At 40.3% G+C, this 57,671-nt stretch carries 45 protein-coding genes and 3 pseudogenes (2 of these 48 cut by a window edge); 17 read left to right on the forward strand and 31 right to left on the reverse strand.

Annotation, left to right across the window (positions count from 1 at the left end; translation table 11 throughout):
- Positions 1-338, reverse strand: partial view of a BlaI/MecI/CopY family transcriptional regulator gene (locus tag KJW29_RS14600; protein ID WP_214630326.1) — the 5' portion only. It extends 22 nt beyond the left edge of the window; the window shows 338 of its 360 coding nt (coding positions 1-338); the start codon lies at positions 336-338; the stop codon falls past the left edge of the window.
- Between the two features lie 220 nt (positions 339-558).
- Between KJW29_RS14600 and KJW29_RS36095 the strand changes: the two are divergent.
- Positions 559-642: pseudogene (locus tag KJW29_RS36095) on the forward strand (DUF3238 domain-containing protein); the annotation flags it as partial.
- Positions 643-942: 300 nt separating this feature from the next.
- Here the strand turns inward: KJW29_RS36095 and KJW29_RS14610 are convergent.
- The gene (locus KJW29_RS14610; protein WP_214630327.1) at positions 943-1,662 is read right to left on the reverse strand and encodes a suppressor of fused domain protein; all 720 of its coding nucleotides are present in this window, start codon (positions 1,660-1,662) and stop codon (positions 943-945) included.
- Positions 1,663-1,826: 164 nt separating this feature from the next.
- Here KJW29_RS14610 and KJW29_RS14615 point away from each other — a divergent pair.
- Positions 1,827-2,608 (forward strand): annotated as a pseudogene (locus KJW29_RS14615) (zinc ribbon domain-containing protein).
- 412 nt (positions 2,609-3,020) lie between these two features.
- Here KJW29_RS14615 and KJW29_RS14620 read toward each other — a convergent pair.
- The 6 genes from KJW29_RS14620 to KJW29_RS14645 form a co-directional block, all read right to left on the reverse strand.
- Positions 3,021-3,542: a DUF4303 domain-containing protein gene (locus KJW29_RS14620; RefSeq protein ID WP_214630328.1), complete on the reverse strand. Its 522-nt coding sequence runs from the start codon at positions 3,540-3,542 to the stop codon at positions 3,021-3,023.
- Between the two features lie 8 nt (positions 3,543-3,550).
- Positions 3,551-3,883 carry a hypothetical protein gene (locus KJW29_RS14625; RefSeq protein WP_214630329.1) on the reverse strand — a complete coding sequence of 111 codons (333 nt, stop codon included), beginning with the start codon at positions 3,881-3,883 and terminating at the stop codon, positions 3,551-3,553.
- Between the two features lie 141 nt (positions 3,884-4,024).
- Positions 4,025-4,783 (reverse strand): ABC transporter ATP-binding protein, encoded by a 759-nt coding sequence (locus KJW29_RS14630; RefSeq protein ID WP_214630330.1) that lies wholly within the window; start codon positions 4,781-4,783, stop codon positions 4,025-4,027.
- Between the two features lie 4 nt (positions 4,784-4,787).
- Positions 4,788-7,109, reverse strand: coding sequence for an ABC transporter permease (locus KJW29_RS14635; RefSeq protein WP_214630331.1), 2,322 nt, complete (start codon positions 7,107-7,109; stop codon positions 4,788-4,790).
- 55 nt (positions 7,110-7,164) lie between these two features.
- Positions 7,165-7,794 (reverse strand): TetR/AcrR family transcriptional regulator, encoded by a 630-nt coding sequence (locus tag KJW29_RS14640; RefSeq protein WP_214630332.1) that lies wholly within the window; start codon positions 7,792-7,794, stop codon positions 7,165-7,167.
- A 493-nt stretch (positions 7,795-8,287) separates the two neighbouring features.
- Positions 8,288-8,551 carry a type II toxin-antitoxin system Phd/YefM family antitoxin gene (locus KJW29_RS14645; protein ID WP_214630333.1) on the reverse strand — a complete coding sequence of 88 codons (264 nt, stop codon included), beginning with the start codon at positions 8,549-8,551 and terminating at the stop codon, positions 8,288-8,290.
- A gap of 231 nt (positions 8,552-8,782) precedes the next feature.
- Here KJW29_RS14645 and KJW29_RS14650 point away from each other — a divergent pair, with 231 nt between their 5' ends.
- Positions 8,783-9,850: a flavin-containing monooxygenase gene (locus KJW29_RS14650; protein ID WP_214631144.1), complete on the forward strand. Its 1,068-nt coding sequence runs from the start codon at positions 8,783-8,785 to the stop codon at positions 9,848-9,850.
- A 448-nt stretch (positions 9,851-10,298) separates the two neighbouring features.
- Complete coding sequence (locus tag KJW29_RS14655) at positions 10,299-10,664, forward strand: tyrosine-type recombinase/integrase (RefSeq protein ID WP_281426380.1); 366 nt, start codon at positions 10,299-10,301, stop codon at positions 10,662-10,664.
- Here the strand turns inward: KJW29_RS14655 and KJW29_RS14660 are convergent.
- The 9 genes from KJW29_RS14660 to KJW29_RS14700 all read right to left on the reverse strand — a co-directional run bounded on the left by KJW29_RS14660 (position 10,548) and on the right by KJW29_RS14700 (position 17,440).
- Positions 10,548-11,240 carry an ABC transporter ATP-binding protein gene (locus KJW29_RS14660; RefSeq protein ID WP_214630335.1) on the reverse strand — a complete coding sequence of 231 codons (693 nt, stop codon included), beginning with the start codon at positions 11,238-11,240 and terminating at the stop codon, positions 10,548-10,550. The genes KJW29_RS14655 and KJW29_RS14660 overlap by 117 nt on opposite strands.
- Positions 11,233-12,204, reverse strand: a complete 972-nt coding sequence (locus KJW29_RS14665; RefSeq protein WP_214630336.1) for an FtsX-like permease family protein — start codon at positions 12,202-12,204, stop codon at positions 11,233-11,235. The genes KJW29_RS14660 and KJW29_RS14665 overlap by 8 nt, the downstream gene beginning before the upstream one ends.
- 112 nt (positions 12,205-12,316) lie before the next feature.
- Positions 12,317-13,210 carry an ABC transporter permease gene (locus tag KJW29_RS14670; protein ID WP_214630337.1) on the reverse strand — a complete coding sequence of 298 codons (894 nt, stop codon included), beginning with the start codon at positions 13,208-13,210 and terminating at the stop codon, positions 12,317-12,319.
- A gap of 172 nt (positions 13,211-13,382) precedes the next feature.
- Positions 13,383-13,790 (reverse strand): DUF6941 family protein, encoded by a 408-nt coding sequence (locus KJW29_RS14675; RefSeq protein WP_214630338.1) that lies wholly within the window; start codon positions 13,788-13,790, stop codon positions 13,383-13,385.
- A complete protein-coding gene (locus KJW29_RS14680; protein ID WP_214630339.1) occupies positions 13,790-14,191 on the reverse strand; it encodes a hypothetical protein in 402 nt (133 codons plus the stop codon). Before KJW29_RS14680 ends, KJW29_RS14675 begins: the two co-directional genes overlap by 1 nt.
- A 14-nt stretch (positions 14,192-14,205) precedes the next feature.
- Positions 14,206-14,703, reverse strand: coding sequence for a MauE/DoxX family redox-associated membrane protein (locus tag KJW29_RS36790; protein ID WP_214630340.1), 498 nt, complete (start codon positions 14,701-14,703; stop codon positions 14,206-14,208).
- Positions 14,704-14,713: 10 nt separating this feature from the next.
- On the reverse strand, positions 14,714-15,139 hold the full coding sequence (locus KJW29_RS14690) for a thioredoxin domain-containing protein (protein WP_214630341.1): 426 nt from the start codon (positions 15,137-15,139) through the stop codon (positions 14,714-14,716).
- A gap of 20 nt (positions 15,140-15,159) precedes the next feature.
- Positions 15,160-16,962 (reverse strand): ATP-binding cassette domain-containing protein, encoded by a 1,803-nt coding sequence (locus tag KJW29_RS14695; RefSeq protein WP_214630342.1) that lies wholly within the window; start codon positions 16,960-16,962, stop codon positions 15,160-15,162.
- Entirely contained in the window at positions 16,928-17,440 is a 513-nt protein-coding gene (locus tag KJW29_RS14700) for a hypothetical protein (RefSeq protein WP_214630343.1), read from the reverse strand. Before KJW29_RS14700 ends, KJW29_RS14695 begins: the two co-directional genes overlap by 35 nt.
- Before the next feature lie 1,200 nt (positions 17,441-18,640).
- On the opposite strand from KJW29_RS14700, the gene KJW29_RS14705 reads away from it, so the two are divergent.
- Positions 18,641-18,859, forward strand: a complete 219-nt coding sequence (locus tag KJW29_RS14705) for a hypothetical protein (RefSeq protein WP_214630344.1) — start codon at positions 18,641-18,643, stop codon at positions 18,857-18,859.
- A 248-nt stretch (positions 18,860-19,107) separates the two neighbouring features.
- Here the strand turns inward: KJW29_RS14705 and KJW29_RS14710 are convergent, their stop codons facing one another.
- The 5 genes from KJW29_RS14710 to KJW29_RS14730 all read right to left on the reverse strand — a co-directional run bounded on the left by KJW29_RS14710 (position 19,108) and on the right by KJW29_RS14730 (position 29,257).
- On the reverse strand, positions 19,108-23,241 hold the full coding sequence (locus KJW29_RS14710; RefSeq protein ID WP_214630345.1) for a DUF4855 domain-containing protein: 4,134 nt from the start codon (positions 23,239-23,241) through the stop codon (positions 19,108-19,110).
- A gap of 29 nt (positions 23,242-23,270) precedes the next feature.
- Positions 23,271-27,575, reverse strand: a complete 4,305-nt coding sequence (locus KJW29_RS14715; protein WP_214630346.1) for a discoidin domain-containing protein — start codon at positions 27,573-27,575, stop codon at positions 23,271-23,273.
- A 219-nt stretch (positions 27,576-27,794) separates the two neighbouring features.
- Positions 27,795-28,175, reverse strand: coding sequence for a VOC family protein (locus KJW29_RS14720; protein WP_214630347.1), 381 nt, complete (start codon positions 28,173-28,175; stop codon positions 27,795-27,797).
- A complete protein-coding gene (locus tag KJW29_RS14725; RefSeq protein ID WP_425517539.1) occupies positions 28,168-28,632 on the reverse strand; it encodes an SRPBCC family protein in 465 nt (154 codons plus the stop codon). The genes KJW29_RS14720 and KJW29_RS14725 overlap by 8 nt, the downstream gene beginning before the upstream one ends.
- Positions 28,633-28,690: 58 nt before the next feature.
- Entirely contained in the window at positions 28,691-29,257 is a 567-nt protein-coding gene (locus KJW29_RS14730) for a TetR/AcrR family transcriptional regulator (protein WP_214631145.1), read from the reverse strand.
- Between the two features lie 199 nt (positions 29,258-29,456).
- Here KJW29_RS14730 and KJW29_RS14735 point away from each other — a divergent pair, with 199 nt between their 5' ends.
- The 3 genes and pseudogenes from KJW29_RS14735 (at position 29,457) to tnpC (ending at position 33,182) form a co-directional block, all read left to right on the forward strand.
- Positions 29,457-30,287 carry a hypothetical protein gene (locus KJW29_RS14735; protein ID WP_214630349.1) on the forward strand — a complete coding sequence of 277 codons (831 nt, stop codon included), beginning with the start codon at positions 29,457-29,459 and terminating at the stop codon, positions 30,285-30,287.
- 184 nt (positions 30,288-30,471) lie between these two features.
- Positions 30,472-30,693 carry a hypothetical protein gene (locus tag KJW29_RS36100; protein WP_246608725.1) on the forward strand — a complete coding sequence of 74 codons (222 nt, stop codon included), beginning with the start codon at positions 30,472-30,474 and terminating at the stop codon, positions 30,691-30,693.
- A 1,036-nt stretch (positions 30,694-31,729) separates the two neighbouring features.
- Positions 31,730-33,182: pseudogene (gene tnpC, locus KJW29_RS36105) on the forward strand (IS66 family transposase).
- A 463-nt stretch (positions 33,183-33,645) separates the two neighbouring features.
- Here the strand turns inward: tnpC and KJW29_RS14755 are convergent.
- From KJW29_RS14755 to KJW29_RS14785, 7 genes are all read right to left on the reverse strand, one after another.
- On the reverse strand, positions 33,646-34,152 hold the full coding sequence (locus tag KJW29_RS14755; protein WP_214630352.1) for a hypothetical protein: 507 nt from the start codon (positions 34,150-34,152) through the stop codon (positions 33,646-33,648).
- A gap of 911 nt (positions 34,153-35,063) precedes the next feature.
- Positions 35,064-36,980, reverse strand: a complete 1,917-nt coding sequence (locus KJW29_RS14760) for an ATP-dependent nuclease (RefSeq protein ID WP_214630353.1) — start codon at positions 36,978-36,980, stop codon at positions 35,064-35,066.
- A gap of 232 nt (positions 36,981-37,212) precedes the next feature.
- A complete protein-coding gene (locus KJW29_RS14765; protein ID WP_214630354.1) occupies positions 37,213-39,576 on the reverse strand; it encodes a restriction endonuclease in 2,364 nt (787 codons plus the stop codon).
- A gap of 420 nt (positions 39,577-39,996) precedes the next feature.
- Positions 39,997-43,665, reverse strand: coding sequence for an AAA family ATPase (locus tag KJW29_RS14770; protein ID WP_214630355.1), 3,669 nt, complete (start codon positions 43,663-43,665; stop codon positions 39,997-39,999).
- 430 nt (positions 43,666-44,095) lie between these two features.
- Complete coding sequence (locus KJW29_RS14775) at positions 44,096-45,145, reverse strand: thermonuclease family protein (protein WP_214630356.1); 1,050 nt, start codon at positions 45,143-45,145, stop codon at positions 44,096-44,098.
- Positions 45,146-45,149: 4 nt separating this feature from the next.
- Complete coding sequence (locus KJW29_RS14780) at positions 45,150-46,109, reverse strand: MvdC/MvdD family ATP grasp protein (protein WP_214630357.1); 960 nt, start codon at positions 46,107-46,109, stop codon at positions 45,150-45,152.
- Between the two features lies 1 nt (position 46,110).
- The gene (locus KJW29_RS14785; RefSeq protein ID WP_214630358.1) at positions 46,111-46,323 is read right to left on the reverse strand and encodes a hypothetical protein; all 213 of its coding nucleotides are present in this window, start codon (positions 46,321-46,323) and stop codon (positions 46,111-46,113) included.
- Between the two features lie 429 nt (positions 46,324-46,752).
- Between KJW29_RS14785 and KJW29_RS14790 the strand changes: the two genes are divergently transcribed.
- The 3 genes from KJW29_RS14790 to KJW29_RS14800 all read left to right on the forward strand — a co-directional run bounded on the left by KJW29_RS14790 (position 46,753) and on the right by KJW29_RS14800 (position 49,590).
- Entirely contained in the window at positions 46,753-47,703 is a 951-nt protein-coding gene (locus KJW29_RS14790) for a DUF5677 domain-containing protein (protein ID WP_214630359.1), read from the forward strand.
- A gap of 17 nt (positions 47,704-47,720) precedes the next feature.
- Complete coding sequence (locus tag KJW29_RS14795; RefSeq protein WP_214630360.1) at positions 47,721-48,992, forward strand: competence protein CoiA; 1,272 nt, start codon at positions 47,721-47,723, stop codon at positions 48,990-48,992.
- 424 nt (positions 48,993-49,416) lie between these two features.
- A complete protein-coding gene (locus tag KJW29_RS14800; RefSeq protein WP_214630361.1) occupies positions 49,417-49,590 on the forward strand; it encodes a hypothetical protein in 174 nt (57 codons plus the stop codon).
- A gap of 268 nt (positions 49,591-49,858) precedes the next feature.
- On the opposite strand, the gene KJW29_RS36650 is transcribed toward KJW29_RS14800, so the two are convergent.
- On the reverse strand, positions 49,859-50,188 hold the full coding sequence (locus tag KJW29_RS36650; RefSeq protein WP_343222809.1) for a helix-turn-helix domain-containing protein: 330 nt from the start codon (positions 50,186-50,188) through the stop codon (positions 49,859-49,861).
- Between the two features lie 380 nt (positions 50,189-50,568).
- On the opposite strand from KJW29_RS36650, the gene KJW29_RS14810 reads away from it, so the two are divergent.
- From KJW29_RS14810 to KJW29_RS14835, 6 genes are all read left to right on the forward strand, one after another.
- Positions 50,569-51,384, forward strand: a complete 816-nt coding sequence (locus KJW29_RS14810; RefSeq protein ID WP_214630362.1) for a hypothetical protein — start codon at positions 50,569-50,571, stop codon at positions 51,382-51,384.
- Between the two features lie 115 nt (positions 51,385-51,499).
- Positions 51,500-52,978, forward strand: coding sequence for a tyrosine-type recombinase/integrase (locus KJW29_RS14815; RefSeq protein WP_214630363.1), 1,479 nt, complete (start codon positions 51,500-51,502; stop codon positions 52,976-52,978).
- Positions 52,979-52,991: 13 nt separating this feature from the next.
- The gene (locus KJW29_RS14820; protein WP_214630364.1) at positions 52,992-54,095 is read left to right on the forward strand and encodes a tyrosine-type recombinase/integrase; all 1,104 of its coding nucleotides are present in this window, start codon (positions 52,992-52,994) and stop codon (positions 54,093-54,095) included.
- A gap of 15 nt (positions 54,096-54,110) precedes the next feature.
- Positions 54,111-55,061, forward strand: coding sequence for a tyrosine-type recombinase/integrase (locus KJW29_RS14825; RefSeq protein ID WP_214630365.1), 951 nt, complete (start codon positions 54,111-54,113; stop codon positions 55,059-55,061).
- A 48-nt stretch (positions 55,062-55,109) separates the two neighbouring features.
- Complete coding sequence (locus tag KJW29_RS14830; protein ID WP_214630366.1) at positions 55,110-55,658, forward strand: tyrosine-type recombinase/integrase; 549 nt, start codon at positions 55,110-55,112, stop codon at positions 55,656-55,658.
- 153 nt (positions 55,659-55,811) lie between these two features.
- A complete protein-coding gene (locus KJW29_RS14835) occupies positions 55,812-56,972 on the forward strand; it encodes a site-specific integrase (RefSeq protein WP_214630367.1) in 1,161 nt (386 codons plus the stop codon).
- A gap of 615 nt (positions 56,973-57,587) precedes the next feature.
- Here KJW29_RS14835 and KJW29_RS14840 read toward each other — a convergent pair.
- Positions 57,588-57,671, reverse strand: the final stretch of a protein-coding gene (locus KJW29_RS14840; protein ID WP_214630368.1) for an HNH endonuclease. Its footprint extends 942 nt past the window's final position; 84 of the gene's 1,026 nt are visible here — the last part of the coding sequence; its start codon lies beyond the right edge, outside the window; its stop codon occupies positions 57,588-57,590.

Genomic DNA, 57,671 nt, shown 5'->3' on the forward strand with positions numbered 1-57,671 from the left:
ATTCGTTTGATCTTATCGGCTTCTTCCTTAGACAATTTTTTGTCCTTGAGAAAGGCTGCTATAAAGGAAGGTAAAGAGTTGTCAAAAGCTTTTTCCAGCAGCACTTCGCTCTCGTACTTCTGCACTTGTTCCCGATTAATCAGAGCGGTTACAACAGCCTGCTCATTTCTTAAAATTCCGCGTTCCGCAAGTTTACGTATCATATTATAGGTCGTTGATTTCTTCCAACCCAGTTCTTGCAAACAAAGCTTGGAAAGCTCTGTAGAATTAAGCGGCTCATGCTCCCAAATTAAACTTACAAACTTAAACTCAGCGTCAAACAGCTTATATGACTCCATCCGCTCCACCTCCCGTATAGGTTTGTTGCGATAAACCCTTTGTAATGAGTTTACTCCGACAAACCTCTTGTGTCAAGCGGATAGTTTGCTCCGGCAAACCTTTTATGACATATTTACAACTATTTATAGTAACTTAGCCCTTCCTCATTTCCTACGTCAATTCAACGTTCCTATGATAGATGATTATTTTCTTGATTGGCGAATTCGGAATGTTCTATCAGAACAATTTTATACACATGATTTCAGAGAAACTGGTGATACTCCTGAAGCTATGAGTGGAGATATGGAGTCCAGTTTCAAAAAGATAAAAACGCCATGTAGTCTAATACTTAATTTCCTTTGGACACCCGGCCGTACTTGCTTGCAAGAGAGCATCGCATGCGTTCTATCTACTGGTGCAGTGCGTTATGCGAGACGTCGCTGATCACATGTCCGATATGCCTGACACTGGCGACCTTATGGGACAAGGCGCCCCATGTGGGCCTATCCGGTGTCAGGTGACAAGAATCTGTGCCGATTCCCTCAATCTCAATTCATAATTTAATGGATATTTAGAGACGGACAATGGAACAACCTTATTCCTATTCGCTTTGCTTCCAAACTTCTAGCCAGCTTTGCACGTATTGCGCCGATTCAAATCGATAATCTCGTTAATGCCGTATTCTTCGAATTTATCCAGCAGCGGGTCGCTGCCGTGCTTCAACTTGAAGTCCATTTCTTCCGGATAGAGCGGGACGATGGCGTAGAAGTGTACAGTCCGCCCATTCTCCATGTCTAGTGAAAGAAAATCTTCGTTCACATCAAGGGGAGGCAGCAAAATGATTCCGCTCATTTCCGTTTGCTGCGATAGCGGTTCGGCCGGATCTCCATTAGGCACCGTATGCTCCCAGCCTAGCCAAGTGTCGTAGTCATGGGGAAAACCGGCCAACATTTTCAGCCATTGAATAGGCCAATAGTGATCAGGATTTTGTAAATCTTCTTGCGAGATCCGCCAATCCGGCGGCAAGCAGATCATCAATTCCGCGTATTCGTAGCCTTCCGCTCCTTCTGGCGTATTCATGGGCATAAAGCTCATGCCCGTTGTGAATAAAGTATAATAATTGCGTTCAGGAGTTGGTTTTATGAAGTGGACGTCAATATGAACGACATCCGATAGGATTTCGTGGAAAACGGAATCGACTTCCCCGATATGCTTGCGCACGTGATCTTCGATTTTCTCGATCCATTCTTCTTCCCCGTATACCGGAGCCCGCCATTCATGCTGTCTATCGCTATAGCGATAGATTGGGTTCCCCGACTCCGAATATTCCGTAGATTTCGACATGTTCGCCTCTCCTTTTCTTCCTCAATTTTCATCAAAATCGCCCAGGATACTCCCGCCTTCTATAAGTGGGGGAGGAATGGGCGTCAGGCGTTAGCCTGAAGAATATTTCGTATGTTCTTGTTTTCCCTACTATGCTAAAATAAAGATAGAAAGGAGGCGAACGTATGATCGTAATCATAACGGCTAAACTCAAAATAAAACCGTCAGAAAGTCAAATAAGAGCACTGCAACAAACGATGATCGCTTATCGGCAGGGCTGCAATTTTGTCTCTGCTCTTGTGTTCGAGAAGAGAGAGCCCGGGCAGCCTGCCTTGCACCGAATGACGTATCAAACCCTTCGGAGTACGCTGGGCCTGCGCTCTCAAATGGCTCAGTCGGTGATGAAAACCGTGATTGCCAAATACGAAGCCCTTCGGAGTAACGGCCATGCCTGGACGCTTGTACGCTTTAAGAAGCCGGAATATGATCTTGTCTGGAACCGGGATTACTCGCTGAACCTGGGCGCTGGGCTGTTCTCCGTCAATACGCTGCAGGGCCGTATCAAGGTTCCTTTCGAAGCGAAAGGAATGGAAGCTTATTTCGACGGTTCGTGGACTTTCGGTACGGCCAAGCTTTACTTGAAGATTTGACAGGGATTCGGGGAGCAACGGAAAAGGTCAGGCGTAAACATCGCTATGTGACGGTATCATGGGCGTTCCGCCAGCTTCGCGAAATGGTAACGTACAAGTCGCAGCTTGTGAGAGCGATGACCATTGCCGTAGATCCAAAACACACCTCGCAAGCCTGTCCGATATGCAGTCACACGACGAAAGGGAACCGGGATAAACGGAGGCATCGATTCCATTGCCTGGCCTGTGGCTATGCAAGCAATGATGACCGGATCGGTGCGATGAATCTCTGTCTGAAGGGAAAAGAGTACCTTCTACAAGGTGCAGGCCTAGCATGACTAGGCTTGCAGGGTAGCTGTCAGTCTGCCCAGCGGTAAGCGAAGGCTTACCTGCGGATGTAACACCACGTTCTTCGGAACGCAAAAGATCGGAGTCGCACAAGACGTTTGTACGATCGGGTCGTTACAAGCTCCCACTTCAAACGATAGTTAAGTGGGGGTCATTGATGCTTTTGGACTTACAGGCTTTTATCTAGGCCTATGAGAAGTGATTTCTATCCCCGCTTAGTCACAGACAAGCGGGGATTCATCAAACCCTAGTTATTTAAGTGCCGCTCAGGCTAACTCCCCTTCCCTCCCACTGGGTGCCCTGCTTGCACTGGCCATCAGCGTGGATCTGTAATGCCGGCGGATATCAATGAAACTTTGCAGTGTTGCCTAAACCACCTTTTCTAAAGATATGGTGATATAATCAATCTTCTTGATCTTTAACCCAATTTTCGAATTCAGATGCTTCTTTGGGATCATTTAGACGAAAGATCCAAGAAATCTCTTTTTCATCATCTAAATAATCTGTTACGGAAAAAACAACTATACATTTTTGAAAAAATCCATCTGATCTCAACTGTTCCAGAGCGAGTATGCATGAATCATATAAGTATCCCTGAAAATTGGTAAACTGTTCATCCGTATGGGGTGATTTATGAAACTGCTCGATGACTTGCTGGACGTCATTAAACCACTCATAGCCAGAGAATTCATACTTCCACTCGGCGGGACTCCATTTGTAATATAACGGTTCTTCTGGGTCTTTTTCGCACTTCTCCTTCAGATATTCTTTTGTGTTTGCAGAAGGGCAAACAGTCATCGCCCCTTCATCTGAATAGAGTCCGAAAGCACAAAACTCATCGGTTGGTTTAGATTTTCGTAATTCGGAAAAGGAGTTTTGAGCTGCGTCTCTAATTAATTTCACAAGATCGATATTTTCTAGCATTTTTCACCTCATAAGAATATGTCTCTGCCTACTTTTCCTTTCGATGATTGTTGCTTAATGACAGCTTCTTTTGCTCTAAGGACAATATCATCCACACCGGAAAACTGAGCCAAATAATTTTCGTTTCTTATAGCCTGATCATTGATGATGTAGGATATTTTTTCTTCGTCAAGAATCTTTATTATTTCATCAATTGACTTAAACTTTAGTCTTGCAAATCTTGCTGGAGAAAATTGCTTGCGTAAAGAATCTTCATTATTTGAAAGATATGCCCTAAAAGAGATTTCAGAATTTCCTTCTAAGAGTTCTTTGAAATAAACAAGATGCCTTTCATCTACCATATCTGCCTCCTGTACTTCTTGAGTTTTTGGGTATATTATGGTCACGCATCATTTTTTTTAGGATAAATTCCGCTAACAAAACGGACCTCCTTGTGTCGTTTGTATATTTGAGTCCGGTTAGATCATTTATTTTTAAACAAATCATATTCCTATTTCCCACATTTTCACCAATACTTTATCGACCCTGCCATCCATATCTGTCCCGTCAAACTTTGGAAGGTTTAGTTCGCTTACGATTTTTCCGTCTCGCATAAACATAATGCGCTCTGTCCTCGCCGCAACCTTTGCATCGTGAGTTACAAGCATAACCGCAGTGCCGTCTGCGTTAATTTCAGAAAATATATCCATTATCTGCTCCGCAGATTTTGAGTTGAGCGCACCCGTCGGCTCATCTCCGAAAATGATTTTTGGGCTGTTCATAAGTGAGCGGCATATTCCCGCACGTTGAAGCTGACCGCCCGAAACCTGTGTAACATCTCGCTTTTCAAGCTCCGCAATGCCCACCCTTTTCATAAGCACTCTTGCCTTCTCTGATATTTTTTCGGCGTTTTTTCTGTTGTCGCGCATTGATGGAAGAATGATGTTGTCGAGGATATTCAGATTTTTTAGCATAGTCGGCTGTTGAAAAACAAATCCCATTTTTGTTCTACGTATATCTGAAAGCTCATTCTCAGAGGCCGCCGATAATTCCCTGCTGTCAAAAACGACCTTTCCACTGTCAACTTTGTCCATTCCGCTCAATGCAAACAATAGCGTCGATTTTCCCGAGCCAGAAGGTCCCATAACCGCAACGAACTCGCCCTCGTTTATTTCAACGGACACTTCATCAAGAACATTACGCTGTTCATCGCCCTCGCCGAAAGACTTTACTATATGATCACCGATAATAATCTTAGTCATATGTCTACTCCTTTATATTTTCGGATATTTTTATTTGTCCCGCGCCCGATGTGCCGATCATTGTTGCGATAAGTACCGCGCAAATCATCATTAGCGGACTAAACAGATACGCCGAAAGAGGATTTACTGCAAAATTAAACCTGGACGCTCCAAACGACGAAATAATCAAGCCCGCAAGCATCTCTCCGAGAGTGTTTGCCAGAAGCGTGCCGAGAACAATTCCGACAATCAGAACGAATACCGTACGCGAAACATACTGCGCCTTAATATCCGAGTTTGTAAAACCGAATGCTTTCAGTACGGCAATCGAATATCGGTCCTTTGCCACAAGCATTTTCATAAATAACAATGTAACTAGTACCGTTATAACTAACGCAACGGCGACGGCGGCGTAGGAGGCCATTTCGACGGAGCTTATTGTTGAGCCAAGGGTCTGTGTAACAAATTCATCAATGTCTGACGTCTTTGCAAAATCAAACTTGTACGCATATTCCGCAACCTTTACGTCAACAAGGGATTTATCCGAAAGTTCAGCACTGACAATACTCCACATAATGCCCGCTGAATTGTCGGCGAATACAGCCTTGGCGGTTTTGCCACCGTTGGTAATGTCGGAATAGATTCCGCTAACCGTGAGATCTTTCTCCAGTCCCTCAATCACCAGCGTAATGACATCGCCAACCTTTTTGCTCATCTCATCGGCATATATAGTCGAAAATGCAATTTCATCATTTGCTGCGGGTGCTTTGCCCTTGGAATATACGATGGGAAATATCGAATGGTCGCCAAGCTCAATTTTAATATTTTCCTCTGATCCGTTTTCCGTTTTTGCCTTGAATGTTTTTGTTGTAAGAACGCCAACCTTTGATATGGCTTGATCGCTTTTCATCGTCTCAACGATTTCAGTGACTTTTCCAGAGATATTATCGATATTGTTGGTCTGTATGCGCAGATCGTAGTTTCCAATCCCCATATAACTGATGAAGCTTTTGGAGGAAATCGTGTTGTACAGGTTCTGCGGAACAATCATGATAAATGCCGAAATCACCAGCACAGCTAGCATTGTGGCGTATAGTCTTTTCCTTGAGAGAACATCTTTGATACCGAGAAAAATATTCGTCGTGTTAAACAGTCTGCTTCCGCTCAAGGTAAAACGCTTAGCACCCCTGTTTTTATCCTGGGAAGTGCCAAAGCGTATGGCTTCCGCGGCAGAAATTTTCCGAAAGCGTTTCAGCACTCCGTTAACATAGGCCATAATGGCAAGGAATACTAACAATATACCAATAATTCCTAAAACCACGGCAAAAGAAGAATTTTTACTTTCCCCCATATAAAGCCGTATATTTTCAAGAAGCATGCCTTTGAAAACAAACGAAAGAACAAAACCGAGAATAGAGCCTGCCGCCGCAATTGCCATGTATTTCGCTAGATAAATCTTCTTGATGTCGGAGACACGCAGCCCTATAGCTTTCATAACACCAATCTCGCGATAATCGTCTTCGATTTTTGCAAGGAGCGTAAAGCGTATGCACATGAATGCGACGACCACGACAAGCAGGCCTACCAGAAGGATAACCCCAATCATCATCCCGTCGGAAATGGCATTCATCATTTTAAAAAGCGAATATGTAACCGTTGGCCCGTTCATTTCAAGTCCTGCGGAGGCATATGCCGTTTCAAATGCGCCTAACGCCGACATATCCTTTAATCTGAATTCAATCAGATACTCTATGTTTCCATGGCTTTTTATTTCCGCATAGTCATTGCTGCTTACAAGAAATCGCTTTGATGCGGAAAGCGAAGAATTCATTGTCGAATCGCGGAGAAATCCCTTAACGGTAAATTTTTTTCCACTTATTACGGCCTTGTCACTGATCTTTGCAGAGTTATCCTTCAAATAGCTTACCGGAACATAAATCTCACCGTCAGATACGTTGATGACGTTCCCGTCCAGATCTAGAAGATAATCGAATTTTCCGCTCTGTACGCTTAAACCGTTGTCCTGAACGCTGTTCGCAAGCGAATTATCGCCCAATATAATCTCCGCTCCGTCAATGTTCAGAAATTCCGCCACTTGAAATTCATCGACGCTGCTGTTTTGTTCCGCAAAAGCCGTAAGCCTTGCGGTATCAATCTCACCCGAATGCATCTGCATAAAATGTGGAGTTTTAGCTTGTGTCATTAGCGTATCCAGCGCTCCAGAGAGATTGACAACGAGTATCGCCGCGAGTGAAACAAGCATAGCTGAGGCAGCGACAAATACCATTGTTGTCACCGTTATCGCTTTGCTCTTAAAAATGTCATTGCGGATTATTCTGCTAAACATAAGTCACCTCTGTATTATTTCCCTAAGGAGTTTCCAGATTTATCTGTCGCTTCCTCTATCGACCGTCAAACATCTGCATTACATCTATAAGGCCTCCGCTTTTGACACCAAGCAGCCTTTCTACATTAAAAACAAAGGCCTGTATGCGAGAAGCACGCTCCTCGTACGTCATTTGAACCATATCATCATCAAAAACGGTATTCGCATAAATCACGACCATTTCCATGCATTCATACGGGTATGGCGTGTGGAACAGTCCCTGCTGGATGCCCTCGTCGATGATTCCCGTCAGTATCGGCGTAACGCCATTGATAATGACCTTTTCTATTTTCTGATGCATAAGCGCGTTCTGCGGCTTGTGAATATGCTCCATAATTTCCTTGCTGCTTCCGCCGCTTAAGTTCAGTGCCATAACAACGCGAATAATGCGCTCGACTACAGGTATGCTATTGTCTGTTGCAATTTCCTGTGCCGTGCCTAAAAGACGGACACTATACCGCTCAATCAGCGCGTCCATAATATCCACCTTCGACTTAAAGTGATGATATAATGTTCCTCGCGCAATGCCGACCTTTTCGAGAATATCGTTTGTACTTGTGCCGTCAAAACCCTTCTGGCCGAAAAGCTCATCAGCTGCGTCAATGATTTCGTTCCTGCGTTCCTCAGCTTCTTTTACAACTCTCATCTTTACATCTCCTCAACAAACCGACCGACTGCCTGTCTATAAATCTTTCTTTTAAAGATTAACATATTATTCTATGATGTTGTCAAGCAGATTCAGTTAATAAGGCACGGACTGAACCCCTGACAAAAGCGATCCCGTGTCTCGTCTCTACACAACGCAAAAAAGACACCTAACACGGTGTCTTCTCTGATGGTATTGGTGGAGGCGAGGGGATATGAACTCTCATCGCCTCCACTATGCAGAATTCTTCACATTTGTTCCGGTTCCGAAACCACATAAAACACAATATAAGAATTCACAAGCAATTTTCGAATACCTTGACCTGCCAATCGTTCATCTTCAACTAGACCAAATCTGAAAGGCATAATTTCCAATTGAAACACGCTCTCCGCAATTTTGGTAACAGGCTCAAGCAAATCGTTTGCAATATAGTTTACGATCTCACTCTAGTCCCTTTCTGCCGTTTCAGAGATCACCGCTAGATAACTCCTGCTCAATCAGGAATTCCCTTCTCGATATCTGCAAGCGCCTCACGAAATGGCCGCACTTTTTGATTTTGCTTAGCATCCAGTCCTTCATCCAGCAATTTATACAGTTCAAACTTTCCAACCAGTCTTTCATATGTTTCAATACTCATCACAGCCAGATCGCCTTGGCCATTCTTTGTAATGTAGACAGGTTCATCATATTTATGGCAGAACTCAGATATTTCACTGTATTTATTTCGTAAGTCTGAGCTTGGTCGAATAGTCGGCATGACACGTCCTCCTTGCAATTTCATGTCATTATTTTATCCAAATAAAGTTATGCAATCAATCCCATATGAGCAATACGCCCGTAGTCAGCGCACTAAGCTTCTTTAGCGGTTGATTCAGACGTCCATACCCACTTGGAATCCAATAATCTTTTCATATGAATACATGTTCATTTGATGGTATAATGATTTAGTATTTTGCTCATTGCCGTAACTCAATAAGGAGGGTTTGCAATTAACGACACCGTTATAGACGTTCTCATCATTGGAGCAGGACAAGCTGGTTTAGCAGCTGGATATCACTTGCAGAAGTTGGGCATTCCTTTTATAATCATTGACGCCAATTCCCGACTTGGCGATTCTTGGAGGGAGAGATACGATTCCCTTGTTCTATTTACGCCAAGAACGTACAGCGGACTTCCCGGATTACCTTTTCCGGGAGATCGGAAAGTATTCCCGAGCAAAAATGAAACTGCTGATTATTTGGAAAATTACGCAGATAAGTTTCATCTACCTATTCACCTTAATACTTGCGTAACTAAAGTAGCAAAACATGATGGTTACTTTCATGCTTGGACGAACAACCGTAAGTATACATCCAAAAACATTATAATAGCCACGGGGCCTTTTCAAAAGGGAAAGCTCCCCTCTTTTGCCTCTAACTTACCGGTTAATGTCAACCAATTGCATTCTTCCGACTATAGAAACCCCGATCAACTTCTCCCTGGAGACACTTTGATTGTAGGAGGAGGAAATTCTGGGGCTCAGATTGCTGTTGAATTATCCGGCCGACGGAAAGTTTATTTGTCGGTTAGTCATCGCCCTTTCTTTCTTCCATTGGAGCTCGGCGGTAAAAGTATATTTTATTGGTTCGACAAGTTAGGAGTCTTAAATGCTCCATCCCGTTCATTTATCGGCCGGAAGATTCAGTCGAGACCTGATCCGATTTTCGGCATGGAATTGAAGCAACGTATTAAATCCACCGCTATTGGATTATTGTCAAAAACGACTGCCGCCAGTACTGAGGGCATTCATTTTTCTGATGGGTCTATTAAAAAGTTTGAAAATATAATTTGGTGCACAGGTTTTCAATCCTGTTATGAGTGGCTTGATATTCCAGATGTTCACTTTCAACAAAATGGGTCTATTACTCATAATCATGGTATAACAACCGTTAAGGGACTGTATCTTGTTGGTATGCCCTGGCAGACGCGCAGAACTTCAGCTCTTATCGGCGGTGTAGGCGAAGATGCTAAGTCTATCGCCCATATCATTAATCAGACTATGAACTCCACTACATAATCCCGATCGATTATGATCATCAGTCAATTTTTCAAAAAAACGCCATCACGTAATGTGATGACGTTTCTTTTGTATGGAGCCTAGATGTAACGACTCACGCAGCTCGTCTTTCCGTCATGGGATATCCGAATTCTGATCTAACGGCTGACGAAGCCAACTCGATAAGGACTATTAGCGGTAGAGTTAGACGCCGTACTCGTCCGTTTGAAGCGTATCCTTCTTTGCATCCCTTACACTCTTTGCGCGCGGGCGAATCCCTGACCTCATCGTTGAAAGCGATGGATTGATGTTCCGCTGTAGTCCGATTAAAACCGCGGAAGCCTTGTCATTACTAGTTTTTTTCGTTTACGTGCCGATCTATTCTGACGGATTATGATGGTTGGGGACGAACCTCATCCCCAATTCGTCCACAAACAATTAAGGTAGAGACCCATACAACTTTCCTGACATTGGCTACGAACACTTTCTTAAGAATCACATCTTACCTACTTTCGGATCTATGAAGATGACGGATGTGAAACCTATGCATATCCTTAGCTTTCTTGATTCCCTGACCCGTAATGGAGCACGAAAAGATGGTAAGAACGGAGGATTATCAACAACCACAACCCGGTTCATACATAGAGTTCTCAAAGATATCAAGCGAGGGCAGCTTGTCTGTGACAATAGGACATCTTCTGCCGTCAACTGGCGGACATTATGGTTTAGTAGTTACACTGCACAAAGACTCAAGTGTGTGCATTTTTCGAGCATAACTTCTAATTTCTTCATCATGGGTTACAAGAACTATTGTTATCCCCTTTTTCTCATTTAACTCAGTCAATAGCTTCATTATTAATTCTGAAGACTCCTTATCCAAGTTCCCAGTAGGTTCATCAGCAATAATTATACTAGGTTCATTGACTAAAGCTCTAACTATTGCAACCCTCTGCTTTTGTCCTCCCGATAACTCATATGGCAAAGCATTTTTCTTATCAAATAGTCCAAAATCAATTAGCAACTGATCGATATGTTTCTTTTTCTTCTTTTTAATATGAACTTTAGAAGAAAAAGCAATTGGAACTTCTATATTTTCGAAGACAGTCATTTCAGGTATCAATTTAAAATCTTGAAATATAAAACCTATTTCTCTATTTCGAAACTGTTGATATCGATTTTCTGAAAATGTTCGAACATCTTCTCCGTTAAATGTCATGCTACCATTGAAATCAAAATCTAACATTCCAATTATATTAAGAAGAGTTGTCTTCCCCCCTCCAGAGCGACCAGATATAGAAACAAAATCTCCTTTATTAATTTCTATTGAGAGGTTTGTAAATACAGTTGTTTCCACATATTTTCCTATATATTTTTTTTCGACATTCCTTAGATTTATCAAAATATCACCCATTCACAAGATTTTGAGATCCCGTTTTAATATACTTTAATGAAATAGGGATGCTCCCCATTATCAACATCAAAATTACAACAAATATTGTTATTTTTATGAACGAACTAAAATAATCAACATCTGAAATCTGATTAATAATTAGGTAACTAATAAGTAACGAAATAAAATACCCGGGTAAAATACATATAAAGTTCCAAATCATGAATATCTGGATAATATGAGATTTTTTAGCTCCAAATAATCGTAAACTCTGTATTTTTTTGTAACTATCCAAATATTGAACGAATAGATAACCCAAATATCCAACAAACAAAACAACCATAGTTGATATGAAGAACATTAAATTTATTGTCGCTTCCCCTCGTACTTGAATAAATTCCTCATTTGGATATTCAGTTAACTTTCTAAAAGAATAAGTAACCCCATCATTTAATGTTGAAAGTAATCCACCAATTTCTGTGCGTTCATCATTCGTCATATTTTTATCAATCAATATAGACAAGTCATTTTCTGATTTATAGAGAGTGTTATCGGGTGGAATAGGAAAAACGATGAAATTATCATTTTCATTTAAAGTTAAATATTTCATCACTTCTGCCTTGTTAAGAATATATTTCTTATTCAAAATTTTCTTTTCGCCATTAATCGATACTTCATTTATCTCATTTAAAGAATTCCCATAAAAATAAATTATATCGTATTTAAAGTAAACACTTGTAATACGTTTAAACAATTCGTTTTCCATATATATAACCCGAATTGAATTCCCATTTTCCGCCGTTTGTTTGTGGTTTGTATAAAAATAATACAAATTATTATTATACTTTGACTCTAAATATTCGATTTGATTTTCATTCCAATTGTTAGGTATCTTCTCTGGATTTATCTTTTCTATTTCCTTAATTGCCCCATCTATAATGTATGTATCATCTCCAATAGCGCTCCTAATTTGTTTATTATTCATTATATTCGACCAGTAATCATATGATATTACGTTAAAAACAGTTAATAAGATTATAAACTGAAACATTAAGAAAAAGATTTTTCTTTTGCTTCCGAGGAATTTCAATGCAACACTACATAGATATACGAACAACGATATTATCTCCTCTTTTATTGATTAATTTAACAAGTTGTATAATAACAGAAATAAAGAATATAATAAACACGATTATTAATACAAATAATACTTTTACATCAAATAGGAAACTAATATTTTGAATATAAACCGTATTAATAAACCAAACAAACAAAGAACATCCTACAATAAATGAAAAAACTATAATTGTACCTGCTTCAATAATAAGCGTAGCTAAGAGATGCTTTTTTTGGGCTCCTAACATATAAAATATATTCCATTTCCTCTGTTCATTTTTGATTTTAAAACTGTAAAGTTGTGAGAAAGTTAATAGTGAAAATACAAGTAATAATATAGATAGTCCTGAATATTTGAGAAGAGATTGCTGAAGTTTTGTTTTTAGGATATCTTGTCCTGCATCAATTTCAGTTGGACTAAACACATTTAGATCTTCTAAAATACTTGGTAATGTTTTTTCCTCAGTTTCAATTGTAACAGTCGTGACCATTATATCGCTCATTTTTGATAGTGCACTGTATGGTACAAATATAGTTTCTAAATGGAGATCCTTTGATATCTCCACTACCTCAAATAATTCTCCAGATATTTTGATTGATTTCCCTATTAAAGCTTTTGGATCTGTACCATCAGAAATTTTTGTCGCCAACGACAGTGAAAGAATACTCTGATTATCTGTAAAAGAAGCAACATCAATTCCATCAAGCAATAACGCCTCTTTATCCCTCCCTGATACTGAGTAATTCGCCTCTACATTTTGGTAGCTAACAGGTAGTTTGGTAACTGCAAGTAAAGATATTTTCGCTTTAGAATCTATTGTTTTCCACTCACTTTTTAGATCTATCATTGTTTGAAGCTTAGCATGTGTCTTCAACGAATATATATGTCTTTGATCCAAATCTTTATAATAATTCCATTGGCTATTTATAAGAGATAATATGATTAAGATGGAACAAATAACAATCGAAATACTGAAAAATATAAGAAAAACTATGTACGGATTTCTTTTTAGTGAATTCAAACACACCTTTATTAGAAACATTATGTCACTGAACTCCTCTTTCTTTATTATGAAGATCAATGCGAATTGGATACTTTGCTCTTATCTCATCATTGATATAAAGCATGATCGTTATAATACCTTCTTTACATACTACAAAAGACATATTCAAATGAGTATCAATTCCTGGGATATTATTATCTGGCCTAGAATTATGTACAACAAACTTATTCGAATGTGCAATCATTTCGTTTTCATCATCATAAATTGCAACTTGGAGATCAGTTACTTCTTTATCGGGAATATAAAACAATTTAATAAAAACTGATATGTTTTCAACTGATGGCAACACATCTAGCCCAATTTTATTTATCACTTTACCCAAAAGATAAAATTTATCTATATCATTATTTACAAATTCAATATTTTCGCACGCCAATAAGGTGATTTCCACTATTTACTACCCCCAATTATTTTATATTGAATTCCTAGCGGGTCTAACTCAATTATTGTTGGAAAGTACTTAATTCCCAGCCTCTCACTTATTGAATTATCATGATCTGATATTACGCCTTTAATTGTAGGAAATTTTTTTTTTAGAAGTGAAGCTTTCCACTGTGGTGCTCTAACATATATTACCCAGAACTCTATGTCTTCATTTTGAGTAGCAACACTTTTTAAATATTCATCATTATTTTCGTTACTTAGATGAATAAAGAACACTTTTCGTCTTGATTTAGACTGAAGTATTGTCTCTAATGTACTATACTTTTCTTTAATAATTAATTTCAGTACTAAATATAAAATAATTGAACTATTCAATATGAGAAAAACCCAAATTATTATATTTTCCATCAGGGAATATTACCTCACATATTCGCAATTTTCTTAAAAGTCGTACAGATCAAAACTAACATTAAAATATAAAATACAGAAAATAACTCAAAAGAAAATAGATCGTAAGTAAAATTAGACAACAAAAATCCAAATAGAGAGATATTTATGAGTATGATGTTCCTTATAAGCAATTTTTTTACATTTGATTTCCTGTTACTCTCACCAAAACAATTACAATCAATATCAATTTTCTTTAAAAATGCATTATATAGAGCTCCTGTAAATACACATAACATAATTGCACTTATTAAAAATGCCATCTTGATCATAATACTCGATGCGAACAGTATTGATATAACTAACTCAACTGTCACAACCAATACTGAAAAAAAACGAAAGTTTGATTTTAAGATTGCAAATTCTTCTATAGATCTAACAAAAGCATTAAAGGTCAATATCTTGTTTAATGCTGAATACATAAACATGAAAGAAAATGAGATGCTAATAACTTTATTGATAAAATCTAACATAAATCTGTGCTCACCTTTTCAGTAAAGTCTTTATATCAGCAAGAGAATATACTACAGATTTTAAAATGACAAGCTCATCCTTGTATACAACTACGAATGGGAAATAGCTTACATTGAAATATTCATTCACCTCATCATTCGTTAAAGATAAAACTGGAAAAGTCCATTCAAAGTATTCAATCATGTCTCTATTATCTTCACTAGAGCCATTAGTAATCAATAGGATTTGATGTTCATTAGATAATTCTTGTAAACTTGGTAGTAAATCAACGCAATGGGTGCAAAAAACTGACACAAATATTGCAAGAAGATTAGTAGATTTTTCACAAGCAAGTTCAAGTACTGAATCTAATTCAAACTCTTTTAAATATTCTAAAGGGATCTTCGAGGATAAGGCTGGTCCACTATCCTTAGATAAAGTATTTGATCTGACCATTAATAACACCTCATTAATTATTAATTAGAGGACGCATACGCTAATCCAGATTTTGAATACCATTCGCTTTGTTTTAACCAGACTTCATAGTAATGTCCTTTTATAGTAAGAAGCTCATCATGAGTGCCATATTCTATAACTTCTCCATTTTTCATAAATATAATTTTATCCACTTTGGCAGCAATTCCAATTCTATGAGTCACAATAATAACTGTCGCTTTATTAGCTTCACTAATTAACGTATCTAATATTTCTAATTCACTGAAAGGATCAAGTGCAGCGGTCGGTTCGTCACAAATAATAAAATCCATATTTTTATTTATAACTCTTGCAAGTGCGACTTTCTGCCATTGACCGCCAGATATATTAATTGCATCATCACTCAGATTCCCCAAGTTCTTATCCAAATTCGAACTCATTTCTTCCATTCTAACTTTTTTCAATAAATCATATATATCAGTATTTCCTGTTTGATTATACAAGGTGAGGTTTTCTCGAAGCGTTAGCATATAGTTTATATAGTCTTGAAATAACACACTACTTTTGCTTGCTATAGTATGTCTATTAATCAATTCCTGCGGGATTCCATCATAATATATTGTACTCATTGGAGCTTTATACAAGCCCAACAAAAGCTTTATGAGAGTAGATTTTCCCGCCCCATTATCGCCTAATATCACTACCTTTTCACTTTTATTTATTTCAAGATCAATATTCTTTAGGTTGTTTTCATTACTGTTTGGATAACTAAATGATAGATTTTTTACACTTATACTTTTGTTGAAAGAGAAACTTAGTTTTGAATTATCGAAATATTTTTCGTTTGTTTTTTCTTTAATCTTTTCTTTGAAATCGTATAAATATGACAGATTTTCAATCATTCTACTATAATGACCTATAACTGAATATAAACTATATTCAACTACTCCAATTGACGCTGTAATCGCTACATAGTCTCCAATTGAAAGCTTTTGGTTAGTTATCAAAAAAAGAACTCCAACGGTTACCAGAGCATAATTACATAATGAAACCAATTGACTCTTCACATCTGAATAAATAATTTTCTTCTCTAAGGTATATTTTATTCCCAAAACTTCATTTTTACTATTAAACCATTTATCTTTAAAGTAATTGAACAAACTATTTGAGGTAAGCTCTTTTTGGGTAGAACTTTCTGTAAGAATCTGATAGAAATACTCATGATTTCTGTTCTTTTTTAGCACTTCATTATTCATACTGATTTTCATTGGCATTATCTTTATTTCAATACTAAATTTTATGATAAGTACAATAAGTATTGAGATACCACAGATCCAAAATGAACTTAAGAGGTAATATAAAAGAAGTAGCGAAACCATTAAGGCCTGTATTATTTGCGATAGTGAAATATAAATATCTAAGTATCTTGATGAAGCAAAAGACCAGATTGAAAACTCTCCTCTGAACTTTGGATGTTCTTTTTCAATCAGCTCTTTATCGGAAATAATGTCAATCAAATTATATCTCTCTTCTACCCCAAATTTTTCAGACATCATAAATTCTCTATATCTTCTATAACTAGTTAGTAGTGTTTCTACCAACTTAAATGCCAAAACGATTGAAATAAAGATAAACAACATTTCGAAATTCCCGTAAGCAATATTATCTACAATCAATTTAGTTAATGCGACATTGATATATGATTGAAGCGAAAGAAATATAATACATATAAAACTAAGTATAATTGTTTTTTTATCAAATTTCCACAATTTAATAAAAACATATGGTAGAGTTTTTACTATTCCCTTTCTATTTTGCATTAATTTCATTTCTCCATATTTCATTATAATAAACTCTTAGTAAGGGTTTAGTAATGAATTCAGCTTCTTTAATTGAGTTAAACTCTCTACCAGCAACAAATTGGCCTTTCTTGTTTAATGCAAAAACCCAGGGGACTACATCAAACTTGAGTTGTTTACATATTATATCAATCTCAGCACCTATAACACTTAACTTATCATTTGACACTCGACTAACAAGTTCACTGATGAATTTATGATCAGTTTCTATCAACAATAAATAATTAAATTTATTGTATTTATTCATATAATCAGTCATTGAATCAAAATTACATGCAGAACAATGAGTAGTCATCACAAAAATCACAGTTCCATTATCTACTTTTTGTTTATACATAGATAAATCCAAAACATCTTGTTTTCTGTTAATAATTAATTCATCACTTAAATAATCGCCTTCTTTAAATAATTTATATGTCCTTGACTTTAAAAACTTTCTATGTTCATTCCCGTTTCCGCTCATATGTAACCCCTCTTTTATAGATATTATATTAACTATAAAAAAATAGTATAGAACGATTCTGTTAATGATTCATTAACAGAATCGTTCTATTCATATCACTTTATTGACAACAGCCGCTCCACTCAGTATTACAATACCAGTCTTGTTGGCTTCCATCTTTTGTACAGCGAGTATAATAGTGTCTCATCCATGTTGTGTGAATAGATGTTGAAGTTGTACAATCTTTGTCAGCTGTACATACCCAACTTCCATAAGACGTACCGGTAGTAGTCCAGCCAGGTGGACAAGAATAAAAGCATGACATGTAGAATCCCCTCAATCTCTTAATAATTTGGTTATATTCCAATTACTATCGGCGCCACCTAGCAACGAAATCCAACCCAAAATTACTTTATCAAATTATGCATATTTTGTAAAGCCATTTTTATACTTATTTATACTATTAATTTCAAATGACAATTGTATTTAATACATTTTAATACACTATTGTTGGTTATTCAAATATTAAAATTTACTATATATATCCACGCAAAGTCAAGTGATAGTCCCCGCAAATTATTTGCGTGATAGATCTAACATTTGAAACACTATTGAATTTAATTAGAATTGCTAGTATTTTGGTGAACGACAAAACTCACAGCTTCAATTCTTCCAGAGGAACGGTCGGAGTCGTTTCCTCAGATCTTGTTCATTCGATTAAGTAGCATTTGTCGTATAGATTGGGACCAACTAAGCGCAGGATAGTTGTATGTATTAGCGACTAGAGTGGGCAATGGCTCTTCCCACGATATAATCTCTTTTGGGTAAGTTTGTATTTAGTTGAGCGCAAGTAGGTAGACATTGCTACGCCTTTGTAAATTTAGGTGTTTACTCCTTTCAATACTTAATATGACCAAGGCTGAAATCGTCATTTAACTAATAATTCCTTGCGCAAAATGTTATACCTTTCGACAAGCGTCGTGCACAGATCGTCGAAATTCTCATCACAGACCACTTCTAACGACAGAAAAAACTGATGTAGCAGATCGTCGAACTATCTAACAATGTCAACTGTTCGAAGAGAACGCCTGACTCAACAAAAATGTTTCGGCTCCTCCAGTGGGAAGACGAATCCCAACCAACTCGAACTGAACTTGTTCAACGAGGTAAAAGTGCTAGTAACACATCCCGACAAGGAAGCACTAGTTGAGAGGGTATCCTATGAGAGGAAAAATTTCACCTGCACGCCTAAGCGAGAATCTAAAACGCTTGACGGAAAAAGGACGACTTTTTCAAGAAGCGGCAGATTCGGTGCACGCGGCTGAGTATGAACTCGGATGCTGCAGGTTGTCTGCAAAAGCATGGAACATGCCCGTCTTGCTTGCTCTCCATTTCAACTACGAACACTTTCAAGATATAAGGCCTGGCCTTGATGAGTGACGCCGCGCATGCTAGCATCTCGCTTGTGTGAGTTGCATGACTTGGGTGCAGGGAATAAACAGCTAATCGAACATCCGCGACCTTCATTTTTGTATCGGCTGCACTGCCATGTAGAAAAGCCAATCAATCAGTTGGCTGCCAACTTGCAAGCCATTCTACAGGAAGTTTTATTCTGTATCGTCGAAAAAGCACATCCCGGGCGCGTTGCCGCACTAATCGGAATGTGCTTAAATCAATTGTTCCCGCGTCTACTCCTGCTGTTGCTCCTCGATGAATTGAAGAACGCGATACAAGAACGTCGCCGCTTCCGCTCTGCTGGTCGTACTCTTCGGCTTCATATAGCCGCCCGAACCCGTAACCAGCCCATGCTCGAACATCGTTGCCACACTGTCCGCAGCATATGACGCAATCTGGCTCGCATCACGGAAGCCCTCAAGCGTTGAACCGGATGCGGACGGCTTGATTGTCCCCGTCAATTGCAGCGCTCGGGTTAGCATAACCATAGCATCCTGACGGCTGATTGAATCACGAGGAGCGAAGTTAGTTTCGTTCACTCCCGAAACGATTCCCAATTGCTTGGCGATGGACACCGCATCGTAGTAATAATCATTCGGCTTCACATCGGCGAACGTCGAGGTAATCTCGGCGCGCAGGTCAAGCATGTTCACCAGCATCAGGATAAAATCAGCTCGCGTTACTTGATTTGCGGGGCTGAAAGTGCCATTTTCGATCGAGGTGCCTTTGACGATGCCTCTTTCGGCCAGCTTCTCGATCGCCTCGCGCGCCCATTCATGCTTGCCAAGGTCAGTAAACGCAGCCGGTTTCTTGCCTCCGACGGCATAGACGCCGACTTGGTCGATGGAGAATCGCAGTACGCCCTTGTCTTTGTCATAAAACGCGCCATCAATTGCCGCCGCGCGGTTGCCCGTCAGCTCGAAAGCTTGCAGATCAGCAGCTTGCTCTCCCGCTTGAAGCGAATACGGAATCGCAATCGAGATCGGTGCCTTCGCATTGTTCCAAGACAGAGCTTCACCGTCCAACTGCAACGCAACTTCCACGATTGGCCTGTTGTCGATTCGGCCAGCCGCTTCGTTGCCGCGATACTCGCCTGCATGGTCGCTTACGATAACGAGCAGCTTTCCGGCATTCTCCTTGACTCCAGCCAGCATGTCGCCAGTCAAAGCAAGCTGGGCATACGGCGTGGAGATATGCAGAATCAGTTTAGACTGGTTCGTCAGATTAGCTGCCGGAAGCTCCAAAGCATAGCTACCAGCCGCGTTCGACGGCTTCAATTCAAGACGAATATGCTTGTTGCCGTTGCTGTCGGCTTTTGCCTTGAGAATCGCGGCATTCAGATCCGATGCCCCGACCGAAGCCGCAGCCTGATTGCCTTTCAATGTCGGGACAAGCACGGCTTTGACTGAACCGTCCGCTTGCAACGTATACGGATCTTGCGCCGGACCGCCTCCAATGCTGCCCCCATTGCCCCCGCCAGTGGAAGGCGGCTTGCGATATTCGAAGGTTGCCTGCTCAGGAGTCGTCATGTCATCTGTCTCCAGCTCGACCATATACAGTCCTTGCTCTTCTCCCGTCAACGTAAAGGCGATGCGGAAGCTTCCGTCATCCTCGGTGCCCGTTTGACCGGTATATTGAATGTTGCCTTTCGGGTCAAGCACTTTGACATACAAATGTTCTTTTTTGCCGTTCATGACCAGACCGTCGATCGTGACTTTCTTCGTGGATGCGTCCACGGCTGCTTGTATGCCGTCCAATGCCTTCAGCTCTTGCTGCTGGGCAAGATCGTACACGCCGAATTCATAAAAGGAATAGCCGTAGAACGTTGCCCGAGTCAGTCCCTCAAACTTGATATATCTTGCCGTCGTTGCAGCGAATACCAGCGTGTTCTTGCCGTCGGACGCTTTAACCACGCCATTGTTGCCGACTTTCAGGGGCTCCCACGTCTGCTTATCATCCGAGACGCTCAGACGGTATTGGTCCGCGCGCGCATATTCCCAATCGATGCGGATCGTATCGAAGGTTTGCTTGCTGTCCAGATCGACCTGGAACCAAGACGTGTCGCGCACTTCGCTCGCCCAGCGCGTGCCCGGTGCGCCATCCAGCGCTTTCGAAGGCTCCAGACCTGCGGCTTCCGTCGAGGATGCCTCTGCTTCTTTGTCTTGCGCGATGCTGCCGATCTCGTAATACACGCCTTCCTTCAGCGCCGTATAAGCGCCTTCCGTTACAAATTCAAGGCCTTTAGCCTCTTCCAGCTTTGCATTGAATGCCAGCAAATAGTTCTTAGCTTGCTCAGGGTCGCTCTCTTGCGTACGCTTTAACATGATCAAGGCGTTGCGCATCACACGTACCGTATTGGCATTGCTAAGCTGCTTGTTGTCCGCGTACTTTTCAACAAGAGCCAGTAGGCCTTCAGCGCCTAAACGTGCTTCGATTACGAATTTAACCGTCTTGGATTTGGCAGCCGCGACCGTCAGCTCCAGCACATGCTTGCCCGGCTTGCCCGTCAGATCCACGACAGTTCCTTGCGTATAAGGCTTGCCGTCATACTTGGCCGTAACTTTAACGATCCCGCTGTCGTCATCTCCCGGAATGGTCCAGGTGAAGGCGGCCTGTGTCGTATCAGGCACGATCGTATGCTCCGAGATCGGCTCCCCGTTCATGAGCGCTACAACATCAGGCGGAGCAGCGTCTTGCTTCTGATAAGTGCCTTTCGTGAATTGATACAGCCAATCGTAGAGGACGCGAGTTGCAGGGTCCGCGCTTTTCGCCGCGTTGTAAACGGCGTTGTTGCCTTGATAGTAAGCTTTATACCCTTGCTGCATCAGCCCTGTATCCACGCCGCTGTTCAAGTAATCGATGAACCGCTCGCGGAAGACGGCGTCGTTGATCATCCGGTCATCGAACTCCAGCTCCAGCGACATGCCGTACCGTTTCGCCATATCCGCTGTATCTTCCAGACGCGAGAACTCCATTTTCTCGAAGAAATAGTTCGGCTGCAGAGATACGGCATCGATGCCGACATCCTTCCACATAAATTTCTTATAAGCCAAAGAATGAGGGATCCAGAACATCTTCATATCAGCGTTATGAACGATGTCGCTCGCTCTCTTGACCATCTCCGGACCAGTCGAATGCGTGCTGATTTGTTCCTCCAGCCAATACATGCCGACGAGCTCCAGATTCGAGTAGCCCGCAGCCGCCCATCTTGCTTGCACTTCATCGGTCCACCACTGAATCGCTTTGGCCCGGTTGTTCAGCGATGCGGCATTACCGACCGCGCTTAGATCGAAGTTCAGATTTTCGCCGTTAATGCTGCCGAAATCGGACTGATATTCGCCCGGATCGGGAATCATCATAACAACCTTCGTCTTACGGTCGGGCTCGCCAAGCTTCGCGCCTACCTCGGCCGTCGCCTCGTTCAACGCGCTCATATCGCCGCCGGCGTTAAACGTTTTATTCAAATACCATTCCCATTCCTCTTTTCTGGCTTTGCCAGACGCTTCCGTCGCTCCGAAGCCTCTGCCGTTCTCCGACGTCAAACCCAGATACAGCACGCCGTCGAATAGCCAATCGACAGGCTCTCCCTGCTTGTTCACATAGCTGATATTAGGGATAACCCGTTCCTTCGTCCAGGTTCCTGTGCCGTCCGGGTAATACCCGTTATACAGCAAGCCCAGGTTCTCGATCCCGCCAGTAGCATCTCCAGGTTGCAGAAGGCCGTAGGGCTCGGGCTGCACCGGTTGAGCTCCATCGATCATGCCGTCAGCGCCGGTAATCGTCACTTCGTCGATCATGCTCCATGCCCTCGGATGCACGGAGAACACCACTTTCACATATTGAGCGTAAACCAGTCCTTCGGTATAATCGCCACGCTTGACGACTCCGGTCTCCGGGCTGCCGTCCCATTTATACGTCTCGGTGTTGGTCTGATCGCCCCATAACAATTGAGTCGCATTATGAGACAATACGCCCCAGTTCACCCCATCGTCAGACGCGTAGAATGAAACGGTGAGCGGTACGAGCGTTTCGTTGTTCGGCCAATCGTGCAAGAAACGCGCGCTCACGTCCTTGATCGTCTTTTGCTCGCCTAGATCAAACACAACCGAACGGGATTTCTTGTAGCGGTGGCCCACCCAGTTGCCGCTGTCACGCGATGTGTCGACGGCATTGCCGTCCGTCAGCTTCGTCCCGTCATCCGGAAAAGCGTCCTCCGGCTGATCCAACCATGTGTAGGTTTTCCCTTGAACCAAATTATAAAAGCTGGCACTTTCTCCGCCCGGCTCCTCCGCATACACGGAGGATATCAACGAGAACAGCATGACCGGGACAAGCAGCAAAGCAGTCAAACTTCGTCTAGTTTTCACTTAAACTCACGCTCTCTTTCTATTCATAATTAGTTCTGCTCCTGCGCCTGCAATTCTGCAAGCGCATCGAGCATGTTCAGAATGACGACCACAGCTTCAGCACGCGTCGCCGAGGCTGCCGGGGCAAATCGGTTGTCCCGGCGACCGTTCATGACTCCCGCCTCCTGGGCTGCTGACACGTACGGCTTCGCCCAAGCCGGGATTTGATCCGCGTCCGCATAAGAGAGCTCATGCCCTTTGGCAGTCTTCAGGCCCAAGCCGCGAACGATCATCGCTGCCAGCTCTGCTCGGCTAATCGAAGCTTTCGGTCGGAATGTACCATCCGCATAGCCGCTGATCAGGCCGGATTCCAAGGCTTGCGCAATATAAGGCTTCGCCCAAGCCCCAATCGAACCTGCGTCCGCGAAGTCCAGCGTGCTGTTCACACCTTGAAGCTTCAACGCTTTGACCAGCATGACGACGAATTCGTCCCTGCCGACCGTCTTATTCGGCTTGAAGGTCTCGTCCGTATAGCCCGCCACGAATCCAAGCTCGACCGCCCGTTTGATGGACGCTTCTGCCCAATGGCTCGCAATATCGTTCAGTCGAACCGTTGTCGATCCGCCGGACTCCCCGCCATTGCCGTTGCCGTTATCATTGCCATTTCCTGGATATCCGCCTCCCGGATTCGAACCGCCGTTTTGGCCTTCTTCCGGATCAGGAGTTATTGGAGTCGGAATCCATCCTCCGCCGCCGGAGCTAGGCAACGCTTTGATTTTGATCTTGAACGTTTTCTCCGCGGATGCATCTCCCTTGCTGATCGTCGCGGTCAGCACGACCTCCATGTCGCTGCTTGACGGACGTTGCAACAACTGTCCGTTGGCATTTAGATAGTCGGGCTTCGAGCTGCTCCAGACGATACGCGTGCCGAGCTGTCCTTTCTGCGGAAGATAGAGATTCGCGGCAATGCTTTCATTCACGTTAAGCTCGATCAGACCCATTACGTCTTCGATCGTCAGACGATCGCGCGCAACGCTCAGCCCGGCATACGCCTGCTCTGCCTCGGGACGAGTCAGCTGGGCGGTTTGAATCGCCGCAGTCGCTTGTACCATCGCCTGTTGAAGCTGTGCCCAGCCCTCAGGAGAGTAATTGTCCTCCACAAGCTTGTCTGCCTCGATAGCCGTCAACAGGTCGATAATCGGCCGTAGATTGCCGAGCTTATATTCCTCGCCGTACACTTCGAATTCCTCAAAGGAATAGCCGAATATGGTAGCTCTGGACACGCCTTCGAACTTCACGTATCTGGCCGGCGTGCTTTGGAAGGTCGTCACGACGCGTCCCGGCCTGCCGTTAATCTCGCCGTTGTTGTCTTTCACAACATTCGTCCAGTTCTCTTTGTCCTCGGACACGAGAATGCGGTACTTCGAACCGTAAGCCGTTTGCCATAGAATAGATACAGCATCAATGTTCTTCTCTTCACCCAGGTCCACCATGAACCAGGTATCGTCCACCCAATCGCTGGACCATCTGGTATCCCCTCTGCCGTCCACCGCTTTGTCCGCCGTGTAGGACGAGGATTCCGGCTGCGAGGATTCGGCTTGCTTATGCAAGGTCAGATTTCCATGCAGGTCCACGTAGGTGTTCCTTACGATGAATTCGTCAATCAAGCCTTTAAAAGCATTCGTTTCGCTGCCTATTTTGGCTACCGGCAATACGAACGTTTCCAGCTTGGAGCCGTCTTTGAGAGTAGCCGTATACTCACTGCCGTTAATGAAGATGGAGGTTCCCGTGTCGTCGCCGATCATAATGACATGGGTCCAGCGATCGGTCGGCAGCTTATAATTGAATTCGCTGACGTAGTTTTCTTTCGTGATGGCCAGTTTGCCGCTGCCTCCTATGTTGTATTTCAGCCCTCCATCCGGAGATTCCAGCAGCATGGCTCCTTGCGGGTTGTCGGCATCCGGTTTGATCCACATGGACATCGTCCAGCCGAAACCGAGCGTGCGAAGCGGCGTTTCCACGTAGCTTGCTCCGCCCTTAAGCCTCACCGCTTGCCCGAAGATTCCCTTCTCCGTGCCTGCATTCACCGCGTTGCCGTCAAAGCCGTTGCCCGAACGATCCGCGAAGCCTTCGTCGAAAGTATAATCGAGCACGATATTGCGCTCATTGTCGACTTGAAGCTTGTGCGACAGATGAACGCCCGGCGGATCCACGTACTTTGCGGCATCCGCCTGGAAGCTTGCAAAGTTCCGGTCGACGCGATTGCCTCTCCACAGCTTCTCCGACAACACTTGCATGGAAGGCAAGATACGCTGATGCGAGTCCGCCATGGAGACGCCCTTCTCTACGGACACATCGTTCCAGAGCGCGAACATGCCGCCTTTTACCTGCGGGTGCCCATAAGGAAGCTTAGTTTCCAGCCAATCGTTAGGCTCCCATTCGTTATAGATGAAATCATAACTTAGATAGTTGCGATACAGCTGTGGAACGATATAGAGCAAATTCGTGTTGGTATTGATAATGTCGTAGCCTAGCTCTACCGCCTGCTGCGCGCTTCCGTACGGCTCATACCAGATGTCCATCGTCGCATTGTTGCTGACCGGCGTCGTACCGTCGTATGCGGACAAGCTGCCCCACAGACGGGCATGCTTGCCTTTGCTGTTAATGTGTTTAAGGAGCATATCCGCGTACCTGCGGAACGCCTCCTTGTCGTCGCCGAAATATTCATCGGTGCCGACATGCACATCCGGGCCGACGAAGGTCGGATTGCTGCCGTCGAGATACTCGTCAAAAAGTTCTTTAATGAAGTCGAGCGTCTCCGGACGTTTGATATCCAGCTGATTGTTGCTGCCCAATCTAGGGTCGTAAGCGATGAACGCTCCGGAATGGCCCGGCGTATCGATTTCCGGCACGACGTTTACGCCGTATTCCATCCCAAGCAGCTGCAGGTCTCTGAATTGCTGCTTCGTATAGAAGCCGTCCTTGCTCGTTACTCCCGGGAATTTCTCGCTCTCCAGACGGAAGTAGCCGACATCGCCGACATCATCGTTCAGGTGAATCTGGAACCGATTCATCTTATAGTAGGACATCAGCTTGACATAGTCCCGCAAAAACTCGATCGTGTAAAACTTGCGGGCTACATCGAGCATGAAGCCTCGATCCTGGTATTTAGGATAATCGCGCGATTGCCCTTTGGGCATCGCCTTATGATCGGCAGCGTGGCCTAGCAGCTGCAAGATCGTTCTCGTGCCGAACATGACGCCCGTCTGATCGGAGCCGGCGACGGAAGCATATTCGCCGATATTCAGCTCATAGCCCTCTTTCCCCAATCCCGCTTGCGCGGCATCCAGCACCAAATAGATGTCCCCCTCTTGAGGTGAACCAACCGTTACCGTCAGCGGAAGCTTCGCTAAATCAAGCAAGTCCTGCTGCAAAATGTCAGCCGTCCCCCGCAGAGCCGCTTCATCCTCCGCGCGAATGACGATTTTCGACTTGTCCGTCAAGCGGAACTCGCCGGTTGCGCCCAGCCACTCACGCAAAGAAGGAATGACTCGCGGCTCCGGGTTCCGATCGCCCGTCTGCTCGTAGAGACCGGGTACGGTGACTAGCGCATTATCCGCTAAGAGATAGGTCGGATCGCTGTCGCTCTGGATTTGCAGCAGCAGTTGAACCTGAGTATCCACAAGCGGCGCATGAATATTGCCCTGCGCGTCGATCACCGGCAAGCTGTCCGTGTTCACCAGCGTCAGCGTATAACCATCCGGTACAGCGGGCAGGTTCAGCCGAGTGTCCCCTTCGGAGACGACGATGCTGTTTTTGACCGCGTCCATCATAGGCGGCAACAGCGGTTTGCCTTTGTAGACCTCGAATTCCCAAAAGGAGTATCCGTAATAGATAGCCTCAATTGGACGTCGCGTTACTCCTTGGAACTTGACGTATCGCGCCAGCGTCGGCTCGAAATCAATCGTATCCTCGACTGGTCCGCGGGCGACGAGCACGCGGTTGTCCGCAAATACGTTCCTCCAGGTTACCGCGTCGTCAGACACGAGAACTTGATATTGTTCCGCCGGTGTCTGCCAGTTGATGATGACTCTTCCGATTTCTACGGGCCCGCCCAGATCAACGTAGAACCATTGGTTATCCGTTCTTTCCGATGACCAGCGGCTTGCATGCTCCTTGCCGCCGTCGACCGCTTTCTCGGGCCCGAAAAAGTCTACTTCGTTCGACGATGAAAAAGCCGTCTTTCCTAAAGCCAAGTTCCCTGTTGCGGCTTCGGACTTCTCCGATGAAACGGCAACCAAGATGAAAGCGATAACAAATAACGCTAAAAAAATATTCCTATACCGTAAACGCACTAAGATCCCCCCCGTTGTTTATGAGCTCGAATTTTACTCCAGCTTTCCGCATGACCCTCCATGCTCAACTACTGCAGCAATTTTATTATAAGTAGGGGCATTCTTTTCATCGATATACTTGTGTTTACAATCCATATACAAATGTGGACATTCGGCCTTCTACGGTGTAGTGAAAAAGAAAAAAGCCATTTCAGTAGAAGTGGCTTTCCTGGATTAGATCTAATTTAAGCGATGAACCATTTCATATTTATTTCCGCAAGAATCTGCAAAGTATACGGCGTAATAGGTCGGGCTAATCGGGAATAGCCGAGGACCGTCGCTTATGTTTCCCCCAAATTCTTTTACCAACTTAGCGATACGATCCACTTCTGCCCGATCTTTCGCCCAGAAGCCTATCAAATTCCCGTTCGGTTTATGGTCCGCTTCCTCGGTAATAGCGAAATAAGGAACGCTCGGAAGTTCTCCATCAGCGGCAAACACTTTCCAATTCGCGCTGTGATAGGTTCGGGTAAATCCCAATTCAGGCAGAAGCTTTTCATAAAAAGGCAGAACGTTTTCCATATTATTTACACGAAGATCAATATGGCTGAACTTATTCATAGGTATTCATCTCCTCATTATGATTAAGTGAATAACTTGTTTTTTCCCTGACCGCATTTAGCACGTCTTCCCAATGAAGCTTCATTTGTTCCCGTGTACCCGGATGATCCAGATTCTCTTGATGAAAGCTGATCGTTGTTCTGTCAGGCTTATCGGATAACAATCGGATTTGCAGCGTGGATGGTTTGTCCCATCCCGTCTTTCCCCACTTTAAGCGAATTTGTCTAGGCGGTTTAACCACTCTGAATTGCCCTGTAATTCCCTCTTCGGATATGAAGGTCTCCCCCTCCTTCAATTTACGGAACGAAACGGTCCCAATCCATAATTTCAAACCTTCAGAGGAGGTAAGAAATGCCCATGCCTGTTCCGGCGAAATCGGCAACGTTCTCCGAACCCCGATTTGAAAACCAGCAGATGCGGTTTGCCCAACCAATCTGACGTTTTCGGTTTTATTCAATTCCAAACACCTCGCCAATTAAGATTGTTAGTACTAACTAACTTATTGAGCAAAAAAATTATGGGGTTAAAGCCCTTACAAATAGCTCGATACTCGAATTCATAAAACTTTGCAGCGTAACTTTAGTCATCGACGGACCGAACAGCTGCGACATGAAAGCACCGTAATTCAGCCACATAAACGTGATCGCCTGGGTTTCCGAATCCGTAGCTATCATTTTGTTCATACTCTGCATCTCATTAAAATAATCCGTTAATAACTCCAGCAATTTGCGCGGATGCCTCTCAGCCTTCTCTCGGATGCCAGCCAGTTCGTTGTCACCCAAGACGATGATAAACAATTTACGGTTACGATGCATGATTTCATGGTACATACGGCAAATCGTAAGCAAGTCTTCTCTCAAATCCCACTTCATATTTTCTTTAAAGAGCTTTTCCATTTCAACCGAGTAATGATAACGATCAACTGCTTGCTCAAGCAGATTCAGCTTGCTCCCGAAATTGCGGAACAAGGTCATTTCGCTGACACCTGCCGCTGCAGCGATTTCTTTAGTCGATACACCTTTGTATCCTTTTCCAGCCATTAAATCGATGGCCGCCAACATCAATTTACTTTTATTGTCCATGGTCAGCGTGTTCACCAAGTATGTACCTCCCTCTGCTTAGTTTGCGGACGCCATTTTGTTAGTTAGTGATAACTAACTTTTATATTCATAATAAAGCCAATGACTACAAAAGTCAATCTATTCGAGTTGATGACCCGCCGATCTTATAGGATAATATAGAAAATGTATCCACTTGAATAAGGGATGGGAGTGATTCCACTTGTTACAATTAAACAGCGCACTGTGGGGCAAGCTAACCGGTCCTTACGAGTCGGGCGAACCGGTACCTGAACTGTTGGAGCGTCTGATGCTTGATTTCGATAAAGAAGTTTTCGACGAGCTATTCCAGGAGCACTTGTATCACCAAAATACGATCTATACCGTCACTTACGCGGCAGTACCTTATCTGGCCAAACTTGCTCTAGCATCAAAAAATAGGGAAGTGCGCCATGAAATCTACGTCACTTGCGGGATTATCGAGTCGTGTCATGACAAAAGCAGATCAGAGCCGTATCCCTCGGATTTGAAAGAACTCGCTGCTGAAGCGGGAAACGAGGTTTGCGCGGAGATGTACCAATCTTACTTAAAAGCGATAGCGGAGCTTGCTTCGCTGGTTCCAGAGATGTTGGCCTACGCCAAACAAGAAATAAGCAGCGATACCGAAAAAAGATATGTTATCATTGCCGACGCGGCTTATCGGGAATCTCGGAGCGTGGCAAACATGTTTCTGAATTTTACGGCTGGCGACGAATATGTGGCCGTTTGCGGAGCATGCGATCAAGAGGCTTATTTGTGGCCGAGCGGAGAAGGCGGTCGTATACAAGCATTCGCGGAAGATCCGGTATTCGAACCCCTTCAGGCGGCACATGAAGTTACTCCCGTTGAGGCATTCGATGAAGCGGAACATCAAATACTGGCGGAGCGAGCCGATCAGCTGGGCGATTCCTCTTTTTTGAACCAATTGCCGTATTTGGCCGGGGAAATGAATTGTCCTTCATGCGGAGCCAGAATGCAAGTTTGGCCTAGTTTGCTTTCGACTTTTGGAGGGTAATAAACAGCAGTTGGATCGCAGCCATTAACTATATGTTTGGGAGGAATGACTTATCAGTGTTTCTATTTATTACACATGCACGAGGGAATACGTCCTAACGGAAAGCGAACAACAAGCAATCACAGCCATTGTCCAACGTTATGATCAGGATTTTGAAGGGATAGACCGGGCGGAGTCTTTCACGGTGTACAAATTCGAGTCGTCCAGACCGACGGAGATCTTCGCTGGCGCTACCAAGCTGTCCATGACGGATCAGATTGAAGATTTGCTGAACGATTTATTTCATTGGTTGAAATGTTTGACCGAGATACGTAGAAAAGTAGACGGTGGTGAGTGGCATGTTCACCTGGATGATATCGATGCCGTGTGGGATGAAGAATTAGGTTGGAAAATGCCTGAAAACTGATAAGTTTAGGCGATCGCAAGCTGACGATTCCGTTCGCCGATGATCGGACTGATCGGGACAGCACCATTCGGGCCATGCAGGAGATGATCGCTCCCCGATATCAGATTCGATGGTTTATGGAGTCTCTAGGCAACGACACGTTAGCCTTTCTTTTATTGTCAACGGTGCAGTGGTCGGAGTTAGAGAGGCAGTTCGGGAAGGATAAGCTAGAATTCCACTTCCAGCCGGTAACGAGCGAAAGCGTTATGTTTTACCTCGACATGGATGACGTATTCGCCATAATCAAGGTAAGGGAACAAGCACGTACCTCTGAATAGCAACGACAATTCGTTGGTAAATGGATGACGTTGTATTCATATCTGTGAGCCCCCCCCCCCAAGGCCTAGAGCCTGAGGTGGGTTCTTATATTGAATGGAAAGAAGAGGCATGCCGGGGCACCGTCTTGTCCGTTTAAAAACATATTCTTTATAGCTCCCCTTCTACTCCCTGCGCGCGGGCGAACCCCTATTTTGGGGTTCATCCCCCCTAGGCAATCCATACAAAAAACGCCATCACGTAATGTGATGACGTTCCTTTTGTATGGAGCCTAGGGGATCGAACCCCTGACCTCATCGCTGCCAGCGATGGAATGGCTGTCCGATGCCGCCCGATTAAAGCGGCGGAAGCCTTGCCATGACTGGATTCTTGCCGATCGCTTTCCGATCTATTCGGCCGGCGTAGGACGCTTGGGGACGAAGTTCGTCCCCAATTCGTCCCCATACTATTATGTATTAGTTTTTATGTTTCCTCACTTCACATGGCTTGAGTAGCAGTCGCAGACATATTGATGTAGTGGTGTTTACCTTATAAGTGTCATCTTGTAATCAGAATAACTTCCCAATCTTCTGGGAACCTAATTCGATCAAGCTCGATAATGTCTTTATTCGTTACTACTTAGGTCCCATCAAAAAGATGAGCTGTACCATAACAAGTGATGCAACTTCTACCGACATATATCATAGAAGATAACCATACGCGAAAAAAGGAGCGAGACGACATGAAACTATCGCCCGAACAAGTACTCACGATTTGTAAAGGCGATCCGGAAATTGCGGCATTCGTCCAATCGCTCCTAGATATTAACGAAAAGCAAGCGGAACGCATTCAACAGTTAGAGGCTCGTGTTCATGAGTTGGAGCGTCAAGTCGCCCAGCAAAGTCTTAACAGCAGCAAGCCCCCCTCCAGCGATGGTCTGCGTAAGCCAACGAACCTGCGAACGCCAGGTGGGAAAAAGGGAGCGCCAAAAGGGCATCCAGGTACGACGCTGCATCTCGTAGCAAATCCCGATCATGTCATTGTTTGCGAGTTGACGGTCTGCCCCGACTGTTCCGGTTCTCTGGCAGACGTCGTATGTGCAGGAATGGAACAACGTCAAGTGTTCGACCTTCCGTGTCCACGCATGGAAACGACGGAGTTTCGTGCAGAGAAACGCTACTGTGCGCACTGCCAACGGATGCAGCGCGCCGCGTTCCCTGCACGCGTTACGGCGCCGGTGCAATACGGTAGCGGTCTAGCCGCATGGACTGTCTATTTGCATGCCTATCACATGCTGCCGCTGGATCGGATCGCCCAGCTCGTGAAAGATCTGACGACGTACCGTCCCAGTGAGGGAACCCTGCTTTCCTTTTTAGAAACCGCTTTCGATGTGTTGGCCCCTGTCGAGCAAACGATCGAGAAACGTTTGCTGAAACAGGTCAAGGTGCATGCGGACGAGACGGGTTGCCGTGTAGCGGGGGAAAACAAAGTGGATGCACGACCTTTCTGACGAGTCGTATACGCGGCTCCACGTACATGCTAAACGCGGAGGCGTTGCCATCGATGAGATTGGCATTCTGCCACGTTATAAAGGGACGGTTGTCCATGACTGCATGAGAGGGTATTTCAAGGAGAGGTATCCCTTTAAGCATGCCCTGTGCAATGCGCATCTCCTTCGGGAGTGCATTGGAATCTCGGAGCATGATGGCCATAAGTGGGCCCCTCAGATGAAAGATCTGCTAAAAGAGTGTTGGCAGCTCGCGGTTGCTTCGCGTCAGAGGCAAATACCACTTGATCCGGAAGTCATTGACTCCCTGCGAACGCGCTACGATGTCATCCTCGAAGACGGCGAACGCGAATGGACGCAGGATAAGGTACGAACGAAGACATGCACCAAGGGACGCGCGATTAAGAGCAAAGCGGGCAATTTGGGAGAACGTCTATCCCTTCACAAAGAGGCGATTCTCTCGTTTCTTTGGCGTCCCTGCATTCCGTTCGACAACAACCAGGCCGAACGTGATCTGCGTATGGTCAAAGTCAAGCAGAAGGTGTCCGGATCGTTTCGAACGGAGCAGGGAGCCAAGATATTCGCTCGCTTGCGGGGTGTGGTCTCCACTTTGATCAAGCAACGTCTTTCCGTTCTTTCTTCGCTACAACAAGCCTTCCACGGAGCTCCCATTTTGCCTGGTACCTAAGTAGTAACCTTTATTCTCTGTGATCAATGAATCGAGCCGAATGATGTAATCAACTCGTAAAGAGGCGATTATTAAGCCTTCCGTAATGAGTACAGATACTCCCTATGTAGGACAAGCATCTCAACCAGCGCCTGAGATTTAATTGCCGGAAACCGACAATTTCTACTGGCAACATCATTGCGAGCTTTGTTTTTCATATTTGAAATCAACTTGGAGAGATAGCTAAAAGAACTACTACAGCGAGCCAAACAAGGATATTCCCCTCGTATTTTTCAATGCAATTGGTTGTGTGCCACTCAAGGTAAACCTCGATCCCGTCTTATTCACCATGATGGCAAGACAGCTTCCCGAGTCCAACCGAACCTGCGATATAAACCTGACGCTCGTAGATGGAAACAGCCATTATTAGCTCTCGTTTACGGGAACATATCATGCTAAATCCTTAATATGGGATAACGCCATTTTAACTCTTTAATCTCGGGGTCTTTGTACCTTTAACATTTACACCTAGAATTGCAGCGCCTAATAAAAGTGCACCTCCAATGATAGGAACTCCATACTTAATTATTCCATTGAGAAACTCTTTGTTTTCAGTGTCTTTTGCTGAAATACGATCAGCAATAGTTAGCATTTGTTCAGTAATATGTGCTCTTTCTTCAGCAGTAATTGTGTCTTTTTTTAGGAGTTCACCGAGGTCATCTAGTATTTTTTTATAAGCTCGAATTACTTCCTTCTGGCTTTCTCCATTTTCCTTCATTGCGTTATTGGACATGGTATTCAACTGTGCAAGCATACTATTTGCTGATTCAATATAAGCTGGAAACTGATCAATTATCTTAATTGCAACCTCTTTATCGATATTGGGAATTGCAGAAACGAACTCCATGATTTTTTCCTTAGACACATTCCTAAAACTGTCTATAGCCAGTGCTTTCTTAACCTCGTTTTCAGTAACCATATACTTAGCCATAATACTTTCTCCTTTCTTATGTGCACTTTTCAATTGTTAATATCAATTTCCTAACATGCAATTTATATAGTGGTATTCGCGGACATATTAATGAAGTAGTGTTTACCTTATTTTTTAAATACAGCTGGATCTCTTGGTTAAAGGTGAACCCCCTTAGAACTTCCACAATGCACCATGGGAATTAGGTGAGGTGGCATACCTCGTGAGAAGAAAACATTATAATCCGAGGTCGGATAGCATATTCATACCGATTAAGCCAAGACCTTCAAAAAAGGCTTTCCGGCAAGTTTCTAAGGTATTAATTGCATCTTATTTTGGGGGTAAACTCATTAGATACTGACTAGCCTAAGCTCTATTTATTGCAAGGTTTGGTTCGTATAACATTAAAGAGTTAATAACTTCATCATGTACCTAATTCTGGACTTCATGCTATAAAGCTCAGCAGAAATTGATAATATTCCATCATTCCAAAGATCCTTCAGCCTCCACTCAATATTCGTTAAAATATAGTCACTATATCAACCAACCCATTGGTTTCAAGAAGTTGTTTAGTAGCCTTTTTATTGGTAACCCCCGATCACCTCTTCCATGCTCTACATTTTTTACAATAGAGTGATACAACTAGGATAGTAACAAGTTCAGGACAACCGTCTGAAATTCTTTTTTACACAAACGAATATAAAAGTCGACATTATCTGAATACATTTACTTGATAATGCTTCTCATATATTGTGGTTCAATAGATTCAAAAAAGACCCAATCCTTTGAAATTCGTATACATTAAAAGAAGCCCTTAGTACGGACGATCCGACATTGCGAATTTCACAATGTTCAGGTTCTCTGTAAGGGATAATGAAAATTTGCACTAATGAGGGTTTTACTGTGCACGAATGAGTTATGTATTTCTTATCTCACATACTGGATGCAGCGGCTTCAGCTAATCCCCTCTTAATTTCTTCTAATGCCTTATTTATCGTTTGAGACATAGTTTTCAATTCATTTACAATATCAACAATTTCTTTGTCAATTAATTCAATTGGCATTTTTTCTGCTATTACCTTACTGTGCTCAGTTTCCTTATACTTTCGAGCTTTTTTACTACCTGCTTCTATTGCCCTCTGTGTTGCAATTTTCAATTGTTCTTTTGGGTCAATTGCATACTGCGTATCATTAATATGATGTCGTGGAATGTTTAACTCTTGCGCTAATGTATCAACACAATAGTAGTTTTCCAATTCTCCCTTTCCTAACATAATAAAACAGTCGCTTTTAAGCTTCGGTAGTCTCTGTTTTATGAATTTGATTCTTTCCGAAGTATTGGTTTCCCCATGGCTATCACTATCAAGAATTATTTTAAAAGGAACGTTAAAGTCATGGAGTATCGAGACATTGGCAAAATAGTCCATATTCTTGCAGCCGTCCATCGAGATGAAGTGGATACCTTGCCGTTTAATATCATAGCCAAGTCTTGTAGCCCAACGTTCAAATGCGTATTTATCGGATAATCCTTCAACTAAACAACAAACCTTTCCGGTCAACAGTTCGCTTAGTCTGATCCGTTCACCAAGTTGATCTCGTATTTCTTCTTGAGGGATATGCTGTCGAGAAATTGTTTTCCCCTGTTCTCTTACAAGCAAAACCACATCATCCATATCTGACTCATCAATAAACAGCGTTGAATGTGTCGTTAAAATAACTTGATTATTTTGTTTCGATAGATCCCTTAACGAATAGAACAGATCCTTTTGAGCTGATAAGTGAAGAAAAGCTTCTGGCTCTTCAAAAATATAAAAGACTGATCTCTCACCCGACTTCGTTTGGTCTTTGCCTTGTAGCTCGCCTCCATTAGCATCCTTCATCCTTGCTACGGTTTCATTTATTTCACTTTGAGCACGAATTACCGCTACAAGCACGGCTCGTTGTAACCCGCTCCCACGTTGGCTCAATGGGGTCCTTATACCATGACTATCTTCTACCTGCATAGTGAAAGAAAACCCTCTGCTCACATCTAGAGGGTCTAACTCTTGACTGAGGCCTTCGGCAAGTGTTAACTGTTCTCGTAATTTCTGCTCTACAATTCTTATAAATTGATTATTGATGGTCTCAACTTTAGTTTTAATTGTCTGCAATGCAATCTTACTTTCGGGGTCTGTACTAAGCCAATTACGTATCCCAACTCGAAATAATTTTCCGAAAACCGAAGAATCATTAGACATTTTTTGCTCATTTTCGTAATCTTGTGAAGCAGGAATGAATATGATCTCCGGCAGATGTTTACTTAGTTCATCCCAATCGGCATGTTTCCAGTCTTCGTTAGGTAGTAATTGAAGTTTCGAGATTACTTTGTTTCTTATCTCTTGTATCGCATCCTCACTGGGTTTAATGGCAGGTGTCTCTACATCACATTTTTTTGCCCACTGCTTTAAAACAGCGTACTTCTGCAACTCCTCGTCCTTCGCTTTTTCAGCTTCATAGAAAAATAATTTTTGACTGTTTATTTTTTCCATTACCTTACTGTACACTTGCTTAAGTTTTATTAGACCATTGTGCTTTAATTGTTCTAGGCCCACGCACTCAAAATGAACTTCGATTTCTATTGGAAGATGTTCATTCCCCTTCTGAAAATCCTCTTTCCCTACTTTTTCTTTTTCAAAAAATGTGCATAACGCCCGTAGCACCGTGGACTTCCCTACGTCATTTTGTCCTACAATAGAAATGAGGTCCTTAGACATACAAGCGGAGAACTCACTTATTCCCCTAAAGTTCTGAATGCGTATATATCGAATCTTAAACCGAATCCCCCTCCACTTTATTCCAAAACTCGACATTTAAGACTGTTTTCCTTCATTTATTAAAGCCTTAAAGACTGATCTATCCAAAAAGAGTAGATTCAATAATACTAACGAACAAATGAAGGGTATGTCTGCCATGATAGTATTCCCTCAATGATCCTATAAGCCAAGCCGCAGCTCATAAAAATATTGCACGTTCAGGTGCTTCTGCTTCTCTCAATTATTGCGTTAATAAGATAATCTTTAAATTTAGTTAGATGCTCACTTTTCACACTGTGTCATACCGCGAATAATTCAAAAGCAAGTTGTTAATCAATCTCTTATCATCATTTAATTGCGGTGATATATAATTCAGCTCACTTGCTCCATTCGACAACGCATTTATTTCTTGATATATGACATTGGAGTAATCTAGTTCTTGAACAATAATGTTTCGGTTAATTAAGAGTTCCCTATCACATATAATAGCAGAGTTTAAATCTCGAACCAGGCCAATACTTAGTCGAGTGATTTCATTTGATAATTTACTTGAGAATTCTTTTAATATCCTCTCTTCTTCCTCGTAATAATCATCTAAATCACTTTTTATTCTTTTACGTACAGTCTCAATAATATCATTCCTTATTTGATCTATTATCTCTAGTTCTACAGCCCATTTAATATGATATCTAATATTATCAAAAACATGACTCTTTGTTTCAAGACGTTCACTATGTCTCATTCTTAATTCTTTTAAATACAATTCGTGAATTGGAATAAATTTCTTCATAAAGTTATAATCGGTCATCTCATAGACATAGTTCATTATTTCTAAGTCATTAAAAAAAGTGTATAGCTCATAATATTCAACAAGTTCAGCATTACACAAAAAACTTAAAAACATTTCTGAATTTTTTTTCAAATCATTCTTAAAGGTATCCCTATTAAAAAGTGCATTATAAATATGGCTTTCTATACCTTTATTCTTTATGTTTAACTTTGAAATCAAATGAAGTAGATGATAGTTAACAGGAGCACTAAAGGCTTTTAAGTTCTTAATTTTCCCGTCTGTAATTTCATTTTCAATTTCTTTTCTTGAAGTATTCTCATTAACTTCCAACATCTTTACTAATTGCTCGATGTAATCATAATTATTTATTATTTTGATTATCTCATTCGAATTTTCTTTCAACTGATGGTACATAAAATCATTTACTGATGGATTAATAACGCCGATAAATACTTTTTCATCATTAGATCTATAATTATTTAACAAGGAATCTGAAAGTCGCTCTAAGCATTCTATAAAGACATTAATAGTACTATCATAATCGCCTGAATTAAGAATCCTTCTATTGAATGCTGCCCTCAGTATGTTAATATCAACATTATCATTGGTTAATGAGTAGAGAGTATTCATTAATATTCGATCGTACTTGCTTAAATTATCAAATTCATCTCTCCACACATCTTTGGGATTATCTAGTTTAGCGATAACCGAGGTATAAAAAGCTTCTGGATTTATTCCTTTCCAAAAACTTTTTCTTGTTACATATTCAATTATACGAGGATTAAAGTTGGGGTGATCAATAATATTTAAATATCTATTCAGGACTACTAAATCCTTATAGATTTCATTAGGAATCTTATTATAGTAAACATGAGAATATAGGATTTCTGCTTTTTCCTTTAAAGTCAACTCACTAATATTGACTCGAATTTTACGAACTATATCATCATTAATAAATTGATTGAAATCATTATTTCTATTCATTACTTCGTTTAGTATAGTCACCCTAGAATTGAGTATCAGTTTCTTTGTGCTAAGATTATTTTTTAAAAAATAAATAATTAAGCTTTTCAATTCGTTAAGCAATTCTTGTTTATAGCTTATGTAGTGTTGTCCAAGGAAATCATTAATTATGATTATTTCTTTATCATTATCATTATATAATGAGTCTTTTATTTGTTGAATCGAATTATTACTAACATATTTTAATCTGAAACCTTCTTTGACACAATGAGCAACCAACATTTGGGAAATTGTAGTTTTACCCACACCTGGGAGTCCATCCAATAGAATGCAATTGTTTTTTTCTAGTAAGTCAATAGCTTGGCAGTATTGTTTAGTAGGTACAAATAGATTAATCTTTTTCTCAATTTCAAAGGTAAAACTATCCGAATCAATAATAACACTATTATTACTTATAATATTCAAAATATTCGAAGAAGTTAGCCATAGTTTGTAATTCTTTTTAACAATATCTATATTGTTTTCACTTTCAAGAAATTCATTAATCCGAGTGCTATCATATATTTGTTCTTTGCTCTCCATATATCTATTAAACATACCAAATATTTCATCCTCATTATCCGGAGTTAAATCAAAAGATGTTATTAATAAATATTTTTTTGGATTTATTTTGGTAAGTTTCTTCAATTCTTTATTCATGGCGGTTCTGAGGTTTGGAAAAGTGGATTTTGGATAATGTTTTGCTTGTACTACGAACTCATTCCCAATAAAACCTCTTATATCTATTCCTCCATCCCTTCCTTTTGTATACGTCCTCAAATCCACCCCTAATATTCTAGAAATTATATCTTTAGACAACATTTCAAACTCATAATCATTTAAATTTTGGAAATTGAACATTCAATACAATCCTCTCTATAGATCCATAAACTTTTCACCAAACCCATATATCCACAAATCTGCAGTTGTAAAAATCAATATCCCCTCACCACATTGCAATGGATTACGAGCTAAAGGTTATCAATCAACCAACAAAGCAACTGCCTCCACAAGGCTTGAGTAGCAATCGCAGACATATTGATGTATTAATATTACCTTGAGCTATAAGAAATTTAATATCAAGCCGCAACAATTTTTGGTGTAGCCACACTCGACGAGATAATTATACGTCCTCGAAAACATACCAACGATATTTTGGCACTTTCAGTAGTCGGAACATAGCATAGTGATACCAACTTTCTTGGTGTGAAAGGTACCGAGTTCTGAAACAATTTAGAATTGTTTTAGAACTCGGTACCTGAATTAATTTCCGGGAATAAATCAACTATTTTTTATCCATGTTTGAATTTTACTCTCTATTAATGTTGCATCCAAACTTCCGTCTAATCCATCTCTTGTAATTATCAAATTTCCAAGAGTTTCTGAAATTCCCACACTATCATAATTTCCTTTTTTCTCGTCCCAATGCTTTTTATATGATTTAATTCTTAGCATTCCAAGATGCTCTAAATAGGCAGTATTGCCTTGGTAACGTAGTGTAAAATCAGGAATATAGGTCTTACCAAGAACATCTAATGGTTCTTCATAGGAATACTCAATTTTCATCTTATCGAGAATGTTAGCCACAATAACTTCGGACTTTGATCTTACCATTTCACCACGAATCGTTTTATGAATCAATTTTTCTTCAAAGCATCGTTTTTGTTTACTAGACTCTATCATAATGATGTTTGGAACTTCAAATAAGTCTGTATATCGTTGTTTGGTATCCGAATACCAGTCATTTGCATACTGAACTAATTCTTGAATGGATAAATCACTCAATACAACTAATTTTTCTCTTTGACGGGAAAACGCAGTATACAAAAGTTCTTTTGTAACAAATGAACTTTTACCATTTATGACTACTATAGTTTTGCCAAAACCAGAACCCTGAGACTTATGAACAGTGAGAGCATATGCAAGTTCTAGTTTAGAGTCACTGTTTTCGCCACCAAAATCAGATTTATTATATGAAAATAATTTCCCTTCAAATGAACCAAAACGGAGTTTATACCAACTAGAATTCTTATCGTTTTTTCCATAGTGCCCTGGGTAATCCGCCAAAATACCAATTTCACCATTTGCAATATATGCTTTCCCCATTGTACCATCCCAGTAATCCTTCTCACCGTTTACATTAGATATGACTTTATCTCCGTAAACGATATTTTGAACAGATAAAGGGCTGTATTTTGACCAAGGATATGCTTTCCATTGCTCGACAGTATCTTGACGATATTTTTGGTGAATTTGATTATTCAAATAATAGCTACCTGCACCAATAAATTTAGTAGGAGATAGAACCTGCCAGTCTTCTATATGTTCACTAGTTGGATAATTTATATATTTCCCTACAGTAGCGCCTAAACTTTTATTGAAACCATCAATATCATCTTTAGTTGTCATATTTGCAAGTTCGACCAATTCTTCAAAGAACACTTTTTCAAACTCGTCTAAATCGGTGTATTGAATATATTTAAGACGATTATCGGTTTGATCGTTTGCAATACGGTAAACTACATCTTTATCGATTGAATCCGAATTAGAGAATATTTGTGCAAATGATAAATCATCGCCACCCGAACCTTGTCTCATCTCAGTTTTCAAAGTTGTGACCTTATCAGAGTGAGCAATCTCTAAATAATTAATTAAATCGACAAAAGGGCGACCTGCTCCTATTGGAGGTAATTGATTTGGATCTCCAATAAAGATAATTCTCTCAGCATGAGAATCAACAAGCTTTAGTATGCCAGCAAACATATCTTCAGTTAACATTGAACTTTCATCGATAATGACTGTTTTGGCAATACTCGAACTAGGTTGGCATGGCATCTTATAAGCCATTGTGTTCCAACTGAAACCATTTGAACGAATTAAAAATTGTGCCACAGTCATAAACTCAGCTGCAACACTATTCTTCTTAAATGAATTCTCAAGTTGAACTCTTGCTTTCCCGGTAGGAGTCAATGCTAAAACTCTACCATCTTTAATTTCTTTTGAAGAAGCTAAAATCCCCAATGCTGATGTTTTACCCGTCCCCGCTCTTCCCAATAAGACAGATATTTTAGATGACTCAAGAATCTTTAATGCTTTCACCTTTTCATCACGAGCCAGTTGATCGTTTTCCTCATTATTTTCTTGAAGGTTTCCAAATTGGTCATTAATAATCTTTTTCCAGTCTTGTTCACTCGATAAACTAGTTTCTAAACGGCTGTTTACTATATTTACTACCAATTGTTTATAATCTTGATATTCTTTCAGCTTTATGTAAAAGTTCTCCACATCGACATACAATTCACCATCCTGCAAGAACTCTATAACACCTTCAATTTTTTCAGTTTGAAAATCCGTTTTTTGATCTAATGGTAATTTATTAATTTCTTCAACAATTTGATCATAGCTGAGTAAAGTATGGCCTTGATTTGCGGCTTGAACTAAAACATATATCACCATAGCTCTAAATCGGCGCTTATCACCTTCAGTTCTCATTTTTGTTGGTTTATTTAGGGGATACCGATTTTCCACCAACGGATTCACAAACATTGCATTGTCGATCTGAGAAATAGTAACTTGATGTTGGTCCTTTTCTTTTCGTGTAAGTTCGAATAATCGGTATGGGTTTTCAAGAATTTCAACTGCATAAATTTTCAGGTGACCCCAAGCATAAATAGCCTGTTCAACAGAAAGATTCAATCGAGACAAAAGTTCGAAATACCGAGTTTTGTTTTCATCTCTGAGTAAACCTGAAAACTCATCCTCTTTGTCAGCCAAGCCGTCATCCAGTTTCTCGATGCCAGTCTCTTTCTCCCCTGAAAAATATAACTTCAATTCAGAAATCAAGTCGTATTCAGATGTATCGACATGGTGAGCAACATCGAAACCATATCGAACACCGAAAGCTGATAAAATCGAACCTAACCCTGGAAAAATCCCACGTTGATTCCAAACGCTTTTTAATTGATTATTAATATATTCAAGTTGAAAATTAACCCATTCATGATTGGCTTCTATTAGATTGAGTTTCGCTATATTTTTCAATGCAATTTTCGCTTGATTCAGCACATCAATAGCCGCATCGTAGCTGACCCATTCAGCTGCATATGAAAATTCCGATCTAAAACCTGCCGCTTCAAACAATGTGACACTCGACACATCAAAATCAGGATGCTTTTTTACATACTCGGAAATTTCATGATATGGCATTAAAAAGCCATCTTTGCCATCAACTCTTATTGAATGAGCTGCATTTGTCTCCCAAATGTAGTTTTTTTCTGCACTGCTTCCATCAGACGCGTACTCATGAATTTCTACATTTGATACTATATTTCCTATTCCTGCAATTACACGCCGATTATCTTCGATAAATGGAACTTGTTTGTAGTATGGAAATATCAATGAATTGCGCGGACTAATCCCGGAAAAGAAGTAATCGAAAATCCCTTTTTGAGATTCTCCATGCGATACCCACGAACTAGACCAGCTTAGCATTTGTTCTGTTTTTTCTAAGTCAAAATAAAAATTGTAATACTTTTGCTTCTCTTTGGCATTATCCTTTAAAGTCCATGAAAAAGGGCGCAATAAGAATGAATAAGAGTCCATCTCAAAAGTTGTCTCTTTAAAATGCTCGAACTTTACATTTCCTTTCTTATAAGGATGGTTCATTTTAAGATAAAGCTTGGTATCACTCATGAACGCAGCGTTCTCTGTAATCCAGCTTTGCATTCTTACTGGTCCTACTTGTTCGTAACTTTTACCTTTATTTGTTTCCTCAAACTCTAAGTCCCGTGATGATGCAATGTTGGGGATTACTTGAGCAGCTACATTATACCTAGGATTATTGTCAATTCGCCCAGTATAATCGTTATCCTTCCATGGAATTCTTGTTGAAAAGTGTTGTATATAGTTTATTAGTGCTTTAACTTCCTTATCTTTATCAATCATAAACATTAGCCCACTCCTCACATCCCTCTATTACGTAATATTTGCTATTACTATTATCTGCTCTCCTGGAAAACTCGTAAATAACTTTTAATATGATCGAGTCTTTGCCTTTCAGAGATTTCTTTTTAATAGTCTTGTTGAGTTATCTAATCTCTCAACTCCACCCTTACCCACAATCACTAAAAATAAGTGTTTCCCAACAAAAAGCTTGACCATCGAGTGATACTTCTCTTCAAGGGTACAGGGCAACCATCTGAAATTCATTTACCACAAACAGTTATAAATTTCGGCATTATAAGAATGAATTTGCTCGATAATAATTCTCCGATATTATGGTTCAATTAATGCAAAAAAGAACCAATCTTTCGAAAATCGTATGGTTAAAGTGAAGTATTCGCCCTGTGTTGATGTACTAACTTAGTGACTATAGTTCTCCTCAAGACCACATTCCAAGTCGTTTTCCCTTTGCAAATGATTCTTTATCAAGGAATAATTTTGCTATGTCACTTCCTTTATTTAAAACTAAACTTTTTGCTAGTCCGTTTTCTATAAGATATTCATTCAATGTGCGATTACCGTCTATATAAACAAGAACTTCCTTTTTGCCTGACCGATAATCAATTATTTCCATCTCTATTATTCGATTTTTTAAAATTTCTTTTACTGCTTCATAAGCTACTAGCCCAAATGACTCTCCATTTACAAAACTCGGACTGCTAATATAAGCAAGTTGCACTGTTTCTTCAATCTGCTGTGCACTTACTTTTAACGTATTAGTATCAATTATGTCTAAAACCTGAATTTGAATCGAGTTACTTTTTCGGATGGTTAATTCTTCACTGTTTTCTCCACTAAAAAAGATAATAACACCGAAGAACACTATACCTACAAGAGCAATTATTCCATTTTTCATTGCTTGATAACTAGCTGTGACGTATGCCTCTCTTTGAGGAGTAGAGAGGTAATTTAATTCTAGATTTTTTATCATTCTCCCCAATCGAATCTCATCCTGTTTTCCAAGAAGTTCTTTTTCATCATATAAGTAAATGTCGTATATTGCACCAAGTTGAAGAGCACGAAAAGCGCTAAAACCACTGATCACTAGGTAAATGAATCCCACAATAACAGCGCAAATCAGTAAGATAGATAGCGGCTGAGCAATAAAAAATGTGTAACTATTTGCTCCATTTATTATTGTCAAAATTGTTGTAACTAAGGTAATTGCGATCGTAACAGCAGTGACGTTCGTTTTCGCCTTATCCTCAATAGATTTCTTTCGCTCTGCCTCTTTTGCCAGTAACTTTTCAATTGTCTCTTTTGAAATGTCTTTTATATAAAAAGATTCATCATTTTGAGACCTCAATTGATTGGCAGCCTCAATACAATTGGCATCTATGATCTTAGCTGCCAATAAGGGATAAATTTTAAAAGCTATTATATTTAGCGCTTTATTATTGAGAATGATTTCTCTTACCTTTTTTTTCACTCCATCAAACCCCTCGATTTAGAAATTGAGCAATAGCAAAATCAATTCTAAGGTTAGACTGATCTACAAGCCAAGCCCACTCACCTGTGGGATTAATCTCTATAAAGTAGTAAGTTTCGTTTACTCTTGCTAAATCAATAGCTCCATAAGATAAACCAAGTTTACTGACGAGCTCAATACATTTTGTTTTAATATCTATTGGCAGATCAATAGGAACATATTCAACACTATCTTTTTTAAGTCTCCAATCCCCACTGACTCCTTGTCGGTCAACTAAAATTTCCACTGAAAAAACTTCTTTATCAACTACAGTTACTCGCAAATCAACTTTTGGGTCTAAATATTGCTGTAAAAACACAGGTGCAATTGACATCGTTTCATACGATAAATTGGATCGTTCCACTACATTCGTATAACCAAAGGCCAATTTCTCCCCAATACCCAAGTAAATAGTATCAATACCTTTAACGATTACTTCATTTGCAGAGTTTGGAGTTATTTTTTCATGCCACAAATCTGAATTTGTAATTATTGTATTAGGTACTTGAAAACCCACTTGATGAGCAATTTTTAATTGAACTGCTTTTGTCTCAGCAAAATATGTTGCATGTGGATGATTCATCCATCTGCATTTATCAAACACCATTAATGTGCGAATAAATGCAGTCCATTGTGATTTCGAGAGCTTATCTTCGGGACTGAGATTCAATACTGAGGTTTCTCGTAAATAGGTAGGTCCTCTGTATAGAATTGACTTCAAGGAATCTGTATCAATTTTATATAATTGATCATCAATCTTAATTTCAATTTCTCCATTAATCGGGTTCATAAATACATGGAGATGTAAAAGATCATCAGTATTCAATCTTAAGTAGTTACTATTTTCCTCATGTAAACATGCGCAAATATAATCACAAGCAAAATCATACCTATTAGAAATTATCAATATTTCAGGTTTAACCATTTTACATTCCTTTCTGGTCTTCACCAGTTTCAACGTCAGCTTTTTTCCCAGTGTTAGGCTTATTAAGCCTTTGAGAACGTACAAGTATCACTTTTCCCCCTGCTTCATCTGAAAACCAAATACCTTTCTTAATATCATAATTACATTCTTTCAGGTCAAGAGTTTTATTTCCTTGTACGAATACCATTGCTTTTTCTAGTAAAATGTGCGTCACACATACATCTCCCTTAATTCAACGAGTTTTGTTTTATAAATGAATAGTAATTTATAGTCTTATTTTATCAAATTCTGTTATGTTGGTCACCTGAAATTTCCAACGCTGAGAACAATGGAAATCAAAACAAAGATCACTTTCTCTCTAGATTCTGATACCCATCGCCATGCTCTAATTGATTCAACTAACTCTTACATTTGAGAAGGACTACATTAAATTGAGAAGGTATTTTTCAATGAAACCAATTAATTTGTTCTCCTCGATACAATCCAAAAAAGCACTTTCTCTTTCCGTTTTGAGCAAATCATGAATGCTAATTCTATCCAAATAAAGGATCAAAAAATAGAGATCTTTTCCCAGTTAGTCTCTTAAACCCCTTGTAAATTTAACAGCGGAGACACTATGATATTCATATAGGGGAGATGAACTATGACAAATTCGATTATAAAAAAAGAAATCTATGATCATTGGAAAAATGAGCTGGATGCAATTAATAATCCATCGTTTGCACCTGCATATTCATACAAAAATCTAATCTTACTTCTTCAAACATGCGAAATTTTGACTTCCCATATTAAGGTCCGTAGGATCTCAAAAGTTAACCAACTACAAATGATTAGTCGATTTATGATGGCACACATTTTTCAATTAGGATCAGGGTCATATCGGCTTACTAAATCTGGTTTAGGAAGCCCTGCATTAATTTTAGGGCGTTCCATTCTGGAGTCGTTAATTGATATGACATACTTATGGCTCTGTAAAGACATTCACGGCACTGATGTAGAACGCAATGCATGGGCTGACTATTACAAAATTTCGAGATACTCCGTTTATTCACATTGGGAAGCTTACAAGAATAGAATGATAAAGAATGGAAAAGTGGTCGATGAGCTTTTTGAACCTAAGGCAATCAAAAACATTGTGATGGATTTCGACAATTTCAAACTGGATTATCCTCATGCAGGGAATAAAATGTTCTGGGCTAAAGAAAGTTCACTATTAAAACGCGCTCAACTATTAGATAAAACTGGAAAACTTCAAAACGGATTTCCTAATAAACAAATTGACGGTTTCCCTCATTTCTCATTTGAAGAAGAATACATAACGATTTATAAACACACGAGCGAATACGCTCATGGAGAGAGTGGTTCTATGCAATCTTTGTTTGAAGTTGACAGCAAAGATAATGCAGAAATCATTCTTTTCGGTTCAAGCAGTAAAAACATCGTAATAGCAAACGCACTTGTAGCAAATTATCTGCTAATCTTCTCGTATATCTTCGCACACATAAATAACCTTGATCTTCACTTTATACCTAAAGAACTTGACCGCCATGGATTTATTATCCCGACGAATGAAAAATCAAATTTACAAAACTAGAAATAGGGTGATCTTTCTTGTTTGTAGCTGAGGATATTAATGGCAAGAGATATTATGCATTTGAGGAGGCTGAGGACTTCATACGCACGCTTTCTCAGAATAGATCTCTTATATGTCCGGATTGTCGCGACCGAGTCACTTTTCGTTCAGGTAGTAAGCGTCCTCATTTTGCGCACTTCCGAGAATGTACAAACCCTAATATGTACTCCGAACCAGAGACTCAAGCTCATCACAGTGGTAAACTGCTTCTCTTTTTGTGGCTTAAAAAGCAGTTTCCAGAATTAATAGTTGAAATGGAATACTATATTCCTGAAACCAGACAAAGATCGGATATTATCGTGCTGCATCCAGATGGGAACAAGTGGGCAATTGAATTTCAATGTTCTAAAATACAAGGCCATATATGGGAGGAGCGTCATAAATTATATCAGAGTGAAGGAATCCATGATATCTGGATTGTAAACCATGAAATTGTTCGTAGAAACGTACATGAAATGAGATTATGTGGACTTGAGTCCTCCGTACACAGATCAACAAATATATTAAATTATTTGAATATAAATGAACAATCTATACATATGATTGTAAATGGTAGGCTGGATGGATTATATCTATATCGTTCGCACGAATCTAGATCCATTCTGGAAGACGTTACTATTCATAATGGACGTCTATGGTCCAAATCTTACGAAGATTTTTTAGCGGAAATGAAAAAGTTAAGGGAAATTCAAGAATTAAAAGAGAAAGAAAATCTTTTAAAAAGTCAGTTGGAAAATGAACGGGTACAGTTAGAGAATGAAAAGAGAAACCGTGATCTTGTTCACTATTACAAAGCCATAATGATTGAACGAATGAATCTCAGCAATGACATGACTCAAAAGGAAAATGAATTATTTTTAGCTCTAACAAAGAAGCACAAGCTTGAACCAAACAATTTCCCTGGGATTTTTCATATGGATGTTCGATTTTCAGATCGAATTGTTACTCCAAGACCTCTGTGGCAGCTATGGATCTATGACGCTTTAGTCTCAAATTGGGAAAACTTCATTCGGAAGGGTAAACCTCCTCGTTTGTGGATGGAATATATAACCGAGAACTTTAAGAAGTTAAGAACCATAGGGATCCTCCGTACAGCTAAATTCAATCAGTATGATGGCAATTATATCTTCACCTTCTACTCTTATTTAGAACAACTTAACCACTGCGGCATACTTCAAAGTTTAGGAAGTATGACGACAAAATATCAGCAACTCCTCGTTAATCGAATACCAATGTTCGAAAAACCATAAAGACAACACTTTGTTAAGGTTGTATTATGAAGGGTTTAGACATGAGAATATAGAATCGGTTGCTTCTACTTTTCGATCTCAAATAAACGAAATTCGCAAAGATTGTTCTTCAAAAATTGATGCAGCAATAGTGAAAGTAAACTCACCACCACCTAAACAAGCTATTGACGAAACGGTTAATCATGTCCATCAAAAGAGCTCTGTCGTTGATGGGATAATTGAACAAATTCTCAATGCTGGACATAAACAAACATTACCGCTTGATCTTATTTCAAGAATTGAAATCGAATGCAATCGAATCATTCAAGCATATACTCGGAATGGCTATATCTCACATGATCAATTCGGCTATTTACTAAAAACACTTCGAGAGATAAACTACTATGGCTGAGGAATATATACTTTACCGGAGGAGTTGATTCATTTGAAAAAATCAAAACCACTAAAGATCCGGAAATCTATAGTAAAACAAGGACCGATTGAGAAAGAGGATGGTGGTGTTTTAGCTATCCCTACTCCACCAGAAGAACGTGCAAGATCCCACACAGAAATGCAAGCTTTTATAAAACGCTTTAAAGAACAAAATGAAAAGCCTTAGAGTAGTATTTTAATAGATTGAATTTTTCAGGAATGATCCGTGAAATATCCTTTATTTCATAACTTAACTTTAGTATTGATATGCACCTGCTGGTCGGATTTACCTGTATCCTTCTAGATAGTTTTATTGTAGTCTAATAGCTATCAACCACCACAAAACCAACTCAATGTAATGGATAATACATCCATTTAATGAGTCGTTTTGTGGTTTTCGCTTTTCAGAGAACTTTTTGGCTATTTAAAATTTACTGATACACCGAATCTTGATATCAGTTTTTGGAGGTGTTTGAGCAAATCCATGCATTAATTGATTCTCTGTAGAAAAGAATTCTTCTCCGAATCCTTACAAATGGAATCTGATTTTCACGTACCATTGTATAAATGCTGTCAGTTGAGACACCAAGATACTCTGATAGCTCTAATACAGAAAACATCACCTTATCTAGAGTCGATCCGTTCGGATAAGAGTTCACTACATTGTTGCTAACTATATCACCGATTTTTTGATTGGAATCATTACCATTTTCAACTTTAAGCTTTTCTTCCATTTGTAATAAAGTTTCAAGTAATTGCCTCCTTAACAAATTGTATTCTTGCATTGTCTCACCTCCACATACCTTTATGAATAACTGTTGAAAGATTTTTAACAAAACAAGTTTATTTCTCTGATTGACTAAAGTTCTATTTTTTACAAGCAACCACGATTCGTCTTAGAGTAGCCTTTTCGTATTGAGGCAACAACTTTCTCTTGAAATTCGTGCAATGGTATTAACAATATGTATTAAGGTTTTCAACATTACAAATAAGCGAGTGAAGCTGATGTTCTATAATATTGCCAACTATTCGGCCTCAAATCTTATTTTAAGTTCACTTTGTATTTTCAAAACTAATTCCTATAAAAGTAGTTGTATTATTAAAGTCAACTTAATAAGTAAGCAATCTCTTCAATATTGTATTATGATGTTTTGGGTGATAATCGATGAGTAAAAGTAATAACAATGGCAAAGAAAAAAATAATGCCGAAATTACAGTTACTAGTCCTAGGTTAGATACTTTTGAAAACTACTTTAAAAATCAATCTGAAAAAACAAAAAAAGATATTAAGGATTTATCAACTATTCAATTACTCAGAGTCAAAAAAGATGTATGGGAGTCATTCTTGAAAATTAAAGACATAACTTTTAAAAGAAATATCTGTGCAAAAGCATTTAATCTTGGTTTTAAAGAAGTCGGTGAGCATCTTGGAATGAGCGCACCTGCAGCAAGGGATCTACTCACAGAAGTACTTGAACCTAAAGAACACCTTCGTATCTTCAAACTCGCTATTATGTTAAATGTCCCCTGGCAAGTTATTCTAAAGGAACGCCCCATCGAGGAAAGTTTTAAAACTTACATGGAGTATTACATCGATGGAGCAGCAAAATGGATTAAAGTTGAAGACATTAATTCAGAGAGTAAAGAAGTAAAAAGTATCTCTGGGTATGTGATACAAAATCCATCTAACTTATTTGAGGATGAACCCGAAAAGATAACAGGCCGTTGGGTTAAGTCATACCATGACTATGAATACTTCGAGTTTCATTTAACTCGCAACCCTGTTTTTGATGAACCATTAATAAAAAATATCCTCAAGTTTTTCCCTTCAACTAAAGCAGTTATAACGACGTTTACACCTCTAAGGCGTAACATACGATCTTTATGGGTAGTATTTGATCGTACGCCTAATGGGTATAAAAAACTTTGGGCAGAGTTGAAACATCGAGACAGGACCATTCTCCATTGGAAGGCCACTTAATATTTCTCATATCTTCTCCTCAAATAAGCGTCGATTTATAAAGTTAACTTAACTTTTAAATAACCTTCGATAATCATGTCAAGCCTTCAGTGTATAAGAATACATTGGAGGCTTGATGATGGAAAATCACCGAAGCAATGAAAAAAATCAACCTAAGAAACCTCAAGAATCTTTTCCGCAGAATTTTTCTTTTGCCGAAAAGATTCTTGACCCCGATGGTATGTTTTCCAGTCTCAGTGACGATTATGATATTAGAAAAGTCACTCGGGAGAAGGTGGAAAATATACTGTATGCGAATCAGCTCATCTCCGATCATGTAGGAACAGAAGAAACCGATCGCCTAGGTCCCCAGGGCATTAATCAATGGCTTTGGGAGAATAAGGTCCTCCGAGAAATTTCACCAAGTACGCTTCAGGATTACTTAAAAACATGTATATATAATGCTCCTCACGTCTTTATCAGGCGATTAAAAATGACAAGAAGCTTGTTACAATTGGTCGCTAAAGTTCAGCGGATACCGGTAGCCCAGGTACAAAATCACCATGTGCTGGATCCAAGTTCCATTCGCTACGCAACCGAGCACTTAGCCATTCGATATTCGAAATCTCTTTTTCAATTTCTATTGAAGTTGTCCATTCACAATGGATACATCAATGAGAAAATACCTCCATTACACTCAACATCTAAACAAGAACCTTTCCATCCGAGAATATTGAACTACAAATCGCATATGGAGAGTAAGGGTTTTTCACCTAAACATATTCGAAATTCCATTACGCATGTCCAGCAATGCTTTCACTGGCTCTGTTCGAATGTTCAAGAATTTCAGGGCAAGTCTCCTGCAGAAATCTCAGTGTTTCACATTCAAAATAAACACTTGTTGATGTACAGAACCTACAAACGAAAAATGGTAAAAGATAGGGTTTGTAGCCCCATTACATTCACGCATTGCATCTATGCCATACGCTCGTTCTACTATTTTTTAAATGAACGGTTTGGATACGAGCCTCCACTATATCGATTTGAGTCCATAACAGTCGAGCGGTACCACCCACGCGACATTCCAACTAGAGATCAAATCGATTCTTTCCTGCAAGTCGTGAATAGATATGCCAAAGAACCAAAGCTTGAGCAGCTTGGGTATCGATTCATGATTGAATTAGGCCTTCGGCTGTCCGAAGTGGCCAAAATAAAATGGAAAGACATTAATCTAGCAACACATAACATTGTCATTCATAGTAAAGGTAAGAAAACTCACATCTTGCCACTTGCAGGTAAACTTTATGAACTCGTGCAAGAATGCCATAACAACGCTAAAACGACTTACCTTTTTGGCAAGAGCGTACGCACCATTGAAAATCAATTTTACGAATACTACAAACTTTACGCTATGATGGCGGGATGGTCGTTCCCTGGCGGCGTACATCTCTTTAGACATACTTTTACTACAAATCTAGCTATGAAGGGGATCCTGCCACAAACGATTAAAGAACTAGCTCGTGTCCAAATGTTAAATACCGTCGGTTTGTATATCCATATGGCCAACCAAGATACACGTTTAATCAATCAAATCAATCTGCTGAGTTATGAATAAGGAGAAGAACGCTATGCCAATGTTTGACGACACTGTATCAAATGATCTGGCCCTCGAAGATGCTTTACTGAAATTGGCGGATCAGTTTGGACCGAATGCTTTTGCTCGCCATATCCAATCACTAGCGCCATCTTCGGGAAAAACCTCAACGATTGCCAGTGAAGATATTCTAATCTCTGATGCCGCTTCCCATTACTTGTCAAGTGATACGTTTCTAACCTTGGCCGCTACTTCTCAAACATCTTATCGCTATGAAATGGGGCTGTTTTTACGCTATTGCGAGCAAGTAATAGGGATGAACACTACGTTTAAAGATGTAGACTCAGCCATCTTCTTGGACGATTATTTGGGATCTGCAAAGAAGCTTAATACGCGTAGCAAAAAAGCTGCTTTTTTAAGAAGTTTTTTAGGTGAAGTGTGTGCTCATTTTCAAAATCGTGACATCGGCAAACTAAAGAGAATTCTTTCGCTTGGAATCGATCCTAATAGAGAACCGCGTGCTTTTAAAAAAGAGCAACTGGATGAGCTTATCTGTCAGGTTAGGCTGGGCCGTGAGTCTCACCGAAATTTCACGATTCTCTGGACATTCCTTGGCTCAGGTATTCGATTAAGCGAGTTAATCCATTTGCAAGTAAGGGATATTGTTTCTTCGCGTCAAGAAATTCATGTCCGTGGAAAGGGACAGCGAGGATTTAAACAACCAAGCAAGATAACCAAATCTTCTCTGGCCATTCTGAATGCTTATGTTAACTTTCGCTATTCCGGTATAAAAAGTGAGCCTAACTATTCGGAGCGATACATCTTCTCTGATGATAAGGGAATATCTCCCCTGCATGAAAGCACCGTACAAAAGATGTTTGCTTCGTTAGTGGATAGCGCAAAAACCATATCTGAAACAGAAAAACAAGCCTATCAACTTACCATACACTCGCTTCGGCATTCGTTTGCTTTGTTTATGCTTCAGTCTGGTGTAGATATCCATACCATTAAAAAACTCATGCGTCATAAATGGTACAGTTCAACAGAGATTTACTTGAACCTTTTTGATAGCATGCTTGTCGAGGCCATTGACAAACATCCCTTGTCCCAACTTAAAACAAGTGATCTCTTTTCATAAGGCAGGCGAACGCACATGACACTTTTGCTGCATTCCGTATACGTTCAGGTTTGGAGTAAACACTTCCGTCGAAGAGCTAGTACAAAACAGAGTTACATCGGTGTATTGAAAAGGTTTGAAGCATTCCTCTTGAAGGAAGGCTTTCATGGTGAACTTGATTTCAATCAATTTCATGCCAGCCGTGAACATCCGGGAAGATACCTTCCTATTCAACGACATATCATCGACCGCTTTTTCCTTCATTTAAAAGAAAATGAGCAAATAACGGACAATAGATTAGCTGCTACCGTAACTATGCTTAAACTTTTTTTCGAGTTTCTCCGGGACATGGGTTTAATCGAGCAAAACCCTATGACCAACTATCCAAGACCTAAATGTGAGTCACCTATTCAAAACACCGCTTTATCGCTTGAAGAATGTATGGCGGTCCTCAAAGCTGCTCTTTGGAGAGATCCCTTCTATCGTCAAGAGTTTGTGCTGATCTGGTTCTTACTCATTACAGGGTTGCGTCTTTCTGAGATTCGTCACCTTAGGCGTAATCGGCTGCATTTAGACACAAGAGTTGCACAGGTATTTGAAGGACAAAAAACAGAGCAACGGCCTGTCGCTATCCCTCAAGATCTTGCGGCAGAACTAGAACGTTATACAACACATGCTGAATACCTGAAGCATGCTAATCGGGGAGATGAATATTTATTTCACCAAAAGGGGGCGATGCTATCGGTAGAAAAATTACGTCGGTTACTTTCCGAGTTATCTGTTGCTGCTGGACTTTCACGGCCTATTCGTCCTCACGATCTTAGGCGTACTGCGGCTTATTTGATGCAAAAGGGTGGGATGCATATTGTAAATATTCAACACCAACTTCGTCATAAACATGTCGGTACAACACTAAGATATGTACCTCCACTTGTCGATTTAGCCAAGATACTTGAGGATATGGAGTACCATTCTCCTCAACGGTAAAAAAAGAAACTGAACAATAATTCAAAACAATTTGAGAGGATGATTTTCATGACAAATATTAAAATAGATCAATCCGTACTTACAAAAGAGGAGTGCTTCTCCCTTTTGAATACCGCAAAACAATCTGAAGAGTTATTAAGAATGGGCTATGTACTCTGTTTAACCATGCTGACAACTGGGATGAGGAATTCTGAAATCGTCCAGTTGACATACACCCAGATTGACCTTGAACAAAATATAATTTATCTCAATAGGGGGCATGATACCAATAAGGAGAAAGTTCGAATAACCAATGATTTAGTCGAAGTTCTACATCAGTATCTAAACAACCCTATCTTCCTTGATTGGATATCTAAAGGAAATGAACAAGTGTTTTTTATGAATGGTAAGCCATTTAATAAAGTCACGCTCAATACCTTTATTAAAAGACTTGCTAAGGAAGATGGAATCGAGAAAATTGTAACTGCACGTTGTTTGCGAAATGCCTTTGGATACATGTTGATACAGAGTGGATTATCATTATTAATTGTACAGAAACTGATGAGGCTTAAAACTATAAAAAGTCTTGAAGGATATCTGCAAGTAAACAATTATTGACTGAATAACTTCCAGACAAACTTAAATTGTTGATTGCAAAGACAACCTCTAACGGGTTGTCTTTCTTTTTTTGCCAAACTGACTCTCAACCGCATGTATTCTACCAATTTAACTTGGAAAGAATAATAATAAAAACTTAAACAGGTGATCCAAATGGCTAGTATTGAAAAAAGAAGTAAGAATTCTTTTAGACTTATCGTAGAAGCTGGCTATGACGAATTGGGCAAACGAGTTAAGCGCTATAAGACTGTAACTGTATCTGGGATTCGAGAAGCAGAAAAAGAGCTTGTCAAATTTCAATCCGAGGTCGAATCCGGACAATACGTTGTTCCTCAGAAAATATCATTTTCAATTTTTGTTGAGAAATGGACAGAACTATATGGAGAAAAGCATCTAGAACAAAAAACCTTGGAGAACTATGAACACTTACTAAAGAATCACATATTGCCTATTTTTGGATCTATGAAGATGACGGATGTGAAGCCAATGTATATCCTTAGTTTTCTTGATTCCCTGACCCGTAATGGAGCACGAAAAGATGGTAAGAATGGTGGTTTATCCACAACTACAACCCGGTTCATTCATAGAGTTCTTAAAGACATATTTGAAAGAGCTGTAGAGTGGCAAATAATATCTAGCAATCCTGTATCCGCTGTTAAAAGGCCTAAAATTAAAGAACGTGAATCTGAGGTATATGATGAACAGGAAGCCTCAAAGCTCTTTCAAGCCCTAGAGAATGAGCCAATACATTGGCGGATCATGGTAACACTAGCTTTAACCACAGGCCTACGTAGGGGTGAACTGCTCGCTTTAGAATGGAGACATATCGATTTCAATTCCTCTGTTTTACAAGTGACACAGTCACTTAGTCATAGCAAAGGAAAAACGGTAATTAAAGAGCCAAAAACAAAGAATTCTAGACGTAAAGTCACAATACCAGTTACGTTAATTCAAGATTTAAAGATTTATCATGAAAGATGTGTGAGATATAAAAAATCGGTTGGAGATATGTGGAAAGGGGGAGATAAACTATTTGTCTTTTTTTCGGAGTCAGGTAAACCATTCTATCATACTGCACCAGGCAAGTGGTTAACACGCTTTATAAAACGACATGAATTAAAACCTATTAGATTTCACGATTTACGCCATACTTCAGCAACTTTACTAATTAACCAAGGCGTACACGCTAAAATTATTGCAAGCCGGCTTGGGCATGCTGACATTCGTACGACCATGAATATCTATGGTCATGCTCTTCAAAGTGCTGATCAAGCTGCCGCGGATACTTTTAATAGGTTGCTTAACAAAACTTAATGTTAAATAAAATAAATATTTTCCAGCAATCTATGGCTGTTAACATGGCCGTTTCATCCCGCACAACTGTCCAAATACTAGTTTGTTTCTCGTAGTAAAACTTATACTCGGTGTGTATTCCTCTCCTGGCGACAAGAACTCTGGCTATATTCATGTATTTCTCTCAGTACGCCGAGCTGATGAAAAGAAACATTTATCAGCTACCATTTTACCCATTACCTCATAGCCAAGGAGTTCACGACAGTACACTATTTCCCCTTGGCCTTTTCTACCATCCATGATTAAGCTGTGCTCCTGGTTCACATTATTCGCTATCGTATGGACTAATTTAAATAAAATCACTCAATTCAACCATAAATAGCTGCATACGATTGTCCTCATTCTTGCATACGAAACTAGGTACTGGCTTTAGTAGAAGATAGCTTGGCTTCAGTCCATCGTAGACGTCTCCAGAAATTGGCCGCCCCCGTCTGTCTACAACGATGACATAATGAAACTACTAGTTCTCTTGCTGAACGTGGCTATAACATTCCAAACTGAATCTTTACAATAAAACCATCCCAAGCAAGATTTCATATTCAAATATTAATTTGTTACATAATTCTACTTTTTAGCTCAACATTTCTTACTACTGTTTAAAGCTACTGCCGCTTGAAGTTCAGCAAGATTTAATGATTCACCAAATAGAATACTATATGT

Origin of the sequence: Paenibacillus agaridevorans, assembly GCF_018604145.1 — a bacterium.
Lineage (GTDB): Bacteria > Bacillota > Bacilli > Paenibacillales > Paenibacillaceae > Pristimantibacillus > Pristimantibacillus agaridevorans.

What these genes read in the sequence shown, in the direction of transcription:
- KJW29_RS14610 (WP_214630327.1), bottom strand. Translation starts at nt 1,662, where the DNA reads ATGTCGAAATCTACGGAATATTCGGAGTCGGGGAACCCAATCTATCGC.
- KJW29_RS14620 (WP_214630328.1), bottom strand. Translation starts at nt 3,542, where the DNA reads ATGCTAGAAAATATCGATCTTGTGAAATTAATTAGAGACGCAGCTCAA.
- KJW29_RS14625 (WP_214630329.1), bottom strand. Translation starts at nt 3,883, where the DNA reads ATGGTAGATGAAAGGCATCTTGTTTATTTCAAAGAACTCTTAGAAGGA.
- KJW29_RS14630 (WP_214630330.1), bottom strand. Translation starts at nt 4,783, where the DNA reads ATGACTAAGATTATTATCGGTGATCATATAGTAAAGTCTTTCGGCGAG.
- KJW29_RS14635 (WP_214630331.1), bottom strand. Translation starts at nt 7,109, where the DNA reads ATGTTTAGCAGAATAATCCGCAATGACATTTTTAAGAGCAAAGCGATA.
- KJW29_RS14640 (WP_214630332.1), bottom strand. Translation starts at nt 7,794, where the DNA reads ATGAGAGTTGTAAAAGAAGCTGAGGAACGCAGGAACGAAATCATTGAC.
- KJW29_RS14645 (WP_214630333.1), bottom strand. Translation starts at nt 8,551, where the DNA reads ATGCCGACTATTCGACCAAGCTCAGACTTACGAAATAAATACAGTGAA.
- KJW29_RS14660 (WP_214630335.1), bottom strand. Translation starts at nt 11,240, where the DNA reads ATGGGTGATATTTTGATAAATCTAAGGAATGTCGAAAAAAAATATATA.
- KJW29_RS14665 (WP_214630336.1), bottom strand. Translation starts at nt 12,204, where the DNA reads ATGAATAATAAACAAATTAGGAGCGCTATTGGAGATGATACATACATT.
- KJW29_RS14680 (WP_214630339.1), bottom strand. Translation starts at nt 14,191, where the DNA reads ATGGAAAATATAATAATTTGGGTTTTTCTCATATTGAATAGTTCAATT.
- KJW29_RS36790 (WP_214630340.1), bottom strand. Translation starts at nt 14,703, where the DNA reads ATGTTAGATTTTATCAATAAAGTTATTAGCATCTCATTTTCTTTCATG.
- KJW29_RS14690 (WP_214630341.1), bottom strand. Translation starts at nt 15,139, where the DNA reads ATGGTCAGATCAAATACTTTATCTAAGGATAGTGGACCAGCCTTATCC.
- KJW29_RS14695 (WP_214630342.1), bottom strand. Translation starts at nt 16,962, where the DNA reads ATGAAATATGGAGAAATGAAATTAATGCAAAATAGAAAGGGAATAGTA.
- KJW29_RS14700 (WP_214630343.1), bottom strand. Translation starts at nt 17,440, where the DNA reads ATGAGCGGAAACGGGAATGAACATAGAAAGTTTTTAAAGTCAAGGACA.
- KJW29_RS14705 (WP_214630344.1), top strand. Translation starts at nt 18,641, where the DNA reads ATGAGAGGAAAAATTTCACCTGCACGCCTAAGCGAGAATCTAAAACGC.
- KJW29_RS14720 (WP_214630347.1), bottom strand. Translation starts at nt 28,175, where the DNA reads ATGAATAAGTTCAGCCATATTGATCTTCGTGTAAATAATATGGAAAAC.
- KJW29_RS14730 (WP_214631145.1), bottom strand. Translation starts at nt 29,257, where the DNA reads ATGGACAATAAAAGTAAATTGATGTTGGCGGCCATCGATTTAATGGCT.
- KJW29_RS14755 (WP_214630352.1), bottom strand. Translation starts at nt 34,152, where the DNA reads ATGGCTAAGTATATGGTTACTGAAAACGAGGTTAAGAAAGCACTGGCT.
- KJW29_RS14760 (WP_214630353.1), bottom strand. Translation starts at nt 36,980, where the DNA reads ATGTCGAGTTTTGGAATAAAGTGGAGGGGGATTCGGTTTAAGATTCGA.
- KJW29_RS14765 (WP_214630354.1), bottom strand. Translation starts at nt 39,576, where the DNA reads ATGTTCAATTTCCAAAATTTAAATGATTATGAGTTTGAAATGTTGTCT.
- KJW29_RS14770 (WP_214630355.1), bottom strand. Translation starts at nt 43,665, where the DNA reads ATGTTTATGATTGATAAAGATAAGGAAGTTAAAGCACTAATAAACTAT.
- KJW29_RS14780 (WP_214630357.1), bottom strand. Translation starts at nt 46,109, where the DNA reads ATGGTTAAACCTGAAATATTGATAATTTCTAATAGGTATGATTTTGCT.
- KJW29_RS14790 (WP_214630359.1), top strand. Translation starts at nt 46,753, where the DNA reads ATGACAAATTCGATTATAAAAAAAGAAATCTATGATCATTGGAAAAAT.
- KJW29_RS36650 (WP_343222809.1), bottom strand. Translation starts at nt 50,188, where the DNA reads ATGCAAGAATACAATTTGTTAAGGAGGCAATTACTTGAAACTTTATTA.
- KJW29_RS14810 (WP_214630362.1), top strand. Translation starts at nt 50,569, where the DNA reads ATGAGTAAAAGTAATAACAATGGCAAAGAAAAAAATAATGCCGAAATT.
- KJW29_RS14815 (WP_214630363.1), top strand. Translation starts at nt 51,500, where the DNA reads ATGATGGAAAATCACCGAAGCAATGAAAAAAATCAACCTAAGAAACCT.
- KJW29_RS14820 (WP_214630364.1), top strand. Translation starts at nt 52,992, where the DNA reads ATGCCAATGTTTGACGACACTGTATCAAATGATCTGGCCCTCGAAGAT.
- KJW29_RS14825 (WP_214630365.1), top strand. Translation starts at nt 54,111, where the DNA reads ATGACACTTTTGCTGCATTCCGTATACGTTCAGGTTTGGAGTAAACAC.
- KJW29_RS14830 (WP_214630366.1), top strand. Translation starts at nt 55,110, where the DNA reads ATGACAAATATTAAAATAGATCAATCCGTACTTACAAAAGAGGAGTGC.
- KJW29_RS14835 (WP_214630367.1), top strand. Translation starts at nt 55,812, where the DNA reads ATGGCTAGTATTGAAAAAAGAAGTAAGAATTCTTTTAGACTTATCGTA.